Source organism: Streptomyces sp. 7N604 (assembly GCF_052245475.1).
Classification (GTDB): Bacteria; Actinomycetota; Actinomycetes; order Streptomycetales; family Streptomycetaceae; genus Streptomyces.
On sequence record NZ_JBQQBX010000019.1, the window covers coordinates 1 to 57,486 of the forward strand.

The 57,486-nt window shown below is 69.0% G+C and carries 52 protein-coding genes and 3 pseudogenes; 29 read left to right on the plus strand and 26 right to left on the minus strand.

What is annotated here, in order from left to right:
* Positions 1–1,474: 1,474 nt before the first annotated feature.
* Entirely contained in the window at positions 1,475–1,831 is a 357-nt protein-coding gene (locus ACTWP8_RS21175; protein WP_443323721.1) for a hypothetical protein, read from the minus strand.
* 39 nt (positions 1,832–1,870) lie between these two features.
* Here ACTWP8_RS21175 and ACTWP8_RS21180 point away from each other — a divergent pair, with 39 nt between their 5' ends.
* Positions 1,871–2,998, plus strand: coding sequence for a hypothetical protein (locus ACTWP8_RS21180; protein ID WP_443323722.1), 1,128 nt, complete (start codon positions 1,871–1,873; stop codon positions 2,996–2,998).
* Between the two features lie 84 nt (positions 2,999–3,082).
* Here the strand turns inward: ACTWP8_RS21180 and ACTWP8_RS21185 are convergent, their stop codons facing one another.
* A complete protein-coding gene (locus tag ACTWP8_RS21185; protein ID WP_443323723.1) occupies positions 3,083–3,301 on the minus strand; it encodes a hypothetical protein in 219 nt (72 codons plus the stop codon).
* A gap of 1,005 nt (positions 3,302–4,306) precedes the next feature.
* Positions 4,307–4,614 (minus strand): annotated as a pseudogene (locus ACTWP8_RS21190) (DUF4396 domain-containing protein); the annotation flags it as partial.
* Between the two features lie 438 nt (positions 4,615–5,052).
* Here ACTWP8_RS21190 and ACTWP8_RS21195 point away from each other — a divergent pair.
* Positions 5,053–6,621, plus strand: a complete 1,569-nt coding sequence (locus ACTWP8_RS21195) for a hypothetical protein (protein ID WP_443323724.1) — start codon at positions 5,053–5,055, stop codon at positions 6,619–6,621.
* Here ACTWP8_RS21195 and ACTWP8_RS21200 read toward each other — a convergent pair.
* A complete protein-coding gene (locus tag ACTWP8_RS21200) occupies positions 6,591–6,713 on the minus strand; it encodes a hypothetical protein (protein WP_443323725.1) in 123 nt (40 codons plus the stop codon). The two genes, ACTWP8_RS21195 and ACTWP8_RS21200, sit on opposite strands and share 31 nt — an antisense overlap.
* A gap of 244 nt (positions 6,714–6,957) precedes the next feature.
* A complete protein-coding gene (locus ACTWP8_RS21205; protein WP_443323726.1) occupies positions 6,958–8,307 on the minus strand; it encodes a recombinase family protein in 1,350 nt (449 codons plus the stop codon).
* Positions 8,308–9,040: 733 nt separating this feature from the next.
* Between ACTWP8_RS21205 and ACTWP8_RS21210 the strand changes: the two genes are divergently transcribed.
* Positions 9,041–10,315, plus strand: coding sequence for a GNAT family N-acetyltransferase (locus tag ACTWP8_RS21210; RefSeq protein ID WP_443323727.1), 1,275 nt, complete (start codon positions 9,041–9,043; stop codon positions 10,313–10,315).
* Positions 10,316–10,456: 141 nt separating this feature from the next.
* On the plus strand, positions 10,457–11,095 hold the full coding sequence (locus ACTWP8_RS21215) for a hypothetical protein (protein WP_443323728.1): 639 nt from the start codon (positions 10,457–10,459) through the stop codon (positions 11,093–11,095).
* A 211-nt stretch (positions 11,096–11,306) separates the two neighbouring features.
* On the opposite strand, the gene ACTWP8_RS21220 is transcribed toward ACTWP8_RS21215, so the two are convergent.
* Positions 11,307–11,984 (minus strand): hypothetical protein, encoded by a 678-nt coding sequence (locus tag ACTWP8_RS21220; protein WP_443323729.1) that lies wholly within the window; start codon positions 11,982–11,984, stop codon positions 11,307–11,309.
* Between the two features lie 808 nt (positions 11,985–12,792).
* Here ACTWP8_RS21220 and ACTWP8_RS21225 point away from each other — a divergent pair.
* Complete coding sequence (locus ACTWP8_RS21225) at positions 12,793–14,343, plus strand: CocE/NonD family hydrolase (protein ID WP_443323730.1); 1,551 nt, start codon at positions 12,793–12,795, stop codon at positions 14,341–14,343.
* Positions 14,344–14,493: 150 nt separating this feature from the next.
* Here the strand turns inward: ACTWP8_RS21225 and ACTWP8_RS21230 are convergent, their stop codons facing one another.
* Positions 14,494–14,802, minus strand: a complete 309-nt coding sequence (locus ACTWP8_RS21230; protein WP_443323731.1) for a hypothetical protein — start codon at positions 14,800–14,802, stop codon at positions 14,494–14,496.
* 396 nt (positions 14,803–15,198) lie between these two features.
* Here ACTWP8_RS21230 and ACTWP8_RS21235 point away from each other — a divergent pair, with 396 nt between their 5' ends.
* From ACTWP8_RS21235 to ACTWP8_RS21260, 6 genes and pseudogenes are all read left to right on the plus strand, one after another.
* Positions 15,199–16,353 (plus strand): RNA-guided endonuclease InsQ/TnpB family protein, encoded by a 1,155-nt coding sequence (locus ACTWP8_RS21235; protein ID WP_443323732.1) that lies wholly within the window; start codon positions 15,199–15,201, stop codon positions 16,351–16,353.
* 516 nt (positions 16,354–16,869) lie between these two features.
* Positions 16,870–17,319: a hypothetical protein gene (locus tag ACTWP8_RS21240; RefSeq protein ID WP_443323733.1), complete on the plus strand. Its 450-nt coding sequence runs from the start codon at positions 16,870–16,872 to the stop codon at positions 17,317–17,319.
* 256 nt (positions 17,320–17,575) lie between these two features.
* Positions 17,576–17,836: a hypothetical protein gene (locus ACTWP8_RS21245; protein WP_443323734.1), complete on the plus strand. Its 261-nt coding sequence runs from the start codon at positions 17,576–17,578 to the stop codon at positions 17,834–17,836.
* Positions 17,833–18,174, plus strand: a complete 342-nt coding sequence (locus ACTWP8_RS21250; RefSeq protein WP_443323735.1) for a hypothetical protein — start codon at positions 17,833–17,835, stop codon at positions 18,172–18,174. The genes ACTWP8_RS21245 and ACTWP8_RS21250 overlap by 4 nt, the downstream gene beginning before the upstream one ends.
* A 104-nt stretch (positions 18,175–18,278) precedes the next feature.
* On the plus strand, positions 18,279–18,809 hold the full coding sequence (locus ACTWP8_RS21255; protein WP_443323736.1) for a hypothetical protein: 531 nt from the start codon (positions 18,279–18,281) through the stop codon (positions 18,807–18,809).
* Positions 18,810–18,866: 57 nt separating this feature from the next.
* Positions 18,867–19,115: pseudogene (locus ACTWP8_RS21260) on the plus strand (AAA family ATPase); the annotation flags it as partial.
* Between the two features lie 264 nt (positions 19,116–19,379).
* Here the strand turns inward: ACTWP8_RS21260 and ACTWP8_RS21265 are convergent.
* Positions 19,380–19,778, minus strand: a complete 399-nt coding sequence (locus ACTWP8_RS21265) for a DUF6336 family protein (protein WP_443323881.1) — start codon at positions 19,776–19,778, stop codon at positions 19,380–19,382.
* Between the two features lie 554 nt (positions 19,779–20,332).
* Between ACTWP8_RS21265 and ACTWP8_RS21270 the strand changes: the two genes are divergently transcribed.
* Together ACTWP8_RS21270 and ACTWP8_RS21275 are read left to right on the plus strand one after the other, a co-directional pair.
* Entirely contained in the window at positions 20,333–20,767 is a 435-nt protein-coding gene (locus tag ACTWP8_RS21270; RefSeq protein ID WP_443323737.1) for a hypothetical protein, read from the plus strand.
* A gap of 324 nt (positions 20,768–21,091) precedes the next feature.
* Positions 21,092–22,552 (plus strand): FAD-dependent oxidoreductase, encoded by a 1,461-nt coding sequence (locus ACTWP8_RS21275; RefSeq protein ID WP_443323738.1) that lies wholly within the window; start codon positions 21,092–21,094, stop codon positions 22,550–22,552.
* A gap of 90 nt (positions 22,553–22,642) precedes the next feature.
* Here the strand turns inward: ACTWP8_RS21275 and ACTWP8_RS21280 are convergent, their stop codons facing one another.
* Positions 22,643–22,921 carry a hypothetical protein gene (locus ACTWP8_RS21280; RefSeq protein WP_443323739.1) on the minus strand — a complete coding sequence of 93 codons (279 nt, stop codon included), beginning with the start codon at positions 22,919–22,921 and terminating at the stop codon, positions 22,643–22,645.
* 94 nt (positions 22,922–23,015) lie between these two features.
* Between ACTWP8_RS21280 and ku the strand changes: the two genes are divergently transcribed.
* Positions 23,016–23,885: a non-homologous end joining protein Ku gene (gene ku / locus ACTWP8_RS21285; protein WP_443323740.1), complete on the plus strand. Its 870-nt coding sequence runs from the start codon at positions 23,016–23,018 to the stop codon at positions 23,883–23,885.
* Positions 23,886–24,399: 514 nt separating this feature from the next.
* Here ku and ACTWP8_RS21290 read toward each other — a convergent pair.
* The gene (locus ACTWP8_RS21290; protein ID WP_443323741.1) at positions 24,400–25,236 is read right to left on the minus strand and encodes a hypothetical protein; all 837 of its coding nucleotides are present in this window, start codon (positions 25,234–25,236) and stop codon (positions 24,400–24,402) included.
* A gap of 228 nt (positions 25,237–25,464) precedes the next feature.
* Entirely contained in the window at positions 25,465–26,001 is a 537-nt protein-coding gene (locus tag ACTWP8_RS21295; RefSeq protein WP_443323742.1) for a hypothetical protein, read from the minus strand.
* A gap of 653 nt (positions 26,002–26,654) precedes the next feature.
* Here ACTWP8_RS21295 and ACTWP8_RS21300 point away from each other — a divergent pair.
* Positions 26,655–27,167 carry a hypothetical protein gene (locus ACTWP8_RS21300; RefSeq protein WP_443323743.1) on the plus strand — a complete coding sequence of 171 codons (513 nt, stop codon included), beginning with the start codon at positions 26,655–26,657 and terminating at the stop codon, positions 27,165–27,167.
* A 565-nt stretch (positions 27,168–27,732) separates the two neighbouring features.
* On the opposite strand, the gene ACTWP8_RS21305 is transcribed toward ACTWP8_RS21300, so the two are convergent.
* The 5 genes from ACTWP8_RS21305 to ACTWP8_RS21325 form a co-directional block, all read right to left on the minus strand.
* Positions 27,733–28,968, minus strand: coding sequence for a hypothetical protein (locus tag ACTWP8_RS21305; RefSeq protein WP_443323744.1), 1,236 nt, complete (start codon positions 28,966–28,968; stop codon positions 27,733–27,735).
* Complete coding sequence (locus ACTWP8_RS21310; RefSeq protein ID WP_443323745.1) at positions 28,965–33,608, minus strand: SNF2-related protein; 4,644 nt, start codon at positions 33,606–33,608, stop codon at positions 28,965–28,967. The genes ACTWP8_RS21305 and ACTWP8_RS21310 overlap by 4 nt, the downstream gene beginning before the upstream one ends.
* A gap of 193 nt (positions 33,609–33,801) precedes the next feature.
* The gene (locus ACTWP8_RS21315) at positions 33,802–34,308 is read right to left on the minus strand and encodes an AAA family ATPase (RefSeq protein ID WP_443323746.1); all 507 of its coding nucleotides are present in this window, start codon (positions 34,306–34,308) and stop codon (positions 33,802–33,804) included.
* 547 nt (positions 34,309–34,855) lie between these two features.
* Entirely contained in the window at positions 34,856–35,749 is an 894-nt protein-coding gene (locus tag ACTWP8_RS21320) for a nucleotidyltransferase domain-containing protein (RefSeq protein ID WP_443323747.1), read from the minus strand.
* Between the two features lie 97 nt (positions 35,750–35,846).
* Positions 35,847–35,993 (minus strand): hypothetical protein, encoded by a 147-nt coding sequence (locus tag ACTWP8_RS21325; RefSeq protein WP_443323748.1) that lies wholly within the window; start codon positions 35,991–35,993, stop codon positions 35,847–35,849.
* 95 nt (positions 35,994–36,088) lie between these two features.
* Here ACTWP8_RS21325 and ACTWP8_RS21330 point away from each other — a divergent pair, with 95 nt between their 5' ends.
* The 3 genes from ACTWP8_RS21330 to ACTWP8_RS21340 all read left to right on the plus strand — a co-directional run bounded on the left by ACTWP8_RS21330 (position 36,089) and on the right by ACTWP8_RS21340 (position 39,804).
* Complete coding sequence (locus tag ACTWP8_RS21330) at positions 36,089–36,880, plus strand: hypothetical protein (protein ID WP_443323749.1); 792 nt, start codon at positions 36,089–36,091, stop codon at positions 36,878–36,880.
* 426 nt (positions 36,881–37,306) lie between these two features.
* Complete coding sequence (locus ACTWP8_RS21335) at positions 37,307–37,870, plus strand: hypothetical protein (RefSeq protein WP_443323750.1); 564 nt, start codon at positions 37,307–37,309, stop codon at positions 37,868–37,870.
* The gene (locus tag ACTWP8_RS21340; RefSeq protein ID WP_443323751.1) at positions 37,867–39,804 is read left to right on the plus strand and encodes a hypothetical protein; all 1,938 of its coding nucleotides are present in this window, start codon (positions 37,867–37,869) and stop codon (positions 39,802–39,804) included. The genes ACTWP8_RS21335 and ACTWP8_RS21340 overlap by 4 nt, the downstream gene beginning before the upstream one ends.
* Positions 39,805–39,977: 173 nt before the next feature.
* Here ACTWP8_RS21340 and ACTWP8_RS21345 read toward each other — a convergent pair whose 3' ends face one another.
* On the minus strand, positions 39,978–40,412 hold the full coding sequence (locus ACTWP8_RS21345; RefSeq protein WP_443323752.1) for a hypothetical protein: 435 nt from the start codon (positions 40,410–40,412) through the stop codon (positions 39,978–39,980).
* Between the two features lie 51 nt (positions 40,413–40,463).
* Between ACTWP8_RS21345 and ACTWP8_RS21350 the strand changes: the two genes are divergently transcribed.
* The 3 genes from ACTWP8_RS21350 (at position 40,464) to ACTWP8_RS21360 (ending at position 44,356) form a co-directional block, all read left to right on the plus strand.
* Positions 40,464–41,822, plus strand: coding sequence for a hypothetical protein (locus ACTWP8_RS21350; protein WP_443323753.1), 1,359 nt, complete (start codon positions 40,464–40,466; stop codon positions 41,820–41,822).
* Positions 41,823–41,965: 143 nt separating this feature from the next.
* On the plus strand, positions 41,966–42,874 hold the full coding sequence (locus ACTWP8_RS21355; RefSeq protein ID WP_443323754.1) for a hypothetical protein: 909 nt from the start codon (positions 41,966–41,968) through the stop codon (positions 42,872–42,874).
* A gap of 528 nt (positions 42,875–43,402) precedes the next feature.
* On the plus strand, positions 43,403–44,356 hold the full coding sequence (locus ACTWP8_RS21360) for an immunity 49 family protein (RefSeq protein ID WP_443323755.1): 954 nt from the start codon (positions 43,403–43,405) through the stop codon (positions 44,354–44,356).
* 309 nt (positions 44,357–44,665) lie between these two features.
* Here ACTWP8_RS21360 and ACTWP8_RS21365 read toward each other — a convergent pair whose 3' ends face one another.
* The 3 genes and pseudogenes from ACTWP8_RS21365 to ACTWP8_RS21375 form a co-directional block, all read right to left on the minus strand.
* Positions 44,666–45,142 (minus strand): hypothetical protein, encoded by a 477-nt coding sequence (locus tag ACTWP8_RS21365; protein ID WP_443323756.1) that lies wholly within the window; start codon positions 45,140–45,142, stop codon positions 44,666–44,668.
* A gap of 22 nt (positions 45,143–45,164) precedes the next feature.
* Complete coding sequence (locus ACTWP8_RS21370; protein ID WP_443323882.1) at positions 45,165–46,163, minus strand: hypothetical protein; 999 nt, start codon at positions 46,161–46,163, stop codon at positions 45,165–45,167.
* Positions 46,164–46,214: 51 nt separating this feature from the next.
* Positions 46,215–46,427: pseudogene (locus ACTWP8_RS21375) on the minus strand (helix-turn-helix domain-containing protein); the annotation flags it as partial.
* Between the two features lie 205 nt (positions 46,428–46,632).
* Here ACTWP8_RS21375 and ACTWP8_RS21380 point away from each other — a divergent pair.
* The 7 genes from ACTWP8_RS21380 to ACTWP8_RS21410 all read left to right on the plus strand — a co-directional run bounded on the left by ACTWP8_RS21380 (position 46,633) and on the right by ACTWP8_RS21410 (position 49,786).
* Entirely contained in the window at positions 46,633–46,998 is a 366-nt protein-coding gene (locus ACTWP8_RS21380) for a DUF6415 family natural product biosynthesis protein (RefSeq protein WP_443323757.1), read from the plus strand.
* Positions 46,995–47,156, plus strand: coding sequence for a hypothetical protein (locus ACTWP8_RS21385; RefSeq protein WP_443323758.1), 162 nt, complete (start codon positions 46,995–46,997; stop codon positions 47,154–47,156). Before ACTWP8_RS21380 ends, ACTWP8_RS21385 begins: the two co-directional genes overlap by 4 nt.
* Before the next feature lie 294 nt (positions 47,157–47,450).
* Positions 47,451–47,648 (plus strand): hypothetical protein, encoded by a 198-nt coding sequence (locus tag ACTWP8_RS21390; RefSeq protein ID WP_443323759.1) that lies wholly within the window; start codon positions 47,451–47,453, stop codon positions 47,646–47,648.
* Between the two features lie 446 nt (positions 47,649–48,094).
* A complete protein-coding gene (locus ACTWP8_RS21395; protein ID WP_443323760.1) occupies positions 48,095–48,301 on the plus strand; it encodes a hypothetical protein in 207 nt (68 codons plus the stop codon).
* Between the two features lie 323 nt (positions 48,302–48,624).
* Complete coding sequence (locus ACTWP8_RS21400) at positions 48,625–48,975, plus strand: hypothetical protein (protein WP_443323761.1); 351 nt, start codon at positions 48,625–48,627, stop codon at positions 48,973–48,975.
* 2 nt (positions 48,976–48,977) lie between these two features.
* On the plus strand, positions 48,978–49,538 hold the full coding sequence (locus tag ACTWP8_RS21405; protein ID WP_443323762.1) for a DUF6233 domain-containing protein: 561 nt from the start codon (positions 48,978–48,980) through the stop codon (positions 49,536–49,538).
* A 26-nt stretch (positions 49,539–49,564) separates the two neighbouring features.
* Positions 49,565–49,786, plus strand: coding sequence for a hypothetical protein (locus tag ACTWP8_RS21410; RefSeq protein ID WP_443323763.1), 222 nt, complete (start codon positions 49,565–49,567; stop codon positions 49,784–49,786).
* A 1,398-nt stretch (positions 49,787–51,184) separates the two neighbouring features.
* Here ACTWP8_RS21410 and ACTWP8_RS21415 read toward each other — a convergent pair.
* From ACTWP8_RS21415 to ACTWP8_RS21425, 3 genes are all read right to left on the minus strand, one after another.
* A complete protein-coding gene (locus ACTWP8_RS21415; RefSeq protein WP_443323764.1) occupies positions 51,185–51,388 on the minus strand; it encodes a hypothetical protein in 204 nt (67 codons plus the stop codon).
* Positions 51,389–51,487: 99 nt separating this feature from the next.
* Positions 51,488–51,661 carry a hypothetical protein gene (locus tag ACTWP8_RS21420; RefSeq protein ID WP_443323765.1) on the minus strand — a complete coding sequence of 58 codons (174 nt, stop codon included), beginning with the start codon at positions 51,659–51,661 and terminating at the stop codon, positions 51,488–51,490.
* 158 nt (positions 51,662–51,819) lie between these two features.
* Complete coding sequence (locus tag ACTWP8_RS21425; RefSeq protein WP_443323766.1) at positions 51,820–52,650, minus strand: hypothetical protein; 831 nt, start codon at positions 52,648–52,650, stop codon at positions 51,820–51,822.
* Positions 52,651–53,129: 479 nt separating this feature from the next.
* Between ACTWP8_RS21425 and ACTWP8_RS21430 the strand changes: the two genes are divergently transcribed.
* Entirely contained in the window at positions 53,130–53,519 is a 390-nt protein-coding gene (locus ACTWP8_RS21430; RefSeq protein WP_443323767.1) for a hypothetical protein, read from the plus strand.
* Between the two features lie 470 nt (positions 53,520–53,989).
* Here ACTWP8_RS21430 and ACTWP8_RS21435 read toward each other — a convergent pair whose 3' ends face one another.
* The 3 genes from ACTWP8_RS21435 to ACTWP8_RS21445 form a co-directional block, all read right to left on the minus strand.
* Complete coding sequence (locus tag ACTWP8_RS21435) at positions 53,990–54,247, minus strand: hypothetical protein (RefSeq protein WP_443323768.1); 258 nt, start codon at positions 54,245–54,247, stop codon at positions 53,990–53,992.
* A 75-nt stretch (positions 54,248–54,322) separates the two neighbouring features.
* Complete coding sequence (locus ACTWP8_RS21440) at positions 54,323–54,538, minus strand: hypothetical protein (protein ID WP_443323769.1); 216 nt, start codon at positions 54,536–54,538, stop codon at positions 54,323–54,325.
* 109 nt (positions 54,539–54,647) lie between these two features.
* On the minus strand, positions 54,648–56,690 hold the full coding sequence (locus ACTWP8_RS21445; RefSeq protein WP_443323770.1) for a hypothetical protein: 2,043 nt from the start codon (positions 56,688–56,690) through the stop codon (positions 54,648–54,650).
* Between the last annotated feature and the right edge of the window lie 796 nt (positions 56,691–57,486).

Consider the following 57,486-nt stretch of genomic DNA (forward strand, 5'->3'; position numbering starts at 1 on the left):
CCCCCTGGGTTCGACCCACTCCCCCCCCCCCCCCCCCCACGGGGCGCCGTGTCGCGTTCCGGCCCACATCCGGGCAGCCCTCGACCGAGGGGGTTGGATGATCTAGGTCTCGGGGGGCGGCGCCCGTACGGGACTTCTTGCCGCCCGGGCCACTCGGGCTCCCGGTGATTGCAGTCACCTGAGCCCTGCGCCCATCTGCTCTCCGCTCTGGCCTTGCAGGGCCTCGCGGAGGTTCTGACCGCCCCGGTGCCAGCCGGCTGCGATCAGTTCGATCTTCAGGTTCTGCCCAGAACCCGCCCCTAAGGGCTTTGTGCTGCCCATCTCGCAACGAGAGGACCGAGCACATCATGCAGTACAGCATTGCCGTTTGTCAGCTAACTCATGCCCGAATGGCGCAAATTGCGCCGTTGCGGTGCTCACATACGACCGATTTCACAACCGAACAAGTTTTCGGTAGGCGGTCACGCACCTGGCAGGTGCCGCATTGAGCGCCGCGCCGGAACACACTTTCCGTATCCCGACGCAACGCGGGGGTGCTCGGCTGCGGTCGGTCCCGGCTGCCGGCCCTGTGGAAGAGGCGGGGCCGGGCGATCCGTTGCAGCTCGGCCAGGGGATGCGGCGGCGGTTGCGTGAGGCGGTGCGTTTTCTGGTCAATGCACCACCGGCGGTCGAGTCGGGTGATGTGGCGCGGGTGTTGCTGGTCTTGGCGGCGGCCAAAGCCAACTGGGAGCGTGGTGGCGTGACGCGGACCGCGGTGCCGGATCTCGCGCGGTGGGTGGGGGTGTCGGTCTCCACGATCGATAAGGCGCTGGCGACGATGCGGCACGCTGAGCTGTTGGTGTCGGAGGTCCGGCTGGGCGGTGACGGCTCGGTGGAGGGATTGGACATCGCGGTCCCCGAGCTCGTTGGGGTGCGGTGTCTGGGGGATGCTCCGCGGCATCCGCTGGCCTTGTCTCGGGCGGAGTTGGCGACGCTGCTGCGCCTGGTGGAGGCATTGTTCGGTCCGGGGTGGGTACGGGCGGACGGGTCGGGTACGCCGCCGGGGCTGCTGGCCGGCCGTAGGGGGCCGGGGGCGGCGAGGGATCGGTTGGCGCTGCTGTTGATGGTGCTGGAGGCCCGTCCGGATGGCCGGGTGCCGTTGTGCGGTGGCGCGGTTGAGCGTCGGCGGGGCCGACCGGCGGCAACGGTGGCGCGGTTGCTGGGGAAGAGGTGTACGGCGGCTGGCGGGGCGAAGGTTCTGGCGCGCCTCGAGGCCTGCGATGCCGTGGTCAGTCGCCGGGTAGAGACCGCGTCTGGGCTGCGTCACCGGAGTCGGCTGCTGGTCCCCGCAGTCGCGGCGGCGCACGGGGCGCGCCTGATGCCGGTGACCGCGCACTCCGGGACGGGACCGTCGTTGGCGAAGCCGGAGATTCCAGACCACCCCGCTGCGGCAGTTGGGGATCAACCAGCCCGGTTTCCGGCGCCCCGAGCGGCATCACCGGAGGTCACCGGCCGTGGCGCGCCGGACGGCGGGCAGGCGGAGCTCGGTGGTGCAGACCGCGCCGCCTTGGCAGAGCTTCACACCAAGCACGCTCCTGTGGCTCATGTGGTTGGTGATGGTGAGGGCTCTATGGGGTTTTCCGGCGAAGCCGTTTCTGGGGTCACCCGCCGTCGGCCGGACCGCGCGGGCGCGCGCGAGCACCAGCCCGGGAGCCACGCGGGCGGGCGTCTGAAGCTCGTGGGCGGCCCAGGTGGCCCGCTGCGCGGGGACAAGCCCAAAGATTCCCGTGCTGAGCGCCAGGAGCTGCCGTTCACCGGCGCGCGGCCGCGGACCGGTCAGAGCAAGCAGCAAGGAGGGAGGGGGCCGCGGCCGCCGGAGAACCTGCAGGTCGTGCTGGCTCCGGTGGAAGGGGTGTGGGCTCGGCTGGAACGCGGCGGTGCCCGGGCCCGGGTGATCGCAGCAGTGCGCTCGCAGCTCGCGGCCGTGGCCGGTGTCGCCGGTACGGCGGCCGCCGGCGAGATCCTGGCCTCACGGCTGATGCGCCGTCTGGCTGAGCAGGGCGGTCCGGCCCAGGTAGCTGACCCGGTCGGCTGGTTGCTCGTACGGGGCCTCCCGCGCCGTCCAGGCTGCGCCGACGCGCGCTGCGACGAAGGCATCCGGCTGGACACCGGCGGCAGTTGCGACTCTTGCGCTTTCCTGATCGCCGACCGGCGGGCGCTGCGGCACGCCGTCGCGGCCGCCATCGACGCCGAGCTACCGGCCGCCACCACACAGGAGTGGCGCGCGGAGTACGAGCAGCGGCTGCGCCAGCAGGTGGCCGCGGATGCTGAATGTGCGGCGATTCGCCGGAAACGGACTGCTGCCGAGCAGGCCGCTCTTGCGCAGGCCCGCGCCGAAGCCGCGGCCGCCGAGCGCGCCCGACAGGCGCAGCCGTGCGCGGACTGCGGCGCGCCCGGGTCGGCGAGTCTGTGCGAGACCTGCGGTCACCGACGCGCCACCGAGGCGGTGATCCGCGAGGCGGCCCGGACGGCGGCCGCGGCGTGGGCCGACCCGGCGAGCCAGGCGGATGCCGATACGGTCGCCGCGCATGCCGAGGCCGGTATGAGGTCTGACCTCGACCAAACCTGTGCCCAGGCCCGTGCCCAGGGCGCGACCGAGCACACGCTGGCGGTCCTGGGCCGCGTGACCGCCGAGACTACGGCCGCCGAATACCGCCGCTCCGCCCTGGCGCTGCTCGCCCGTACCGCCGAGGCCGACACGGAGGCTCGGCAGGCCTACGAGGCGCGGATGCGCAGCTGGCACCGGTACGCCACCCGAACCGCCGCTCAGGCCGCGGCCGCTGAAGCCGCCGGGCAGGCCCGGGCCCGTACCGCAGAGCATCTGCTGGCCACCCGGCTTGGCGCCCTCCGGGACAGCCGACCGGCGGACCTCGCGCCCGACGACCCAGCACCGGATCGGTATGCGGCTGGGGCGGCACGGGTGCGCGCCGCGTTGCGGACGGCTCGAGCACGGGCATGAGGCCTCGCACTGGATCAGCAGACTCCCGCAGTGCCAGGTGAGGTACTCCACTCTCAGCAGGCGCCTTGCCGGACGGCGCTGTGCTTAGGCGCGTCGAGGGGAAGCCAGCAGAAGCGGCTCGGCGGTGCGGTACTCGGTATGCATCGTCACCTGCCAGCCAGCCTGCTGCAGCGCCTCGGCGCACGAGCGCAGCTCCGCATCGACGACCGCGGACGGTGTGGCCTGATCATCCGGCGCCATCCACCGTACTTCCAGGGCCTCGGGCTGCGCCGAGCCCGTGACTCGGTAACCGCCCTCGCTCACGCGGCCACCGTGATCGACGACGCAGGGGCGGCAACCGGCGACCTCCAGAGCAAGTGCGGCTGCGGCCACGAGATTCCGGCGCTCCCACAATCACAGCAGCCCGGGTGCCTTGCCCTTGACCTGGCGCATCATGACCACGCCTTCCCAAGCACTGCGCACGTGCGTTGCCGGGCGGCGGCATCGTACGGATGGCGCTTGCCTCCCGCGCGGGCGACGAAGGCCTCCGGTACGACTGGAGGCAGGGAACACGCAGGCGCTGAGGCGGCCGTGAGCCGGTCGCGTTCTGTCAGGCCGGCGGGCGTCAGGTAGAGCCGGTGGCGCGCCCGCGCATGCCGTACGGTCAGGCCTTGGCGGACGAGTGCCTGCAACACCCGATCTTGCTCCGTATCGCGGAGCTGTCCCGTTGCGGGGTCGCTGCAAGGATCGCGGCTCGGCGTTCTGCCGGTGTGGGCTGCCTGGTCACTTAGACACCGCCTCTGCCCGATCCGCAGGGGCGCCCGGCGAGCGCATCGGCTTCGGGCGACGTCCTCGCCGGGCCCAACCAGTCTCTCACCCGCTCCTGACACGACAAAGGAGCCGAGCTCCCAGCTCCCGGAAGCAGGCGCAAACGCCGAACCGCCCAGATCTGCGGGGACTCAGAGTCTGGGGACAACTATGACGACACCAGCGGCGCCCGCAGCATAGCCATAGCGCAGCATCATCGACGACCTTCGGAACCTTCCTCGACGAGCTGGAGGAGGAACTCGACCAGCGCCGCCCGAAGCAGTCCCGCGGGAGCGCCGCGCCTGATATGGATCTGCGCGTTGACCTGGCCGGCTTCTCGGAACCCCACCCGAGGACCGCGGCGTTCCCGTTGCCGCGGTGGTCCGCCACGCGGCGAACTTCTGGGCACCCCGGTATGCGACGGCCCGCACGAGCGCGGCGCCGCCCTCACCCACACCGTGGGCCACTGCCGCTGGCTGGGGCGCTCCAACCTCACCGTTGCCCGCCATCGGCATGCGCTGGCTCGGCGGCGAGCGCGACGAGGATCGCGTCCTTGAGGCTCAGGCAGCCCGCCTTGCGTACCGCATACAGCGTGACGAGTAGCCAAAGAGGAAGGCCAGAGCGATCGCGAGGACCATCGTCTCGACGCTGCCCCACAGCAGGCCGGTACCGATGACCATGGCCAGGATCTCGCCGAGGGCGCAGCCGGTCAGGCAGTGCAGTGTCGCCCGGGAGGTAGTCCTCCAGGAGGCGCCGGCCGTCCTGTGGCCGCCGTGGGCGTGCGCTTCGTACTCGTGGGCGGGGGCGCTGGCGTGGTGAGCGGTGTGGTCCCGACACCGACGCCACCCGTGCCGCTGCTATGGACGCCGCGGCGGCAGCATCCGAGGCGGCCCAGCAGCGCATCGCGCACCAGCTACTCGCCACCCGGCTGGAGAAGCTGCACACCAGCCGACTGGGCGACGTTGGCGCGCCGCCCCCGCTGCACGAGGGATGGTGGCAGTGCGGCGACTGCGGTCGCCGTTCGCGCCGCACCCGGCCCGAAAGCGGCCTGTGCCTGGCGTGCATTGCAAAGGCCGCACGCTCGGTCCGCCGAATGGCAGGCTGCTAGCATGCTGGCGGAGGCTGGATTTTGCAGCCTGGCCGACAGGGTCCGCGCCCGGCATTCGCGGAGCCGCATCTCGGCCGAAGCGGGCTAGGTCTGTCAGATCGTACATTTTGTTGTCTTGCCTTCTTCGCGCTGAGCCGGGCAGTGCCATGGAAGGTTTTCGATGTCTGCTTCCCGCGAGAAACAGCGCGCACGGCTTCGCACCCTCTTCACCGGCGAGAGCCACCAACAAGCGCTCTCGGCGACCCGCTCACTCACCGCCGGAGACCCCGTCGTCCCCGAAGCCAGCACAGACGACCAGCAGCTGATTGAGGCCGCCGTCCTCTCCGAGCTCGACGATGCCTGCGCGCCCTGGAACTGGTGGGAGCAGGATGAGGAGCGTAAGAACAGCGTCTTCTACATCACGCGCGTCACCCCATCGCCTGACGCCCTGCGCCTTCACCTCGCCGAGGACAGCTGGAGGAGCATCCTCGACGCACTGCTCCCAGCCTTCGACAGCGACGATGAGGACTGGCCCGTGCTGGGCGTGCCAGGACTGCGCTGCCGGCCGCTACCTCAGGGCGCAGAGCTGTACCACCTCGACGCCACGGGGCGCATCGAGCTCGCGGTCCCGCCCAATGACCGGGCCGATCTCCACGCATGGATCACAAGCGGTGAGGCCGCCGGACAGACCCGCGGACGCAGGCCCGCGGTAGAACGCGCCTTCTGGCCCAGGTACGTAGGACGCCTGGAGGCGGTGCCCGGCAAGAGCCGGGTCCTGCGGCATCTGCTGGCCTTCTCCACCTATCCACAGGTCACACTCACCGGCACCGGGCAGAGTCCGGAGCCAGTGCCCTCTGAAGAGGACTTCGAGCAGATCGCCCGCGTCCTGCTGCGCCGCCGCACCGCGTCACCGGCCGCACAGCCAGAGGCCCCCCGCGTCCCCGGCGCGGCGGCGCTCGGCGGGCTGCACCGCGTCGCGGCTGTCGTCGGGCCAAGGGCCGCGGGGGGCGTCGGCAGGTCCCTCTTCACAGCCAACCTGGCCGTGGCCCTGGCCAACGAGGGAAACGTCAGCGTCCTCGTGGTCAACGCCGACGGAGCCACCAGTGGTGTCAGCCGGTTCCTCGCGCATGCGCTCAGCGGAGAGCCCGCCTCGCAGGGACAGCAACTGCTGCGCAACGGGGCGCGACTCGAGCTGGCCCGCTGCCCTGATGGGGTTCAACTTGCCGACTCCATCAAAGACGTACTCCGCGACTCCGACCACGACGTTGTGCTGCTCGATACCGGCCCGATGGACCAAGTCAGGGTCGCTCAGCTGGCGGAGGTGTGGATCGGTGTGACCCCGCTGTGGGCCCAGCCAGGCCGGCTCACCGAGATGGTCTCCCACGGCCGCGACGGCCGTCGGCTGTCGCGGGGCTGGGAGAAATCCTGGCTCGCAGCCATGCGCTCGAACGGCTGGGACGTGACGACGAGGACTGCGGTCCGCGACCCAGAGTCGTTGTTCGCCGACTACGACTCTGCGCACGCAGCGGGTCTCGTCATCATCGGTGACCGAGGCGAGTCCGCGCGCTCACGCCAGGAGCTTGCGGCCAGCTCGGGGCTGCCGGTTCTCCACCCAGGCATCCCCGACCTCGTGTGCGACGCCGAGCAGGCGGACCAGGTGCTGGCCGAGCCCACCGGTCGCACCGCCGCCGTCCACCGCGCCTATCGAGCAGTCGCTCGTCAGCTCCTCGCGCCAGAGGCCCGCTCGTGATCCCGGTTGCAGAGGAGTCCCCACAGCAGGCGGGAGTCGGCGGCCAGTTCACCGTAGAGGCGGCGGTCGACGAGGTGGATCCAGTCCTGCATGGCCCAGGAGGATGGCCTTGGAGGAGAACCGTCCGTTGGTAAGGACGACGACGTCGGCCTTGTGGAGCTGCTGGCCGTTCCGTTGACCTGCTGCAGCACCGCGGTCCCGACGGCGAAGCCGCGGTCTCCGTTCCGGCAGTGCACCGCGCGCACCGACCGTGAAGGCAAGCAACGTGGTGGTGCACCGCGTCAGCCGAATTGTGGAGTTCGAGGAGTCGGACACGACGTACGTCTTGAACCGTTCCTAGCGATGTTGGCCGGTGTTGGCTGAATCGCATGAATCCGGACGGGTAGTCCGGTGACCTCGCGAACGGTCTTCGAGGTCGGGGAACAGCGTGAGCTGGTCACCTGGGCTCCAGCAGGTCTTGTCGCCTCCGTTTGGCGTGCCTGTAGTCCTGGGTGGTCTCACGGTCCCGCGTGGCCTGGCAACGAATGCGGTCTGGCCGGTAGCTCTCCCCGGTCCCATCCTCTGGTGGGGCGGGGTCACACCTGGCCGACGCCGGATTCGGTGTCCCAGGCCACGCCTGCCGATCGCCACGGCGGCACCGTGATGCCGCGTGACGGAAGTCTTTGCCTGCTGCTGGAGTGGGGGCTTCCAGTACCGCTCGCCCCAGATCGAGGTGTAGGCCGGGTCGACGGCGACCACGTTGAGGTCCTGGTGGAAAGCCATGCCTCGGAGGCGTTCCCGGAACTTCGCGGTGGGGATACCAGCCACGGTGCGGCGGAACCGCTTCCCGCGCGCGCCGCGCCCCATGGTCTCCCGGCCGGTGGTGCGGGCGTCATCGAAGCCCAAGTTCTCCACCGCGATCCCCACGCAGTGGTGCTCTTTCGCGATGCGGACGAGTTCGATGATCGCGGCCCGCAATCTGCCGTCCCGAACGCTGGCGGGGCCGGTCAGCTCCAGGGGCACGGTGATCGGCTCGCCGATGGGGTTGCCGTGCGGGTCGAGGACGTAAGCGGCCAAGTGGTCGGCGTTGAGGTCGATACCGAGCAGACGTTGCCCGAAGGCCCGGATCTCCTGCGGGGTCCGCAATACAGCGGTATCGGCCGACCAAGAGGCGTCGAGGTACCAGCGTCCCCGGATCGGGTCGTGGATGATGTCGTAGCGCACGGCCCGGTGGGCGGTGGCCCAGTCCAGCCACTCTCCGCGCCGATGCGAGAAGGTGACGGTGCAGGCTGGCCGGTACCGGCCCCTGGGGGCGTTCGCGAGGTGCCTGAGCGGTTCCGGCAACACCAGCGACACCGAGCCGTCCTCGGGATCGACAGTGATGGTGTAGTTGCCGTGCGGGGCTCCTGTCTCGCCGTCCGCGGTCAGGAACAGACGGGCGGCGTCCCATCGGTCACGCCACTCGACCTGGGTGAGCTGGGCGTCTTCGAGGTTGTGCCGGATCTTGGCGACGACTTCGGCCAGCATCGCCGTCCCGAACCTGGCCAGCCGCTCCTCATGGGTCACCAGCAACGTGCTCACGGACTCGGCCTGGCACGCCTGGAGCGCACGACGCAGCCCCTTCCGCCTGTCCGACAGCCCAGAGGCCACGTCGGTGAACTCCCCAAACACGATGCGGTCCCCGGCCGCCTCCCGCAGCCGCACCATCTGTGGATGGCACAGCGCGGGGTTACCGATCCGGTTGGCCAGGACGAGTCTCTTTCGCGGCTGCTGCGGCGTGGTCGGCTTCGCCTGCCCGGAACAAGCTGTCGGCCTCGTTAGGTCAGGAACACCGCGCGGGGCTCGGCGCGGGCGTGGGGGAGCAGGCCCATGCCCTCACCGATCAACTGGTGAGCGCGGTCGGGCTGGCCGAGCTCGAGCAGGCCGTTCTTTACGGAGCTGGGGGTAAGCCTCGCAACCGTGGTTTCGGTGCGCGGGGGCGCGTTTCGCCGGAGTGGTTCCCGGCGACCGGTCAAACAACTGCCTTGTCTCTGCGCTGTTGGCTGTCGTCCGGCATGCAAGACCGCACGGGTGCCGTCACTGGGGCGAAGGCCCCGTCTCCCGCCGTTCGGGAGACCGAGTGAGGTTCCAGGGGCGTCCAGCGGGAGGGACTACTCAAGACGCGAACGGGGCCTGAAGGGGTGTGCATCCTCGCTGCGTGTCCGCCCATTTCGGCGGACGCATCGGCGAAGTGGCACCTTCACGGAGGGCAGATGAAGTTCATTCCGCATAGTTGTCCTCACCGCTGCTCCGGAGTTTCCTCCAGAGTGCTGGCCCGGCTTGGTGTCTGGGGCCGAGGGGTCACAGAAGACATTCCTGTCGAACCGGTTGCTCAGCCGTTCGGAGGTCGGTCTGTTCCTCCGGCATGCGGCGTGCGACGCCATCTCGTGGTCGGAATCACGTGCGTATCAACCGTGAACGAGTTCGCCTCCAGGGGGACGCCGTGGTGACGGTACGTGTGCTGCGTGATCGGTCCGCCCTATCCTTCCTGGAAGACCGCTGGCCGATGCTGTACAGGCAAGATGCGATGGCGACGCCATACCAATCGCCTGAATGGCTTGCCGGGTGGACCGAGCAGATGTCACCTACCGCCACCCCGCTCGTGATGGTGGCAGATGACTCCGACGGTCCTGTTGCCGCCCTGGCGCTGGTTCGCGACCAGAGCGAGGGCCGGGAGCAGGTTCGTCCGCTCTCGTCGCCACACGCCGAGTACATCCGTGCTGTCGGCCCCGGCTCTGAAGAGCACAGCGTCGGAGCAGCTCTGGCTCAGTGCCTGAGAGTTCTCGCCCGCGAGGGCGATTGCGTGGTGATGCCGGACGTGCCTACCGACAGCTGCCTGGGCCGGCACGTGGCGGCCCAGTCGGGCTACGACCACACGACGGCGCGTTGCGCGGTGATCGGGCTGCCCGTGGACTTCTCGGCAATGTCTCGCGCTACCAGAAAGGAGCATAAGCGCCGCGAGCGCACCTGGGTCGGGCTGGCCGCAGGCGGCCACCGCGTGGTCTATCGCCGAACCCGGAGTACCGCGGAACTCATCGGCACATACCCAGTCCTGTCAGAGCTGTACCACCGCCGATGGGCGGGGCATGTCCCTCTATCTGAAGTCGGTGCTGCGGGAGCCGATAAGCAGTGGCAAGCGGTGTTGGAACGGTGCGGCTCGGGTACGGCGTTCATTGCAACCCTTGCGGTGGACGAGGCCGTCGTGGCTGCCCAGTTGTGTCTGTACCGCCACCGACGCTGCTATTCTGTGAGACCGGCCATGGACCCGGCCTATCGCGAACTTGCTCCGGGGCACGCCCTATTGCGCCGACTGACTGCCGAGCTCTCCGGGCAAGGGTTCATTTCGTTCGACCTGGGCCGTACCGTCGAGGATGCGGGGCAGATCGCTTATAAGTCGCAGTATTTGGCCGAGTGGAAGGCCACCCTAACTGCCATTTCCAGGATTCCTCAGGAGGCACCACGGGTGAGGAGCTTATCTGTCCCAAGTGTGACCGGGCCCCTCATGCCCGGAGGTCGGGCACGCCTGGGCAGCCGCCAGGTGAGACGGAGACGCGCTTTGCGCAAGCTGCCCCGCGATGCAGCTCGCTTCCCCACGCCCTGCTTCGTCAGGTTCGCCCACGGCATCCGTCAACGGGCTGTGCTGCAGGCATGCCAGCACGCTTACGCAGCCTCATGAGGTGCATGACTCAACTTCCAGTTGATTCCGATTGCATCCTATAACCGCCTTCTCCTGCGGAAATGCTCTGTGGTGAAACCGTGTATCCCGCAGATAGCGTCGGCCTACTTGAGACGTCCCTCGCCCCACCAGGAGTTACCAGTGAACCGCCGTTCTTTGCCCGTTGTTGCGGCGGTTGCCGCAGCCGCCGCGCTGGTCCTTACCGGGTGCAGCGGCGACTCCGGCCCGGACGACAACATCAAGGGCGCGGACGAGGCTGACAACTCACACAGTTCCTCCCAGCCTCCATCGAGTAACGCAGACCGCCCCAAGATCGATATCCCCAAGACCCTCGAGATGGACTTCGAGGACTGGACTGACGAAGACGCCCGGATTCAGACGATCCTCAACGACGGTAGGGAAGGCATTCGCGCCGTCAACGAAGCCATCCTCCAGAACCCACCGAACCCGAACTCCCCGAACGTGGCCTTCTACCACTCCTCCGATGCCCTCAAGGACACGAAGGACTGGATTTCAGGATTCAAGGAAAATGATCTAACGATCACCGGAACCATCCGATACTTCGACGCTGTGGTAAACGTCCGAAAGGGGCACCGAGCCGCAGAGCTCATCTACTGCTCCGACGAAAGTGGTGGGGCCTCCAAGAACCGAAAAACAGGAAAGGTCGACCACTCGGCCACCGGTAGCAATTTTGTTCAATACGTGACCCTCCTCCAAAAGGACTCAGAAGGCGTCTGGAAGGCAGCAGCGCTGGAAGGCAACCGGGGCGCATGCTCGTAAAAAAGAGGTCACCTGGTCAGTGGCCCTGACCGCGGCAGTCTCGACCCTTCTCACCACCGTCGCCCCCACGGCAACGCAGGCCCTAACGGCAACGGAGATGAGTCGAACAACCGAGCCACGTGTCGCCTCGCTGGCCGTGGCCCTCCCGGCGCTCGGGCTGACGGACCCCGAGCACCCGGAGGGCGATCGCGATCCTGCTTCTCCGGCGCAATCATTCCGTACGACGAGGAGACGCCAGGAGAAACATTCCGAGCCACCTATCGCGGTGGTCTGACACCAGCCACCCGGCGCGATCCAGAACGTGGGCGTACTCGCTGAGAGCCTCTTTGAGGCCAGAGGCGCCCGCCTGCGGTTCGCCCTTTGGGACAGCTCGCGTTACCTGCACTGTGGCGGCCTGCGGCCACGCAGACAGGAGGTAACCACTCGCCGTACGGCAGCCGTTGCGATCGGCCTCGGACGGCGCGCATCCGGCCGCTTCGAGAGCCAGCCCGACGGCCGCCATCGGATTCGTCAACTCCCACGGGCACGGAATTCGGCTGCTGCCCGTACGATTGCTCATCCGCCGCAGCTCCAGCAGTCCCGCCCACGCACTGCGCACCTCGCGCTCGCGGGCCGTAGAATCCTCCGGCGCCATCTCGTCACCCTTCCGGGCAGCGAACCCTGGCGCCTCCCGAGGAGCGGCAAGGGCGGCCTGGGGCTGGAGGAGCTGCTTGCGCAGCTGCCATCCCGCCGGGGTCAGGTAGCAGCGGTGCGGCGGTGTGGGATGCCGGAACGCCCAGCGGCCTACGACCAGCGCCTCAAGCTGGGCCGTGGTGCCCTTCAGCAGTCCGGTGTCCGGGTCGGCTGCTTCGATGATCAGCCGCTGTTCCCGCGCCGGCTTCTTGGCCACTTGGTCCTCCTCTCGGTGCGACATCGCAGCCAGTTGCGACGCCCAACGAGCGAGGTGCTTCGTCCAGGCGCCGTACACCGCAACAGCAGCGCAAGCATGCCCCATCAGCGCGGCTATCGAAGACCCACCGGGACGCATACAAGCGGCGGCATCGCCCGATCCAGCGCCCGGCGCTCAATGCTGCGCAGGCCCTGTGATGCCACGGTCCGGGCGGCAGCGAGCGCGGCGGAGCGGGCGCCCGCGGCATTCTCGGCGGTTCAGACACGGTGGAGCTGGACGGTGGTGGAGCAGCTGACGCCGTCGTCGCGTAGCAGGGTTGTGCCGCCGAGTTCGGCGTCGATGGTGGCGGCTTCGTCGATCAGCGCCCGCATCCCGGCCGCGTCGCTGGCTCGTGCGGGCCGTGTAGGCGCCCGACCTGGATCAGCAGGCCGCGTACGGCGGTGTGTCCTGGCCCGGCGCCGCGCAGGCTCGGGTGGTCGCGGCGGTCAAGGCAATGGACATCTCCTGGTGGTGCCAGTCGGCCTCGCGGGTCAGGGTCCGGGAACGACGCTCCCAGCATCAATGAACCACAGTGAGCCGCAGCTGGTGGACGCCCACCACCCGGGCGACGGCTGCGCCCTTGTGTCCCTCTCTCAGCAGATGCATCTCATTCCGCCCGGCGGACCAGCCGCCGTGACCGGTGTGCCAGGACGCGGGACCGTGCAAGGGGCCGCACCAGCTGCGGCGCCTCTGCTCCTAAGGTCACGCGGAAGCCCTTGCCTAGGACCGATTCCCAGGCCAACCTCCTCGCAAATGGAGGTAACACGCCATGCGTGCACGCACAGCCGCAGTAATCGCCGGTGCGCTCGCCCTCGTCCTCGGTGTGCTGCTCGCCCCTTCCGCCGCGTCGGAGACCCCCACCCCGACGATCGAGCACCACGTCATCCACTCCTTCGACGGGGTGCCGATCTACTCGACCCTCTTCCTTCCACCGGGAGCCTCGAGCCACCACCCAGTACCGCTTGTCATGCGCACGCACGGCTGGGGCGGCACGGGACAGACCGAACTCGACACCGGGACCCTGAGCAAACTTGTCCACGACGGTTACGCCGTACTCACCTGGGACAGCCGCGGCTTCGGCAAGTCCGGTGGGGAGACCCACGTCAACGCGCCCAACGTGGAGCGCCTCGACGCCAGCGCCCTACTCGACTGGGCCACGCAGCGCCCGGAGATCAAGAAAGAGCGGCCGGGTGACCCGATCGTCGGCTTCTCCGGGGGCTCGTACGCGGGCGGCATCCAGCTCGTCACCGCAGCCTTCGATGAGCGCATCGACGCCATCGCGCCCGAGATCACCTGGCACGACCTGCGCTACTCACTGTTCCCCCACAACGTGGTCAAGTCCGGCTGGGACGAACTCCTCTTCGAGCTCGGCTTCGCCACAGCGCTCACGCGCGGCCTCAACCCGACCAACGAGACGGGCATTCAGACCGGCTCGTACTCCAACGACCTCCAGCAGGCGCACGCCGACCTGCTGGTCAACAACGGGCCCAGCGAGTCGACTAACCAGTTCTTCAAGTCGCGCAGCATGGCCGGATACAGCGACAAACACCCCGTCGACGTACCCACACTGCTCATGCAAGGCAGTGTGGACACTCTCTTCAACATCAACGAGGCAGTGAGCAACTTCCGTCACGTCCGATCCCAGCACGCGCCCTCGAAGCTAATCGTCTATTGCGGCGGACATGTCGCCTGCCCGGACTCCTACACGCCGGTGGACGACCGGGCCCATCTCGACCAGGCCATTCTCACCTGGTTCGACCGCTACTTGAAAGGCAACCGCCAAACCGGGACCGGACCCGCCGTGGAATACCGCACAAATACGCACGGCTTCCGCGGCCTCACCGACGTGCCCACGTCCGCCTCCGTCACCGGCGGCGGCTCGGGTTCGCTGGTCGGCACCGGCGTGCCCACCAGCGGGCGGGGGCTCACCGCGACACCCTCGCAGCCGGGTGACCCGACCGCGCTGACCGTACCCATCGTTACGGCGCCGGCCGGCGGCATGGAACTATTCGGCATGCCCAAGGCGACGCTGAGCCTCACCGGAACGGGCGCGCCCGCGGCAGACCTGTTCCTCAAGCTGGTCGACCGCGAGTCCGGTGAAGTCGTCAATCTGCAGGAGCAGGCGGTACGGGTAGAGGAGCTGTCCACCCACCCGCGGCAGCTCTCGCTGGACCTCTCGGGTGTCGCGTATAGCCTGCCTGCCGGCCACCACCTCGACCTGCAGGTGGCCACCAGCAGCGCGTCGTACGCCGCGCCGCGCAGCGGGCCGGTGCGGCTTGGCGTCGAGGTGAACGTGTCGGTGCCGACACCGCCGAGGTAATTGGCCTCCGGGGCGGGCCGCGCAGCCCAGAGGAGCGGAGCCCCGGACCTGCCCGCCCCAGACTTCCGGTACGGCCGCTCGGGAGGACGGTCGGCTACTGAGCTAGTAGTGCTTCGTCAGGTCAGGGCTGACGCTGGTGCTCCATGGCCGTCACCCCTTGGAGGCGGCCTCCCGGATCAGCGGCTCGAACTCCCGCCGTACGTAGGCGTCGAACGGCTCCGTCAGCGCGCCGTCGATCACCCGCCGCACCCGGTGCTTTGCCGCGAACTCCTTGATCGCTGCGCGGGAATCCGGCTCCACACCCCCGCCAACGATCAGCACCCCGAACTCCTCGGTCTCCAACAGCTTTCGGGCCTCCTCGTCGGTGCTCACTCCCTCCGCGTCAAAGCCGTCCGCGCGCAGCGTCGCCAGCACCTCCGTCACCCTGGCGGGCGTTCTTCCAAGTACCAGCGTCCTCATGGCCGTTCCTCTCCGGTACATCGACATCGGCGCCCCCGAACCTAGAAGCTCAACCGGACTTGAGGTCAACCCCCACCCAGGCAGCCATGTGCAGGGTATATGTGCTGGTGGCGGGGTGGTTCGGGTGCTGGTTGATGGTGTTACGGGCACGGCCAAGCCGTGACGAGTACGAGCAGGCGGTTGTCCGTCGACTGGCGCGGGCCCGCAAGGCGCCCCCGGGATCTGGTGATGCGGACCCGGATGATCGAGCTGAGCTGGGGTGGGCAACGGGTGCCGGTCGGGGAGGAATGGCTTCCCCGGCCGTGCGGCGCGGAGCGCCGCAGCATCGCTGCGTAGCACAAGGCACTCAGGGCGGCGCCGAGTTGATCTACTCCGTTCGGGCTTAGGGTGATCTGTGTGAAGATTGTTGCGGAGGTGAAATTGTGGCTCCGATCGGCTCATGACGCCGACACGCTGGCCGCGACCCTGCGTGCCTGCAACCGGGGCGCCAACTGGGTCTCCACGGTGGCGTTTGACAAGGGCCTCAAGCGCCGCAACGAGTTGCAGGAGGAGGTGTACTACGACCTCAAAGCCACCTTCGATCTGTCGGCGCAGCCGGCGGTGCGGGTGGTGAAGAAGGTCGTGGACGCCTACGCGACCATGGCCGGGAACATCAAGGCCGGCCACCTGACCGGCAAGGCCCGGCGCAAAGCGGAGTGCAAGGCGATCGTCTTCCGCGAGGACGCCGCCCAGCCGTTCGACGACCGGTGCCTTACCTGGAACCTGGACGAGCAGACCGTCTCCATCTGGACCGTCGCGGGCCGGATCAAGGGCGTGCCGTTCGTATGCTCGCCCGGGGCACTGAAGATGCTCCAGCACCGCAAGGGTGAGTCCGACCTGATGATGCGTGACGGGACGTTCTATCTCGTCGCCACTGTCGACCTGCCCGAACCCCCAGCGTACGAGCCTGACGGCTTCCTCGGCGTGGACCTCGGCATCGTCAACATCGCCACCACCTCGGACGGAAAGATCATGTCCGGGCGGAAGGTGAACCGCTACCGGCGGCGCATGAACCGCCTGCGCCAGAAGTTGCAGGCCAAGGGCACCAAAAGCGCCAAGCGTAGACTGAAGAGCATCCGCCGCCGCGAGGCCCGGTTCGCCGCCGACACCAACCACCGCATCGCCAAGAGAATCGTCAAGACCGCTGAACGCACCTCGCGCGGGGTCGCCCTGGAAGAACTGAAGGGCATCCGGCAGAGGGTTACGGCCAGGAAGGAACAGCGGTACTGGCTGCACTCGTGGGCCTTCGCCCAGCTCGGCGCGTTCGTCGAGTACAAGGCACGGCGGGCAGGTGTGCCCGTGGTCCACGTGGACCCGCGCAACACCTCCCGCCAGTGCTGCGAGTGCTGGCACACCCACCGCACCAACCGGGTGTCCCAGGCCTGGTTCGCGTGCCGCTCCTGCGGAGCGGTCATGCACGCGGACCGCAACGGCTCCCGCAACATCGCCCACCGTGGCGAGGCTGTGTGGCAGCGGGGCGCAGTCAACCGCCCCAACACTTTCAAGGTGTAGGACGCAGGCCAGACACCACAGCCAGTGGTGGACAGGACTTACAAGCCTCGGGCCTCAGCCCCGAGGTAGTTGACGGAGAACCTTCCCAGGTGCGGGGTGACGGTCCGGTCGTCGACGTGGATCAGGTCGGCTGAGGCCGACAGGCTTCCAACGCCTCCTCACCCCGGCAACTGCCGCGCCCGTTCGACGGACGGAGCAACTCACGTATCCCGTTCCTCGGAGTCAGTACGCCTCCGCTCATCTCGCCTCGGCAGACGACGAGCGCGCAGAGGGGGGAGAGGGAAGGACGCTGCCATGGCGCTCCGTTCCCCCGTGGAAGTGATCAGCCGGATCAGGCAACCCCAGCCACGGCACATTATCCGAGGCGAGACGCACCGTGCCATCGGTTCGCCCGAGCGGGTATAGAAATCTGGCCATGTTCTCCTTGGGCTACATTGACGGGCTCGCGGACCGTCCGGCACACTCAGCTGTCATGGAGAACAAGAAGAACACGGCAAGAATCCACCGGAAGCGCCCATGAAGATCACCATTGAGGGCGCGTCGGAGGAGTTCGAGCGCAAGCTGCTCGCGCTCGTCGCCGAGCACCGCGACGAGCTGACTCTCACGGTCGGCACCGAGTGGACCGTCGACCGGGCGGAGCACTACCTGCGCTCGCTGCCCGCCGTGGCCCGCGCCTTCGCCCGGATGGTCGTCGACGCCGACGGCTCCAAGGACGCCGACGTCCTGCGCGAGGAGTTCGACCGCGGACTGCGCGGCCCGACCATCGCCCTGTCCCGCGCGGTGCCGCGCGGCGTACGCGAAGGGCACTGGCCCGACGGCACCCCGCAGCCCATCACCCCGCTCTACGACCCCGACAACCCCTCCTGGCAGCGCGCCATCCGCTACGAGATGACCAGCGAGAACGTGGCCGTCTTCCGGGAGGCCTTCGCCCGCATCGACAACTCCGGCCGGAAGGAGCCGACTTGACCCCCCTGAGCCCGTTAGAGGCCGCCCGGGCCGCCGCCGCGGCGACGCCTGACCCGGCGCCCGGCAGCTGGGCGGCGCACCTGCACGCCGCGCTCGCCGAGGTCGCCCGGCTGACCGAGCTGCTCGCCCTGCACCGCGCCCCGCTGCCAGGGGGCACCTCGCCCCGGCCGGAGCCGGACCCGACGTACGCGCGGATGGAGCAGAAGCGTGCCGAGGCGCTAAGACCGGCTACACCGACTACGAACCCTTCGTCGGCATGGTGCTCTGCCCGGCCCGGGAGAAGTGCACGGCGGGCCTACTGGCCGTCTTCCGGCCGCTGATGGACGGGCGGCTGCCCATGCACCGCCACGAGACGTTCGGTACCCCCTGCCCGGGCGCGCACAAGAAACCGACCACCCCGCCACTGAAGCTGCGCCTGGCGCCCCCGGCAGCCGAGGAACACGCCCCGGAGGACCCGGCCGAGCGCGGTGAACGGACCGCCGCAGCCGAGAAGATGACTGGTGGTGAGCAGACATGACGATGCTCCCCACGCCGCCGTGCCCGAACTGCGCGCACCCCACGGAGCCGTTCGAGGTCGAGGGCGAGGGCATCTGGCGCTGCCCGAAGTGCCACCGTCGCACCTACGGCACCGGCGACGCCGATGACGCCCAGCTCCCCTCCTACAGTGAGGTCGACGAGGACGGCGCCACGATCATCTTCCACGGCACCGGAGACATCGACATCGAGGCGACCGCCGAACTGGCCGCCCAGGACGGCCCCGACGACGAGGACAACCGCGACGCGGCACACGCCGACTGCAGCGAGCCCCACCGCTCCGCCGACGGGTACGTCGACTGCGACGGGAGGCCGCTGTGAACGGACGCTGCCCGCAGTGCACGGACACCCACAACGTCCGCGTTCGCCGCGGTGAAAAGATCAGCAAATACCAGTGCCCGACGTGCCGTGTCCCCCTCCAGGGAGTGGCGGCCGGCCGGGGCCGGGGCCGGTACCGCTGCCCCATCGAGGGGCGCGTCGTCACCCTCGGCCAGACCGGTGTCCAGCTCGATCGCCCGATGCGCCTGGTGTGGCAGTCCGGCGGGTTCGGCCGGTGGCACCTCACCGAACCCGGCGAGTTCGACGCCCGGCGCCTGGAGCGCGTCGCCGGGCGCGTCCTGGGCCCCGGATGCGTCGTCTCGGACTACTACGCCCCGGACCGTGCCCGGCCAGCGGGCTGGGACAAGGCCGCCGGTCTGCGCCTGGTCGACGCCACCGAGCCGGGCGACCGGACCGACTGGCTGGTCAACGAGCCGTTGGTCTACCGCAGGTGCGTGGCCTGCGACGGCCGCGTCCCCGACCTGCCCGAGCACCACGTGCCGACCGAGTGGACACCGCGGCGGACCGAGGCGATGCGTGGCCGCAGCCGCCACACCCGCACCTGGGTGCCCGTCGACCAAGGGCCCCACCCCGCCGACAGCCTCGCCTGCCCCGACTGCGACCCGCGCCGCACCTGACCCGCTCGGAGGACACCGTTGGACGAGACACCGCTCGACCTGCCGCCCGGCACGCTCGTGGTCGCCATCGGCCCCGGCGGGGCGGGTAAGTCCACCTTCGCCGCCAGCGTCTCCGTGGACGCGGTGGTCTGCCTCGACGCTCTGCGCCGTGAAATCAGCGGCAACGCAGGCAGCCAGAGCGTGACCCCGGCCGCCGTCGCCCGGCAGAACGAGCTGCTGGCGGAGCACCTGGGCGCCGGACGTACCGTGCTGGTCGACTCCACGAACGTGGAGGGCCGGGTCAGACACGGCCTGCTGGAGCACGCCCGCCAGCACCGCCGCGCTTCCTCACCAGCCTGGAGACCTGCCGGGCGCGCAACCGGCTGCGGCTACGCAACCGGCGTGTCCCGGACGACACGCTGCTCTGGCAGTACACCCTCGCGCAGGCCGCCACGGCGCAGGTCCTGCGCGCGGAGGGCTTCGCCGCGGTGTACCAGGTCGACACCGAACCGGCCGGGCACCGCCCGGCCGCTCCCTCCTTCCACGGGTCGTGACCAGCAGACCGGGGCGGGCTGTTGCCCTGCGCCTTTATTAGTAGCTGTGCATCCAGCTGCCGTACGGGGCGGCGTCCACGACGTGATGCAGACCGATGGCGGCAGGCCCGAGGACGAGCAGAAGCATGCCCAGACGTACAAACGGCGGGCCGACGACGGTGACCGCGGTGGTCTGTCCGGTGATGGTGCGCCAGTCCCGCCAGCGCCGGATGTCGCCCGCGCTGGCCCACCAGAAGCCAGCACCGACGAAGAGCACGCTCGCACCGAAGAGCAGGCCGATACCACCGACGGCAGAGAGGAACACTTGTCGGTCGTGGTGGTCGGCGATGCCGCGGCTGCCTCCGATAGAACCGGACCGTTCCATGAGGACAGCAGGGCGGGTTCGTGTTCCTGTCCGAGGTGAGGGACTGGGCGCCGGGCATCGCCCGCAGCACATCGAGGCGGCCCGCCTCGCCGACGACGTTGTCCAGGAACTGCTGTTGTGCCTGGCAAGTCGACGTCTTGCGGTCACCGCCCTCTCCGACGGCTTCGACCCGACTGCCGACTCATTCGCCCCGGATGAGCTTGGGGGTGTCCAGTCGCGGACGTTGTTGGCTGCTGGAGTACCGAAGGTAGAGAGGCGGGGTCAGTACCAGTCTTGCGATGCTCCCAGAGGCAATCAAATTCCCGCTCAAACCAAAGGGCGAGCCACGCTCCTTGCTCGGTACGCGCGTCAGCCGCAACGAGGGCATTGTCGTGACCCCATGTCAGGACCTGCCGTGGGTCATCAACGTCAAGATCGTTGTCGTCGCGGTAGGTGTACCAGCCGAGAGTTACTCGCTCGCCAAATCTGCGCCCCCGGAGTGAGGGTGGCGTTGAGTAAAAGCGGACATCAAGAAGGTTGCGGCAACTTGCGAACTCGACATCGAAGATGTCGTCCAATGTCGCCTGGATACGCCGCCTCTGAAAGCCATCCTGAATACTGAGGGGATGGGCCACGAGGAGCCTGGTGTGACAGCCTACGTCACGAAGCGCAAGCAGGATGCTTTTTGCAGTGAAGCAGCTGTATTCGAGGAGCCGGGCAGCGTCAGGCTTAGCGGTGTGCACGTACTCGATCAACTCTCGATCGAGCTCTGGGCATGGTTTGAAGGCGGTTACTTCCGGCTCGGCTGGAAGCTTGTGATTGGCAGGGCAAATCTCCCTGGCGATGCGCTCCAGCAGACGTTTCTGAGGTGTGCGCCGGAACGTCTCCCACGTTTTGCGATAAGCCGCCCCTGCCTCTCGCTGGCGGACTTGCCAGGGTGCCCCGTTAGTCGACTCTGTCATGCCAAGCAGGGCCTTGGCTGCTCCGATGTCATCGGCGCCGAGTCGCTCCACGGCAGCCTCGACTATCGCGTTGATCGCCTCATACTGCGCAAGAGGATCGGTTCCCGCTGCCTGCACTGACGGTAGCTCTCGCAGTCCTGGAGCTTCTCGTATCAGGCTGTAGACGCCCGTTTCTGGGACTGCAACAGAACGGGCGCGGGCGACCTTCTTGATCTCTTCGGTAAGGGCCATAATCACGCCTCTTACTCGTGGACCCTTCAACCATTTCAGCAACGGCATCAAGCCGGACATGCTTCTCAACTATGGTATCGGTGATCTTGGAGGTGCGCGAAGGAGGAGTGGTTAACCAAACTCCTCCCATGACTTCCGCGGACCGACTCATCGATACGCACACGATGAATGGTTTCCTTGCAGATCCAACCCCCGGATTCCAAGGAGGAAGACATGACCACCATCAATCTCAAGAATTCGCACGAAGAGGCCGACGTTATGCAGGCCGCCGGCCACGCCGCAGGAAGGAAGGTGATCACGATCGTCGGCGGCGGGCCCGTCGGCCTCTTCCTGGCCATCCTGCTCGCGCGCCGCGGACACCGCGTGGAGCTCTTCGAAGCGCGGCCGGATCCTCGCTACGCGGGGGCTCAGCGCGGTAAGTCGATCAACCTCACGATCTCGGAGCGTGGGCAAGCCGCGCTGCGTGTTCTCGGCCTGGAAGCACAGGTACTGGAGGAGCTGTGCACACCACTGCACGAGCGCGTCGTGCACACAGCCCGCCGCACCAGCCGGCTGGTCTACGGCCGCCCCCTGCAGGCCGTGTCCCGGACCGCTCTGACGAGGTACCTCGTCGACGCGGCCAGCCAGGAGCCCAACCTCCGCCTGCGCTTCGGGCACCGCTGCACGAAGCTGGACCCGGCCGTCGCGACCATCACCGTCGTTGATCCGCAGACAGGGCAGCATCGCCAGGTCCAATCCGATCTCGTCGTCGGCGCCGACGGGGCTGCCTCGATCGTCCGACGACAGATGCACCGGAGTCAGCTCGCCGACTTCAGCGTTGACTACCTTCCGTGGCGCTATACGGAGCTCACCGTCACTGCCGAGGCTGCTGAGTCGGGAGTCCTGGCGCGCCATGCGTTTCATGCCTGGCCGGGAGGCAAGTTCCTGATGTTCGCCATCCCCAACAGGGACGGCTCGTTCAACGCGGTGATCGTGTTGCCAGTCTCGGGCGAGGACAGCTTCGAGAGTCTGACCACGTCAGCCGCCGTGACCGACTTCTTCAATCGGCACTTCAACGACGTCGTGCCGTACATGCCAAACCTGGCCGAGCAGTTTCTGCACGGCTCGCCGTCCGGGTTCCCCACTGTCAAGACCTCGTCCTGGCGGTTCGCCGACAAGGTCGTGATCGTCGGGGATGCGGCTGCTGCCGTTGTGCCGTTCTACGGACAGGGTATGAACGCGGGTCTCGAAGGTTCCCTCGTCCTCGACGAATGCCTTGCTGCGCATCCCGAAGACTGGGGCATGGCGCTCGCGACCTACCAGGAGCGCCGCAAGCCCCACCGGGACGTGCTGGCGGACCTCTCCCAGAAGAATTTCGACATGCTCCGGGAGGGCACGCGCCGCCCCCACGTGCTCGCTCGCCGGGAGGTGACCGAGCTCCTCCACCGGCTCCTCGGCGATCGCGCCATGTCGCTCTCCTACGCAGTGCAGCACACGACCATCCCGTACGAGGACTGCAAGTACAGGGCCGAGCGCATTCAGCTCCTGGCGCGACTTGCCGGACTGGACCTCGTCGTGGGGCTGTTGGCGCTGCGGCACACCATCAGCGGCTGGCTGCAGCGAGGACGGGCTAGGCGCAAGGTGAGCGCCCCCTCGGAACGCAACGCGGTGGCTACGCCCCGTACCTCCCCGTAACCCAGCGCGATGCGCCGCCCGATCCCTCGCGGGCGGTTGCGGCTGCAAGAGCTAAACGATCCAGGACCTGAACCCGTGCGCACTGCCACTTCAGACAGGCAGCAGGCGCACGGGTTCCGAGCGGATTAGCTCCAGGATTCTGCGAACTCGCGCGCTTCGGCCTTCGACGCCCTCGGACTCCAGCGCGCCCGCGTCCGCGCCGTCGCCCTCCGAGCCGAGCGCCTTACCCCCGCCGAGGCGGCCGCTCAGCAGCTCACCCTGGACCGGGCGCGCGAGAACCGCCTCCAGGTCGAACCCGCCATCGACCGCGCCAACCGCCGGTTCGGCCCCGGCGCCGTCGGCCCCGCGAGCCTCGCACCCCGCCGCCAAGCCAGGTGAGGGCCACGCTCCGCCCCGCGCCAACGAGAGAGCCAACGTTCCAAAAATGCGCATAGCATGACAGAAATGGATGAAAGGTGCTGTCATGCCGCGATCGTTGTGGAAGGGCGCGATCAGCTTCGGCCTGGTAACGATCCCCATCCAGGTCGTCGGCGCCACCGAGTCGCACGACATCACCTTGCACCGCGTCCACAAGGCGGACAACGGACGCGTACGCAACCGCAGGGTCTGCGAGCTCGACGGGCAAGAAATTCCTCTGGAGGACATCGTCAGTGCCTACCCCGTCGGCCGCGATCAGGTCGTGCCGCTGACTGACGAGGACTTCGACCAGCTGCCCATCCCTACCGCCAAGACCTTCGAGATCATCGCGTTCATGTCCGCCGAGACCATCGACCCGCTGCAGCTCGACAAGGCCTACTATCTCGTAGCCGACGGTACGGCCGCGGCGAAGCCGTATGTGCTGCTGCGGGACGCGCTCGAGCGGTCGGGCAAGGTCGCGGTCGGCAAGGTCGCCCTCCGCGGCCGCGAGTCCCTGGCCGCGATCCGCATCCACCAGGGCGCGCTGACGATGCACACCATGCTCTGGCCGGACGAGATCCGCCCCCACGAGGGCATGGCCCCCGAGCAGGACGTCAAGCTCAGCAACCAGGAGCTGCAGGCCGCTCTGGCTCTCATGGACACCATGGACGAGGTGCCCGAGGACGCGCTGCACGATGAGTACACGCGGGCCCTCGAGGAGGTCGTGACGGCGAAGTTGGAACACCGGCCGGTGCCTAAGGCGGAGGAACCGGCCGAGAAGGCTCCGCGGGTTGTCGACCTCATGGCGGCTCTGGAGAAGTCCGTGAGCGAGCAACGGGCGGCACGGGGCGGGCAGCCGAAGGAGACCGGCGCGAAGAAGTCGGCGGCCAAGAAGGTGGCCAAGAAGTCGTCGTCCAAGTCCAGGAAGCGGGCCTGACCGCTCGCCGGATCAAGGGTCGAGGAGTCAAAACTGGAGGCCTAGACGGGAGCGAGGACCGCGCGAAAGCCTGCCAGTACGGCGGGGTAGTGGCCCCTTTGGGGCCTGCTCTTTGTCCAGCTTGGTGGCGATATGCCCGGGCGTGGCGATGACCGCCGAAATAGGAGGGCCCGGTGGCATCCCCACCACTCCCGAAGTAGTAGTTCGTACGCCGATAGCCGTAGGGGACCAGGGGCCCGAGCACCGGGGCGGCGGCATGGGCCATGACGTGCTCGGCGAAGCGTCGGGAAACCTGCGCTGGGGCGGGCGGAGTGTCGCCGGTGATAGAAGGGCCGCAGATCAGGCAAGGATGTCGTCCCAGGTCTTGCCGTTGGGACGCCGGCCAACGCGGTGTCACCACGCACCGTCGGACCCCGGCCCTCGCCGGACCCGCAGCGGGCCAGGCGCTGGACCCTGTCGCACTGGGCGCTGGTGCCAGCGGTGGTCCACCAGGGCTGGAGACGAGACCAGGCGATCAGCCCGGCAACTTCAGGTCCGTACAGCCGTGCTGCCTCGCCGAACGTTCGGCGAACCCGCGCAAGGACGTGAGGAGAAAGCCCTTTTGCGGATAGGCGTACTCGGTCGCGCCGATACGGAAGATCGCTCGTACGGCGCCGGGACACGTGGCGCTCGCCCACGCCCCGTCGCGTGCGATACCCGCGTCCGCGTTCAGTCGATCCGGTTCATCGGTCTCTGACCGAAGGCGTTGAGCGTAGGGGCCGAACCCGGCCTCCAGCCAGTACAGAGGCTCGTCACGCGCCTTGGACTCGCCCAGCACGCACCTTTCCAGAGGGGCAGTGCCGGTCGACTTCGTCTCCTTGAGCCAGTGGATCGTCTCCTCGTGCCCGCGGAGCGGGATGCCCTGGCACGTGCCCGTGGCCCGGGCGTATGAGGAGAACTCCCCTTCTGGCGCCGGCACCGGGGGGATCCGTCCTCCCCGCCGGGCCTCGCACGACCAGCGGTCAGCCGCCTTGACCGCGGTCGCCGCAGCAAGCTCGCCCATGACACGGGCCCCGCCCGGACTCTCGTGCGACTCATCGCTGGCAATCGATACGACAACGGAGGCAGGCTTGTTGTCACACGACAGCACGACGCCGGTGTTACACATGTCCGTATAGCCGTGCCAGCCGCCACCCAGGGCCACGGGAAGGGCGTCCGCCGTGCCCGAGTCCAGCTCGTCGAACACCTCACCGGCACCCGAGTCGGATCCGTCGGCACCTTTGGGTACCAGACCGATGATCACTGTCAGGTCGGCGACCCGGCAGTAGTTGAAGCGATCGTCCCCGAAGCTACGCCGCTCGTCGTACGGCAAGCCGGCCTCCGTCTCGAGGCGGGTGAAGATGGCGGACTCGTCATGGGGGGATCAAGCCGTCGCAGTATGTCGCCAGCTTGTCCTCGTAGCGCCAGCCCTTGCCAGTGTCGCTCAGCCGGTACCAGCTGTAGCCCGCGACGACGATGAGTACCAGCGGCATGACGACATACAACGCCGCCCGGCGTAGGACCTTCACCTGTCTACGCACGTAAGGACTGCCGGTCAACGTCATTGCGGCACAGACCACTGGAGGGGCTCTTTGTAGAAGCCGGCCGAGTAGGTGACATGGGTGACCTTAGAGCCGGAGGGCATCAGGTAGGCCGCGCACGCGGTGCGGCTATCGCCCTGCTTCCAGGTCGCCTCGAGGTCCTCGCTGACGCAGTCTTTGGGCCTACTGCTCAGATCACCGATGAGGATCAGGGGCGAGGCCTGGACACCCGCCCCGGCTTGGGCCCCGACGTCGGTCATCACCATGGGGCCCTTGACCGCATCGCCGTCGACGAGCTTGGCATTCACGTAGACCCAGACGACCTTCTTGCCCGCGTACTTGTCATCATCACCGAGCTCACGCAGGTCTTCCTGCTCACCCTCGACGACCTTCACGGGCGTGATGATGAACTTCCCGGTTTTGCTGTACCGCGAAATCTCCTGCTCCTCTGGACTGGGCTGGCCAAGCCGGAGCGGCTTCCCGGATGCCGGGGCGGTCGTGTTGGAGGAGCCGCCGGAGCCGGCACTGCTGCACGCGCCGGTGAGGCTGCCGAGCAAGGCTGCGGCTATGAGGGCTGTGAGGCCGAGGCGCCGTCGGCGCTGAAGGCTGTCCTGAGTTGTCATCGTCTTCCTGCCATGTGCGCGGCGCCAGTCGGGGTAACGGATCGAGGGATCAGCGGCCCATCCTGCACCGGCCTGTCCAGCCGGTCGAGCGGTCTTGACGTCCCTCCCGCCGGGCGGGAGCTGCACCTTCTGTATCCCCGCATGCGTTCCGCCCTGCGGGCGCGACCGCGCCGCCGGGGAGCGAGTGCACCTCCTGCTCCGGCGACGGGTGGCTATGTACGGGCTCGCGGTCAAAACCACCCCGCACGGCGCGCGGTGGGGCTATCAGGGGCGTGGACCTGGTGGCGCGGGGGGTGGGGGCACGTGCTGCTGTTGCGGGGACGATGGCGCGCGGATCTCCTGCGCGCGCAACGTGCGGCCGACCAGGCTGGGCCCTGACTCCGATGCCCTGGTTTCAGTGATCGGCTGGTGCCCGGACATCGAGGCCAATCCGAGCAACCGTCTGCCGGACGGAGTCCGCGCCCTCTTCGGTGAACCGGCCAGTGTCAGGAGTCCACAACCCCCAATGATCACGCCGTGGTTGTACCCATTGATGGCCGGGCCGACCGCAAGATCGCGAAACCAGACTGGAGTACTAGGTTGATTCCATGGGACTCTTCGACAAGCTGACCGGAACCCAACGCCCCGCCGACGGTGTCGCGCCAGGCTCAGCCGAGGAGGTGCGGACCGCCCTGCTCAGCCTCAACCGGCCCGATGTGCCGTACGTCATCCGCGACGGCGCCGCGGATGACGCCGACCTTATGGCGGAGTGGCGGATGGCGGAGCCCGCCTGGCAGACCTTGTTCATCGAGTCCCAGCTGACTCGCGCTGTCCGGATTCGGATGCGCCTGGTCCAGGAGGACTATGAGGTCCGCGCCCTCGAGGAGCAGTTGGAGGTCACCCGAGTCGGGAATCCGCCGAGGCTTCAGATTTCGTCGGAGTACTCGCGCGGGCCGGACAGGACCGTCTCCCGCCACTGGACGATCGAACGCGGGGACAGCGGCCGCCTCGAAGCAACGGAGACTTTCCGCTTCGACGGCGCGGAGCTGCGAAGCCCCCTGCGGAAAGCGGTCCTCAAGGCGGGCTGGACATGGCGCGGAGTGGTCTTCGGCAAGCTGTGAGGCTGGCCATCCTCCCTGACTCGCCGCCTCGGCGTAAGGATGGGACTCATCGACCGGCTGACCGGCACAGGGGGTGGGCCGCGCCATCGACATGGGCGTGGGGCGCCTTCGTGCTCTGTTGGAGTGCGACTCCAACTGGTCCCACTCTATGAAGATCCAGAACGGTGAGGGGTCGGAACGCTTCGTAACGATCTTCACGAAATGGGGCCACATGTAGTCGCCTCGGTGGAGCCGCTGCAAGACGCCGAAGTCACGAATCGGCTTTCCCTGCCCTGCGTCGCAGGAGTCCGTTTCCTCTCTGCCCTGAAGTTGTCAACGGGGCGGAGTAACCACGGAGGAGATCAGATGACGAGCTCCTGCGCCTCTCCCCGCGGTGCCGTCCCACCACAGCGAGCGCCAGGGAGGGTACGGGGGTTCAAGGACATGCCGGCACGACCAGTTACGTTCGCATCCGAGCGGCCGCTCGGTTCACCCTCGACTGGAGGTGGGCCCAGCCGCGGTACACACCAGCGAAGTGCGCCAGGACGACGATACGGCCAGGCAACCGCATCGCGTGACGCGGATGTCAGGAACGCAGCGAGGCCCGGGCGCGCGAGCGTTTCGCCGCGAGGGCTGCGCGGTAGGCGGTGGCCGGGTCGGTGGCGGGTGCGGCGAGGCATTCCCAGTCCTGCTCACTGGCGCTGAAGGGGTACCAGCGCGCGTCGGGGCCGAAGCGGAGCGCGATGCCCAGAGCGGGGTCGGTGATCTGGTTGCCGCGGGCGGCCAGGGGGATGCGGGAGGCGGGCCGCAGCGGGGTGATGGCCTTGACGGCGGCGTTCAGGACGTCGGCCGGGGCTGGCTGTGGGTGCAGGGCGGTGTGCACGGCGGGCGTGCCGCCGTAGCTGTGCGCGGTCAGCAGGCTGCGCAGGACGGGCGGTTCGAGACCGAGCCGGTAGGCGGTGTCGTCGGTTCGCCGGCCTGGCGGGAGGTTGGCGGTGTGGCGGACGGCGTCGGTGACGGGGTCGCTCTCCAGCGAAGTGCCGTCGGCCAAGAGGGCGGCGGCCTGGCGTGCGGCCTCGGCGGTGAGGCGGCGGAGCTGGTCCAGGCTGGGGGCTTGCGGGGGCGGTGGGGCAAGGTCGGGGTGGTGGAGGAGTGGCTGGGCACTCTCGCCGTCGGCGATGGTGGGCCCTTTGGGCATAGAGGCGGGTTGGGCCTGGTAGGCCTGATGGGCGCTGAGGTACGCCCTGCTGGGGGCAGCGGCGGGGGTGTCCTTCACCGGGGCGGAGGAGGCCGGGGACGGGGTGGAGCGGGGGGCGGGGCGGCGCAGTCGTGTGGCCAGGCGGTTGCTCGGCAGGCCGCGCAGGGTGAGCCAGGCCGCGGGGTGGGCGCGCAGGTGCTGGGCGAGCGCGTGGCCGAGGGCGGCAGTGTGCTGGCAGGGGGCCTGGCGGCAGGCGCAGGTGAAGGAGATCTGCTCGGGCGCGGGGGCCAGGGTGACGTCCCCGGTGGCCTCGGGGCGCAGGAGAGCGGGCGGGAGATTGCCGCCCAGGACGGCGTCGCGGTGGCGGCTGGCTGCAAGTGCGTCGGTGAGGGTGTCCTGCTCGGCCTCGGAGAGCGCGATGATGTGGATGACGGCCTGGCAGGGTTCACCGTGGCGGGGGGTGACGAGGGCACTGGCCTGCCCCTGGGTCACGTCCAAGGGGCCGAGGTCGCCGGAGAGGTGGACGGCGTAGCCCTGGAGCAGGACGGTGTGGCTGGAGGTGGCCTGCTTGTGCGCGTGTTCGAAGGTATCGGCCCACGCGGCGGGCGAGTTGGCGGCGGTCATGCGCGGCCTCCCAGCGTGATGAGGTCGGCGAGCTCGCCGTCGGTCAGCTCGGTCAGTGCGGTCTCCCCGCCGGACAGGACCGCATCTGCCAGCGCTCGCTTGTGTTCCAGGAGCGCGTCGATCCGGTCCTCGATGGAGAATTCACTGGTCAGGTAGTGGACTTGGAGGCTCTTGGTCTGGCCGATGCGGTGTGCGCGGTCGACGGCCTGTGTCTCGACGGCGGGGTTCCAGGGGCGGTCGAACAGCACGACGTGCGCGGCCTCGGTGAGGCTCAGGCCGGTGCCGGCGGCCTTGATGGTGAGGACCATGAGGGGGCTGTGGCGGGTCTGGAAGGCGTCGACGAGCTGTTGCCGGGCCCGGCCTGGGGGGATGCGGCCGTGGAAGAAGAGCGGCTCGGTGATGCCGCGCGCCTTCAGGTGGGTGACCAGCAGTCGGCCCATGGCCGCGAAGTTGGTGAACACTAGGGCCGACTCGGACGTCTCCTGGATCTGGGCGATCAGCTCGTCGAGGGCGGCGAGCTTGCCCGACCGCGCCGCGGCGGCATCCGGGTCGTAGCCCTCCAGGGAGGGGGTCTCGCGCAGGTAGTGGGCGGGGGTGTTGCAGATCTGCCGCAGCTGCCGCAGCAGGGTCAGCACGAGTCCGCGGCGCTGGATGGAGTCGCTGGCGCGGATCTGCTCCATCGCCTCGCGCGCCACCGCCTCGTACAGGGTGACCTGTTCGCCGCTGAGCCGGACATAGCGGTGGTTGGTGACCTTGTCGGGCAGTTCCTTGAGGATGTGGGCGTCGCTCTTGCGGCGGCGCAGCATGAACGGGCCCAGGAGGCGGGCCAGGCGCGCAGTGGCCGGGGAGTGGGCGGGGTCGTGCTCGACGGGCACGCCGTAGCGTTCGTTGAAGGCGCGGAGGGTGCCGAACAGGCCCGGGTTGAGCCAGTCCATGAGCGCCCAGAGGTCCTCGAGCCGGTTCTCCAGCGGGGTGCCGGTCAATGCGACGCGCGCGCTGCAGACCAGGCGCCTTAGGGTGCGGGCGGTCGCCGACAGGTGGTTCTTGACGTGCTGCGCCTCGTCGGCGATGACGAGGTCGAAGGACTGGGCCGCCAGGATGTCGCCGTCACGCAGCAGCGTCCCATACGTGGTGATCAGAACCGTGTCGCTGGTGATGTCGTCCAGTGTGCGGTCGGTGCCGTGGTAGCGGCGGACGGAGGTGGTGGGCGCGAAGCGGCCGATCTCGCGTTCCCAGCCGGTGAGCATGGAGGCAGGGCAGATGATCAGCGTGGGCGCGGTGCGGGGGGTGGTTTCGCGGCGGTGCAGGTGCAGGGCGAGAGCGGCCAGAGACTTGCCCGTGCCCATGTCGTCGGCGTACAGGGCGCCGAAGCCCATCCGGGTGGTGTTCGCCAGCCAGGCCAGCCCGCGGACTTGGTAGTCGCGCAGCTCGGCGCGCAGCGCGGCGGGGATGGCGACGGGCTGGTGCGTGCCCGCCCGCAGGAACTCCACCAGGTCGGCCAGGGCGTCGGCCGGCTCGCAACTGTGCAGTACTCCGTCGATGGAGATGCTGCCACTCAGGGCAGCGGTGAGCGCGTCCGCGGCCGGCAGCGGGTCGAGTTGGCGGTGGGCGGCGCGTTGCGCGGTCTGCTCGGTGATCAACAGCCAGCGCTGGCGGACCTGGACCAGGGCGTGCCCGCTGCCCGCGATGGCGTCCATCTCGGTGTCGGTGAGGTTCTCGCCGTCGACGGTCAGCTGCCAGCGGAAGTCCAGGACGTTGTCCAGGGCGAAGCGGTGCGGCGCACTCCCACGATCCGGCGTCGAAGGTGTCGAGCGGGAGCCGACCACGGTGCGCACCCCGAGCGCCTGCGGCCACCGGTTGGGCCAGGAGATCTCGATGCCCAGGCGGGCGAGTTCGGCGCCCATCTCGCCCAGCAGCAGCGCGGCCTCGACCGCACGGATGGTGCACCGGCCGGGGCGGTCACTCTCCAGCAGGCGCTGCAGCGGCGGCCAGGCCCGCGCGCCGGTACGCAGCCGACGGCGGACCTGCCCCAGCAGGTGGGGGTCGGCTCCGGACTCGGGCAGCGCGACCGAGGCGTCCAGCACGCGTGCCTGGCCGTCGGTGCCGCTGGTCTTGATCCGCAGGACGGCCCACAGCAGCTCGGTGTCGGCGGGACTGTTCGCGGGCGGCGGCTTGATGCTCAGCACCAGCGAGGGGGCGTGGGGGTCGGCGAGCTGCTCGACGCTCTCGCCCCAGTCCCGCAGCTGCGTGCCCTGGGGCCGGGGCGCGGGGCTGGTGTAGGGGCCGGGGCCGTGGACGGCCGCAGCGCCGGGGGAGCGCACCAGCGCGTCGGCCAGCGCGTCGAAGACCCGGCGCAGCACCACCTGCGGCGCCCACAGCCGGTACGGGGGCTTCGTGGCCGGCAGTGGCAGACAGTGGGCGTGCGCCGGCATCGAGCGGGCCAGCTGCCGGGCACGATCACGCTGGCCCGACGTCAGCGGGCCCAGCCGCCACACGTCGTGGCCGTCCTGGTCCACGCCCGGATACACCTGCTCGCCCGCGATCGCTTCCAGGCCCAGCCGCAGCACCTGCCACCACACCGTCGCGGTGGGGTGCACCCGCTGACCGGCATGGTTCAGGGCGGCCAGCGCGTTGACGAGCACTCGCCAGGGCACCTGCCAGACCTCGACTGGCATCCGGCGCACCGCAACTCCCATGCCGGGCAGGATGAGTTCGACCGTGCCCGACAGCGCCGTGTGGCACGGTTCGGGGAGCGGCTCCCCGTCCGGTCGGTACAGCAGCATGCGGGTGCCGTGCTCGATGTCCGCGGTCAGCGCCGCGCCCTCGCCCAGCAGCCGCACCACGGCTCGGGTCGTCTCGGCCGCCTCCGGGCCGGACAGGACGGGCCAGGCGGCAAGCGCGTGGGCGGGTTCGGGGCGGCCGTGGGCGCCGTCCGCCGCAGCGCCGTCGGGCTCGGTGGCGGTCTGCCGCTCCGGTGGGGCGGCGATCAGGGTGAGCCGGGTCAGTAGGTCGCGGCAGGAGGCTTCGCGGGCCATCTTCTTACTCCGGCCGCGCCCGGTGCCCTGGACCACCTGCCCGGCATGGCGGCAGGAGGCCGTGCACGTGAAGGACGGCTTGCCCGTCTCCTCGTACGCGAAGTCGAGGTCGGTGATGACCTCGATCTGCACCAGTTCGTGCACGGCGGAGGCCGGGTTCTTGCCCGGCTTGAGCTTCGGGATCACCGACACCGTCTGGCCCGCCGCCGGGGCAGGCGCAGTGGAGGGCGGAGAGCCGTCGGCGGCCAGCTGCTGCAGCAGCGCGCCGGCTGCTTCCTCCCGGGCGCTGTTCTTACCCACGCCCTGTCCCGTTGCCGTCCACGCGCTCCCGGCCTTGGTGCAGGACGCCACGCACGTGAACAAGGGCTGCTTGCCGCTCACGGTGCTCGTGACGTGGAAGTCGAGGTCGGTGATGACCTCGATCTGTGCCAGTTCGTGCAGCGCGCTGACGGGGTTCTTGCCCGGCTGCAGCCCAAGCACCGGCGGCTCCCCGACCACCGGCTCGAGCTCAGGCGCCTCGAGGCCGGTGATCCTTTCCAGCATGCCCAGGGCCGCACCGTCGCGGGCCTGGTTCTTGGTCCGCCTCACCTCGCAGTCCACGGCCAGCAGGCCGTCGCCGGGATCGTAGGAGCTGGTGCACGTGAAGCGCGGCGGCGAGAACTCGCCCACCGTCCGGTACATGTACTGGGGTTGGGGCTGTTTCGCGGCCGCCGCATGCAGGGCGAGCACACTGGGCGCCACCCCGCGCAGCGCCGCGGCCTCGATCGCGGCCTGCCGGGCCGGAGCCCACTGCTCGGCCCGGGCCTCGAACAGCACCACGTAAACGTCCCGCGGCTGCAGTGTTCCGGCCCTGGCCCGCGCCGCTACCTCCGTCACCACCGCGGGAGCTGTCACCGGGTGCGCGCACATCTGCCTGAGCTGTTCGTGGAAGGCAGACGAGGCCGTCTCCCCGGCGCCTACGCGCTGTGCAGGCATCCCGGGAGTACCGGTGACCGGTTCCCAGCCCGCGTCAACCACGGGCACCTGGGGCACCGGCTGTACCCCGCTGAGATGCCCCAACAGGCTGAGTGCGGCCAGGTGCAGGACCGTCTTGCTCTGATCAGCGCGCACCACCACGCCATGCACGAGCCTCCCGGAGCTGCGCCAGCACGCCTGCCCCTCGTGGCCCACCTCACGGCGCTCGGTCCGCATCAACAGCGCCCCGCCGCCGCTGGCCTGGTCGTGCGAGGTCAACACCGCAGTCGCGTCCTGCGGCCGCCGCACTATCGCATCCCACACGGCGTGCCGGGCGTTCTCCGCAGCCGCATCGCCGACCGCCTCCAGGAGAATCAGCCGCACGTCGCGTGTGGTCAGCCGCCCGCCCGCAGCCCGCCGCGCCGCCTCGGCACACAGCGCCGGGGTGAACAGCCGATCCGCGCAGGCTCGCACCAGCAGCCGCCGAAACCCCCGGGCATCCAGGGCCGAGAAAGAATCAGTGCCACCGGCCTGCAGCAGCTGGCGTTCCTCGTCCTGGGCGCGTCGCTTCAGCCACTCCCTCTGCGATCCGTCTCCCGCCCTTCGGCCCGCGGGAACCACATCCACGGCCTCACGCCCGGAGTCGGCCACGCTACATGCCCCTTTCTCGCCCGCCTGTACGGACTGCCTTTCCCTCGGCCTGTCACCGGCGCGGTGCGCGAGTGCGCGAGGCCCCTTGAGCCACACGATAAGTAGGGGGTGAGGTCCATCGCCTCACGGGCAGCCCTCGAGCAGGCTCTCGCAGATCTTGTTTCAACCACGCTTCCGCTGCTGCCACATCGCGTCACGCCGTGACGCGATGGTGAATGAAGATGCAGCTCTTCAGACTGGCGAGCACGGGCTGATTAAGGATCCGGTCGAACGCCGGGGCCCCGGTGAACACGACCGCGAGCCGGGCGGCGGGAGCGGCCCGGCTCCAGCTGCTGTAGAGCCACTCCAGCGCCTCGGTGAGCATCCGGTCGGCACCGTGGACCACCAGAACCGCCTCGCGGCGGGCCAGTTCATCCTCGACCTGGTTCGCGACGTCGGCCAACCGCCGAGGCTGCGTCTCTCGGCCTCCAAGGCCCAGCTCGGTAGCGAACTGCCGGATGAACTCCGGCCGTGCGACCGAGAACTCCGCCGCGCCGAGGCGCATCCGTACGATCGGCCGCTCGGCGTCGAGTGCGCCGTCCACGGCGGCCGCCGCCGCGGACGCCGTGGTGCCGGTGACGGACATCAGCGCGCCGACACTGATCGTATCGGCCAGACGCTCGCCCAATCCGTCCTGGGGGAGGCCCGTGGATACATTCATGGCCCTCTTCCTCTTCCCTGCGACCGCAGAGCCATTCCCATTGCAGCACCCAGAGAGTGTCGGGTTACTGGATGACGTGAACTGACCAGAAGCGAAAGAAGTCCGTCACGCGCCGAAGACACGACGGAGAAACCTGCCCACGCCCCGGACCGTCCAGGTGGCACGGAAGGGGCCATCGAAACAGCCACGCGTCCAGCACGATCAGTGCCGCCTGATCGGCCCGGCCGCGACCTCGCGGCACCCTACGCTCGCTCCACGTCTGACCGTCGCCGTCATCGACGGGGGGAGCGTGACCGAGGACGCTGGTTGGCGGATCACGTTCTGCGTCTTCCCAGGTCGCGGATGTTCCGTTCACTACAGTTGGACGGATCTTGTGCACGATGCTGGCGAATCACCGGCTCGCACGGCCAGTTGTGCGAAGTTGACCTGCCCCCGGACCATGAGCTGCGAGGCTGCGGCCGAGTGTGTCGCCGGGTGACCAGTTGCGCCGGTGCGGCGCGCCAGGTCAGCGGAGCCGCTGTCGCACGCAGCGCGGCCGTCGGCGGCCTCAGTCCCGGAGATCACGGACCTTCAGCCCCGGTTGGATCATCAGCGCGGTCAGCGGGCGGGTACGGGTCGGCCCGACTACCTCGAGCCACGCCTTGCCCCCGCGGACGCAGTAAGGGATGCCGCGGTAGCCCTGCCACTTCCAGTTGATCCACCACACGGGCTCACTACGGTGCCCGGCCAGGCGGCGCGGGGTGCACAGCCGTGTACCGGACAGGTCGATGTCGTCGAGTTCGGCGCCCCGAGCTTGCAGGTAGGACAGGCTGGCGAGGGCCGCGCGCCGCAGTGGACTGTCAGGCTTCCACCGCCGGAAGCTCCACAGCATGTTGGGGTCGTCGAGCAGGTCGGTGTCCGGCGCATCGGGGAGGGTCACCTTCGCGATGGTGATGAGGCCCTGCTCTTGCCACTTGATTAGTTCCGCGCGCACCGGGCGGGGGATGTGGCGGTCGAGCCCGATGAACTCGTCGATCATGTCGTGGCGTTCGGCGCGGCCGGCGTCGGAGTCCTCGGCGATGCCGTACAGGACGTCGAGGGCCTTTTCGAGGGGGTCGCCACGTTGCCACAACGGCAGCATCACGGTGCCCTCGGACTCAAGCTGCCCGCGCACCGAGTCGTCGAACTGGATCTGGAGGCCGCGGGAAGTTCCGGCCAGGGCGCGGCGCAGCTGGGCGTCGGGATTGCCGCGTCCGGCGAGCAGCGTCTGGATGACGATCTCTTTCATCCGCTTGTCGCGGTCGAACTGTACGGCGACGTCGACGTCGTGTGGTTCGATCGCGCCGCGTGCGAAGCTGCCGAAGAGCCAGACCTGCTGTACGAGGGTGATGGGCCACTCCTGGCTGTCGTCGAGCCGGTGCAGCATCTGTTCGATCAGTTCAACGGCCCGTGCCCGCTTCACGTCTTCCTCCTCGTTCCTGGTGGCCAGCGTAGAGGTGCCGTGTTCGTCAGCGGTGCGCCCCGGCCGGTACTTCACCCCCGTCGCGGATCCGCCTGGCTCAGGCGAGGAGATGGGTGAGCTGGCCGAGCGCGTCCTTCAGGACGGGGCCGGCAACGGGGACGCGGAGCTGGTCGATGGGCGTGCCCCCGTGGTGGTCGCCGCAGGCCAGGCCGAGCTGTTCGGATTCGGCGATGGTGCGTAGCACCGCCGCGCCACATGCGGTGTCACGGGCGCGACGTGTGGCGGAATTCGTCAGGCTATCCCTGACAGCCAACAGGTGTCAGGGATAGCCTGACGCGCATGACTGATGTGGCAGACACCTCCACGGTCTCAACGCCGAACGAGCCGTCCACCCTGTCCCCTCGCGACGAATCCCGCGTCGCCCATGCCGTCGACCTCTGCAACCTGGCCGACAGGGCTCTGAAGTCCGTGCCGGTCCACCCGGACGCACCTCCCGGCTCCCTGCTGCGCGCCGCCCTGGATCTACAGCAGCAGATCGACAAGGTGGTGGCGAGCGCTGTGGTCGCCGAACGCGAGCAGGGCACCACCTGGGACCAGATCGGCTCGGCCGCAGGCATAACCCGGCAGTCCGCGCACGAGAAGTGGTACAAGGACGTCCGCGCCTGGGCCTCCCTCGGCCGCACCGCCCGCCCCACTGAGAGCAGCTACGCGACGACCCTTGAGTACGCCGCCGAGGCGGACCAGCGGTACGCGATCGTGTATCCCTCGCGGCCGCACGCCGTCACCTCGGGGTTGGACGCCGTCCGCTTCCCCGGTTCCCAAGCGTACGAGGACAGTCTGCGTGCCCGCGGCAGTGCCCTGCACAGCCAGCTCAGGAAGCTGAGCGAGACGGTCAGGGAGGTCAACGAGGAGCACAGCGTCTTGAAGGACGGCGGCCCGGGGAACAACGGCCGTCTCGCCGAGAACGTACTCCGGCACGCGGCCGCGTACGACGAGATCGCCGGCCTCTACGAGCAACTGGTCACAGCCGAGCCCGCGCTGGCCGACGAACACCGCGCCGAAGCCGAACAGCACCGTGCCACCGCCCAGAACGACCGCAAGTACGCCGCCCTGCTCCAGGGCGAGGCGTAGCCCCACCGCCGTTGCGGCCCGGCACCCATCAGCGCCGGGCCGCTCCGGTACAGGCCAATCCCTGCTGCAATTACTCCTGGCGATGTCGCGCCTCCAGGTTGGCGGCGTAGTCGATCACGTACCGGCCGGCCGCCCGGCAGGGCCGATGCGGGACCTCGACTAGTGTCCCGCTTCGGCTCGGGGAGTGCCTGAATCCACCGACACGGCACTCTCGCTGGTGACTTATCGTGTCGGCCTACTTACCGACATGCGCCGGTGTGTGCTACTCGTTTTACCGGGGAGTGACGGCGGCACAAGTGGGGGCCAATGCCATCGGAACAGAGTCGGACTCGGCGAGCGAGCCGGGTCCAGGATGCGGTGCGAATCCTGTTCCTGCTGGATCATTGTCCGGCTCCGGACACGGAGTGCGCAGCTCATCCAGATTCCGTGGCGGTTCTGCGCGGTCAGAAGAAGCTCCAGGCCCTGGACTTCTGGCTACGGAACCCCGATTACCTGGCGGATGAGCTGCTGAATTTCGCTGCTGCCGGTCAGGTCTTGCCGGGGGTCAACCCGGTCGCCCGGGCCGCCGCGCTGCTGAGCGGGGATGAACCCGATCTCGAGTCATACCCGATGGTCCGCTGGCGCTTCGGTGCCTACGAGCCGCTCGATGACGCGCTGGGACTGCTTCTGGCACACGGGCTGATCGGGATCGACGCTGTGGGCACGGCTCCGGAGATCGACCGCTGGGACTACTGCCTGCTCCCCGCCGGACGGGACACGGCAGGCGAGTTGCGGTCGGAGGAGCCGGATCTGGCCTGGTACGACAAGCGTGCCGGGCTGGTTCTGATGCTGGCCGGCGACCGCAGCGGCAGCGCGCTCAAGGACGCCCAGTACAAGCAGTCCGAGTACGAACGCACCCACCTCGGCGACAGCATCACCGGGATCACCAGCCGCGTCCGCGCCCGCCTCGCCGCGGTCGACAGCCGCGCGAGCGAAGGGCAGAGCGCATGACCACCTTCACCGAAGCCGTCGCCCGCCGGGCTGGGGTCAGCGCAGAAAAAGCTGCCAGGGTCCTGGAGCACCACCACGTCCGCGAGAGCGGACTCCTGCCCAGGCCCCACCGGCTCGCCCTCACACAGCTTGAGTTCTCCGGCACCAAAGCCGGCAAGGTCACCGGGGACTTCCATTTCACCTGGCCCCTCGGGGAGGGCCTGTGGTGCCTGGCGGCAGACAACCTCAAGGGTAAGAGCAGTGTCCTGGAAGTGATCTGGTGGTGCCTGCGCGGAGAGAACACCAGGCTCCGCAAGGGCGTGCGCCGGTGGATCTCCCACGTGCGGCTCGACGGCCTGATCGACGAGGACCCCTTCAGTGTCGAGTTCCGGCAGACCGACGGCGTCCTGGCCGGCCGTCTTGAGACCGGGGCGGCCACCCCAGCCGTGGAGTTCACCAGCGAGGCCGAGTTCAAATCCGTCATGGGCGCGTTCATGATGAACCGCCTCAACCTGGAAATCCTCCGCGGATGGCGCGACGACGTCAAAGGGGAGGAGGACGGCAAGGCCACTCTGACGGACTGGCCGCTGTTCAGCCACGCTCTGATCTCCCGCAACCGCAACTCCGAAGTCCTGCTCGGCGAGACCGCCGAGAACGGCGCCGTCGTCAGCCTCCTGCAGATGTTCATCGGCCTGCCCTGGACCAGCACCCGCCGAGACGCCGAGACCGCCCTGAAGACCCTGCGGCAGCAGCACCGCGGAGAACGCCGGCGCGCCACCCAGGACACCCAGGCCCGCGCCGAGTCGCTCCAAGAACTCAAAGACCAACTGGCCCAGGCAGAAGCTGACCTCGCGCAAGACCAGGCCGCCCCGGCACTGGAAGACCAGGCCACGACCCTCGAACAGGCAGCAGCGCACATCGCCAGCAGCGCCCAACACCATGCCCAGGCCGTCCAGGCCCACACCTCGGCCCAGCTCCGCTTCACAGAGATCCACCAGGCCCTCATCGAGGACCACAAGCAGCTGCGCGACCTCCGGGAGAACACCGCCGCCAAGCGCTACTTCGGCGCCCTCAGCCCCACCTGCTGCCCCCGCTGCGCCACACCCGTATCCGATCTCGCCCACGCCCGCGCCGGGCAAGGCGAACACCACTGCTCCGTCTGCGGCACCCGACCACCTCAGGACGCACCCGAGGACACCACCGCCATCGACCAGCTCGCGAAGAACGTGGACGCCTTACGCGACGCCGACCGTCAGGCGCGCTCGGCCGTCCGCGAGTCGGAAGCCGCATGCGTGCGCGCCGAGGCAGAGCTGGAGACCGCCCGCGGGCAGCTGGCCGCCGCCCGAGCGGCGCTCCCCGACACATCGGTGCTGCGGCGGCAGCTGGACGTCGAGCGGCTCCGCGGAGCACTGAACGAGCGGGCCGCCACCCACGACCGCGCCGTCGTACCGGACGTCACCGATACCGAAGAGGTCATCCTGAAAGCCGCGCACAAGGAAGCCGACATGCGCGCGCAGAAGGAGGGCGGACCGATCATGAAAAGAGTCAGCGCCGAGATTCATGCCCTCGCCGTGCGGCTCGGTTACATCGCCCTCCAAGACGTGAAGCTCCAAAGCAACGGTGTCATGAAGCTCCGCCAGGACGACGGGGACATCTTCTTCAAGGACGCCGTGGACGGCGAACAGCTAAGGCTGCGGATGGCTACCCTCCTCGCGCTTCTGCGTGTCGGACAGAAGCACGGCGGCCGCCACCCCGGCCTCCTGCTCATCGACTCCGCCGGCGCCCAGGAAATGATCCCCACCGATCTGGCAGAGACCCTGCAACAGCTGCAGGCCATCTGCGACGAGACCGACGGGCTGCAGATCATCGCCGCCACCGCGAACCGCGACCTGGCCCGCGAAGTGGTCCCCGCCGACCATGCAAAGATCGCCGAGAAGGGCGACTACATGTGGTGACCACTGCCACAGCCGCGCGTTAACGTGCCGATACCCCGCACGCCGCCGAGCGACGAGGAGGGCTCACCATCAACACACTGGAGACCCTCCTCAACCGCCACGGAGACGCTCCCGCACTCGAAGACCTGGGCGGCGAAGAGCATTTCTGGGCACAGGCCGACCAGATCGCAACCTCACGGCTGTGGTTCCGCGCTGCCGAAGTCCTCCTGACCGCCTGGCACCAACTCACAGCCCCCGACCGCGCCGCCGCGTTCATCATCGAAGCCCTCAGAACCGAAACGCGACCAGGCGCCACCGGTGACATCCTCGACCGCCTCTGCGGCCACCCCGAATACCTCCAGCAGAACGCCGAAGCCCTCAATCGCATCGCCCTCCAGCGAGCCGAGAACCACACCACACCCCTCGAAGCCGAAACCGCCGGCCTGTTCCTCGAAGCCGCACTGCGCCTGGCCCTCGCAGGCGGCGCCGTCAAGCGCTACCGACTCCTCGACCTCCTCGTCGCCCCCCAGGCTCCAGCGGCACCCATCGGCTACGCACGCCGCCTCGTACGGGCCCTGGGAGCCGCCTACGAGCAGTGGCGCGACCCCGACCTGACCACCGCCCTCCACGCATTCCTCGGCACACCAGCACTACGCTCCGACGCCGCGTACGAACTGGCCATGTGCCACCTCTCGGACGCCTTCAACGCACCCGACCGGGCCACACTCCTGGCACATCTCGAAACCAGCCGAAAGCGCTTTGCCGACGCCATCACCGCGGACGAGGACCGGCCCGACGCCACCGCCTACCGAGCCGCCATCAACGCCCTCCTGGCCTTCGAAGCGGGCGACAACGAAACACTCTCCATCAACGCCGCCCAGCTACGTCGCTCCACCACCGAGCACGCCCTATGGCTCACCGGCCTGCGCACCGGCTGGCGCGACGGCCGCTACGACACCGAAGCTGCCTGGCACACCCTCAGCATCAACCTCGAACAGACAGCCACCCACCTCGACTCACCACTGCCCGCGTGGCCGAACCACACGATCCAGCACATCCTGGCCGCCTACACGGCACACCGTTCCCTACGCCTCACCACCACCGGCCCAGCCCCAGCAATCCAGAACCTGGTCGCCCCCCGCATCGAGGATGCTTTCGCGACTCGGGAAGGCCTCCTTCTGCACGTCCGAGCTCTCCTCGCCGACGCGCCCGAGAGCTGGGACAGGCAAGGCGCCCACGATCTGATCTCCGCAATCGACTCCCGCCTGCACCAGAGTCCCGAGGAGCCGATCGAGGACGGCCCGGGAAAAGGAGACGCGGCGGCCACCGCATTGGCCGCCGCAATCGATGAGGAGCTCCGCGCCAAACTGCCAGCCCTCATAGTCGACACCCTCCTTGATCACCTCGACGACGCCGGCTTCGGCTACACCTCCCAACGTCCCCAAGTCGAGCAGGAGCTCTACGACGACATCGTGGCCGGCTTGAAGGACTGCCCCGACTTCCAGGACCCCACCGTCCGACGACACTTCCTTCCGCTGGTCAACGCGACCATCCGCTTCCTCAGCAACCGGACTAACCGGGGCCGCGCAGGCCACACCAAGCGGTACGGCTATCTGTTCGCACGGAAGGAAGGGGAAAAGCCGCCCCTCGAAGTCGAACTGCAGGAGGATCTGCACGACTACCTGGACGCCATCGGCATGAAAACTCAGATCGAGCCCATCGACCGGAGCGGAGGCCGCGCTGACATCCTCGTCAGCTTTCCCGGTTTCGAGATCGTCATCGAGTGCAAACGCGAGCAGCGGAACGCCAGCCGCGACAGCCTGAAGCGCTACTTGCCCCAGACCGTCGCCTACCAGGCGACGGGCGTCACGCTCGGCATGCTCGCCGTCCTGGACCTCACCCCGAAACCGAACTGGCTGCCCAACCTCCGCGACAACATGTGGACCGAGCGCGTGACGGCGCCCAGCCCCGACCAACGAGACCGCTGGGCCGTGGTGATGCGCGTCACTGGCAACCGCACCACCCCTCACGACATGTAGGAGGCCGACACTTTGGCACTCTGGTGCTCCAGAAGGGGTCACCGACGCAATGTGGGTGGATCCAGTGGCGGAATGCTTCCTGCAGGAGTCGCGCCCCGGAAACGGACCTGCCGAACGGCCTACGCGCTGACTACGGTGATTACATGCGTATGGGGGAGAGGCTGGCGCGTTACGGGGCCCACATCGTGGTCACGGTCGTCCTGGCCAGTCAGGCGATCTCCGCGGCGCTGCACGGCCCCCAGCCCGCTGTGGCCGTCTACGCAGCGCTGCTCGCCGGAGGTGTCTGGGCCTGGCACGGCCGGCACACGCACGACCGCGGGGTCTCCTCGGGCTACTTCGCGCAGTCACTGACCTGGGACCTCTTTGTCCGCCCCCGCACGCTTCCCGAGAACGACCACGGCGGCCTGTATACGGCGATGGCCGAGCGGATGCGGCAGACCGAGCATCACGTGCGGATCTTCGCCGCCCGGCACGGCCTGGAACGGATCTCCATCGCCCTGCCCAGTGAGCGCGGGGGCTTCGGCGACGCCCGCTCCACTCGCCACGGCAAGCGGGGACACCTGTGGCTCGGACAGCGGTGGTTCAGCCCACGCTACACGCGCCATCTGCCCGCGGTCCTGGAGCACGAACTGGCGCACCTGCGCCGCCGCGACACCCGCAAGCGCCTGCTCGCCGAGACATGCGCCGTGTCGGCGACCACCCTCGCCGCAGGCCTGCTGCCCCTTCCCGCCTTCGCGTGGGCCGCCGGTACGTCCTGGCTGGGAATCGGCGCCTTCCGCTGGTGGGGCGAACTCGCCTGCGACGCCCATGCGGTGCGCGCCTGCGGCCGCTCCCCCGTCGCTGACATGTGGAGCGCCGACCTCGCCGAGGAACGCACCACGCCCTTGGCTTTTCGGACCTGGACCACACTACGCGTCTTGCATATGCACCCGCCGCTGCGCCTGCGCCGCTGGTTCGCCCGCCATGCACCGCTGTCGCAGCCCGCCGCCGACCACCCGCTGACCACAGGCGGGCATGGACACGCTCGACGGCGAGTACGTATGGGCACCTGATCGCGACGGCGGGCTGGAACTGCTGGAGGAGCTGCTCCGCTACCGGCCCCCATACGTAAGGCTCGACGTGGAGTGCGGGCGAAGGGACGCCACACCGTTCCTCGCGAGCCTGTTCGGCTCGCTGCGCAAGCCGGTCGACCAGGGCATCGACTTCCGTGCGGCTGGCTGCCAACCGCCGCTGACTGTACCCGTGCACCGGGTGGTCACGGTGACGGGTGACCCCCAGTGGGAGCGTGGGGGGCCTTCGCCCGCCCGCGGCTGCCCTCTGGCATGCGTACACCGATCCGGAAGAAGACCGGTACCGCTACGGGTACTGATCCGCCCGGCCCGGCGGGGAGAGTGCCCGGCGCTCCGGGAACTAATCCGAGGCGGGTGACGGTTCAGCCGCTTCCGTGAAGAGCGCGGGCCCACCGCCTGTCGCGGTCGAGCCCGTCCGGCTGCCGCCTGCGGAAATGATCTCAGGGCAATGTCCGAGCCCGCTGATAGCGTGCCGGGCCCGGCCTGGTAGATCATGAGAGGACGCTAGCCGTGCAGGAAGTGACATGCCACGAGGTCCGTGGACAGCACATAGCCCAGGCACTCGATGACATCAGTGGACGGACCCGGCGGCGGTGGCACTGGATGCGCTACGACGACCCGTCCCCGGAGAAGCTGCAGGATATGCGTGATGAGCTCCTCGACCACATCGCCGCCCGCGCCATGGAAGACCCCGTGCTCGAGGAGCCAGCACGCACGGCACTTCGGACCGCGGCGGAGTGCTCCCTGGGGGCGCTGAGCATCGGCTGCTTCCCCGACGGCGACCAGGAGATCGTCTTCCCGCTCATCGGCGAGAAGCTCAGCAGCGAGGACCTCGCCTTCGGCGACGTCGTCGCGCAGGCCCCCACGGCTAGGACATGGATCGACACGTTTGCAATATGCCTCGTCAGCGGCCTGGTATGGGAATGGCGGCGAGTGATCGGTCTGCTCCTGCGGGACGACTACGCGCCCGCAATCCGCGACGGGGTGCCGTACTCGAAGCTGAACTCGGCGTCCGACCCGGCGGACCTCGCTGCGATGGACGCCCTGTGCAGCTACCTGACCCAGGCGCGCGGGCACCTGCCCCGCGACTGGCCCACCGTGACCATGCGCAAGCCGGGCACCGACGAGCGCGCCGAGGCGGCCCGGCAACTGGACGCAGCCGACCCGCTGACACCGGACCAGCGCCTCCTTCGCGTACTTCTCGACGACGACCAGCACGCCTTTGAGCAGGCTCTCGTGTCCCGGCTCATCGAGCACCGGGAGAGTCTGGGCTCCGATCCCGCCCCCAGGACTCTGCTGCCGCTCGGCGCCCTGACCCTGGCCGCCCTTGCAGTCCAAGTGCACGGGTGGGAGCTGGACGTCCGGTCCGGCTATCTGCCGCATGGCATCCTGGGCTCCCCGGAGGCGCTGCGGCGAGCGGCGGACACCGGTGGGAATGACCCGCCCTATTGGACCGCCAAGTAGTCAGGGCGGACAGCCTCTCAGTCCTCAAGCGCCTCGACAGTGGCCGCGGCGACTGCGCCGACCCTCTTGGCCATCTCCGCCGTTCGTCCATCTCCGCGTCGTCGGCGTTGTCGATGGGCACTTGCCTCCTGTGCCTGCACCTGTGATCAACCCTCTGAGCTGGCCGCACGGCAGGACGAACTGGCGCGGGCGGTGCTCGCGGAAGCGCTTGCAGGGTCCGGCCGCGCGGTGGTGTGCTGCTTCCGAGTCTCCCTTTGGACCAGCAAAGGGCCTGGTCCAGGCAGTAAGTGTCGGGAGGCGCTCGACGGCCTAGTCCCGCGCTGCTCCTTCCGGCCACAGCACCCGGGCAGGAACGCCGTTCCGTTCGGCGTAGGCGACGACGTCGGCCGTGCCGCCGTAGCCGCGGGCCGGCTGTCCATCCCACACAGCGATCAGCTCGTCTACCAGCCCGACGAGAATCTCGCTGCCGGCCATGTGGGCCTCCGAGGTCGACTCGACGAGCCCGGTGCGGTGTACCTCGACGGCACGCTGCAGCAGCGTGCCATACGTGGTGTGGTGCCACTCCGGGAGACCCTCCCGGTACTGGTCGGCGGGGATGACGACCTCGATACGGCCGCCGTGGTCGAGGACCGCCTGCGCGAACCAGGTATCCGGCCCATCCGCGATGCAGGAGACCCCCACCAGATCATCCGGGCGGTGCCGTCGCACTTCCCCCTGCAAGGCAGCGCGGACAAGCTTCTCGGACTGCTCGGGCAGTCCGCGATGCCCCGTGATCCCCAATCGCATCGACTGTTCCCTCCGTCGGTCCTCACAGATAAACGCCGTGCAGCCGCTCATCGAAGTCCCGCACCACCTTCGGCGGGGCCGGTGATGTGTACCTTCGGCGGAGCGCACGAGCCCGCTCCACGATCCGGCCGGATCGGTACCGCAGACCAGTCTCGACCGCACATGTCGCCAGCGCGAACGCGCCGTCGAGCCGTCCAGCGGCCATGTGGCCGGACGCCACGTCGAGTATCAGGAGCGCCCGCTGCTTGTCGTGGCTCGAGGACAGCACAGCCCCTGCGGCATCCTGCGCCCGGAATACCCAGTTCGGCAGGCCGAGGCGGGCACCACAGGACAGGCGACACGCGGCCACCTTGCTGTCGCTGAAGGTGAACACCCAGGGCCACGGCGGCGGTTCCTCGACGGCGATCCTCTCTGCGCTGCGCTCCGCACCGGCGAGTGCCCCATCCGCGGCCACCCGGTCACCGGCTGCCGCATGCGCCAGCGCTTCGACGGTGTACAGCCACGCCTCGGCGATGGCGGGCCGCCGGTCGGCGAACTGCCTGCGCGCCGACCGCACGAGGTCAAGGCCCTGCGCAGCATTCCCGGCGTGTGCTTCGAACTGCGCCAAGCTGCCCAGCTGGTAGGCAGTGAGCAGCGGGTCGGCAGCACGGCGTGCGGCCTTGATGGCGCTGCCGTACCAAGTCCGAACGGAGCCATAATCTCCCATGTCCCAAGCCAGCCATCCGGCCAGGCTCGCCGCCTCGCTTCCGACTGCGGCCAGCCGGATCCGCTGTTCTTCATGTTTGGTCTCGCTGGCGATGGTCTGGGTCAAGCGGAGGTGCGCGAGCACGGGTTCGGTCAGGTGCCGGGACGGAGTTGAGCCATCCATGCGGCGGAACGCGGACGTGGCCAGCCGCAGCGTCGCTGCCTGGCCATCGGCCGGGCGCCCGTGAGGCGCGGGGGGCGCCGCGAGCGCCGACGCTGTAGCGACCGCTGCCGCACCGGCGAGGAGGGTGCGCCGTTCCACTTCTGTTCCGTCCACGTGCGCAGCGTGCACCGCTGTGTGATCGGCGAGACCGACCAATCGCGGGGGGATGTGTAAGTGCGTGGCCGCCCTCGCCAGGAGGGTCATGTTGTAGGTGCCAATTCCGTGGCCTTCCAGCCGGGAGACAGCGGACTGGCTGATGCCACAGGCTTCGCCCAGCCGTTTTTGGGAGACGCCGGCCTCAGCACGAGCGAGCTTCACAACGCGGCCGTAGTCGCCGGTTCGTGAAGCCTCCCGGATGGCATGCGTAGTCCAGTTCATCGGTGAGAGAGCCCCTGAGTTCGTTGGTACCTGGACTTCACAGCTTCCCGACTGTTCTCATGCACGGCGCGCATACCTGTATGCGGTGAGCGGGTCATCGCTGGTCCGTACAGCATGACGCGCGGTTTGGTCATTCCACTACCCGCCGTCGAAAAGCGGATACCCGGTGTCAGCAGCCGCCGAGCTGTCCGCGGGAGGTACCACCGTGACAACCACGGAACGGCCCGGAGCCGCCACCACGACAGACTGCATCGACGTGGACAGCATTGCCCTGACGATCGACCAGGCCTTGACGCGGCGGCGCGTACTGCCGCCGTACCAGGAACTGGTCGACCTCGAGCGACTGCTCCGCGGGCACCTCCAGTTGCTGATGCCGATCGTGCAGAAGGACACTGATGCGCTGGATCGCGGCACGCCCGAGTGGTACCAGCAGCAAACCTGTCTCGACCACACCCGCCAAGCACTCGCCCAAGGGCTCGGCGAGGGCCTGCAGTCCGCGGCCAGCCACGTCGAGGACCTCGGCCGCATGTGCCGCATCCTGCTCAACTACCAGCAGGAAGACACCCGGTGAGCCAGGCCAGAATGCAGCCGCAGCTCGCCGTGCGGGAACGTCGCGCGCCGCTCGGCGCGCGTCGGCCGCCGCGCGTGTTCGTCCAGGCGCCGGGCCTGGCCCCGGAGATACTCCCCGCCTGGTCCGACTGGTGGCGCTCGTCGACGAAGACGCGGTGAGGCCCCCGCGGCAAGGGCCACCGACGGCCCGCTGAACTCCCGCCCTGGGCGTGGCCCGTAATCCACCCGCGGGCCGTGGTAACCCCGTCCACCGGCGCCCAGGGCGGGACTGAAGCCCCGGCCGTCCGTTACCGCCCTTGGCGGACGGCCGGGGCGAAATCCCCTGGAGTCCCGCCGTTGCGATGCCCGATGGGAGGTGTGGCGGCTGCCGGGTAACGGTCAAGCAACGGCACCGCTTGAGTGATCCGGCGCCTGCTGCGGGCCTCGCCTGGTTGAAACTGTGAGGATGGAGGGATGAGTAAGAGCCTGGAGAATGTGGAGCTGGAAACAGTGGTTGCAGAGTTGGGATCGGAAGCCATCGGTCTGCACAGGAGCGGGCTTGAGGTTTTGAGATCGCTCCTTGACGTGGTGAAGGAGTCCGCGGAGCGGATCACGGTGCTGGAGGCGAGGGTGAAGGAACTCCAGGTGGCTCTACCGACTGATCAGCGCTGATCCTCGACGTCGCAGGGCCAGCGGACGGCTCTGGCACATCGGCTTGCGGTGCAGGACGGCGGAGCTCGGTGAAGGGGACCTCCATGGCGGTCACCCGCCCGGTCTGGCGTCCAGGTCAAGGCAAGCGCCCATCGTCATAGGTGGTGTCCTCGCCGTGGGCGCTGAGGCCGCGGTCGTCCTGTACCGGGACAACGAGCACATCGCCTGGACGGCCGAGCACCAGATCGAATGCGTCGACCGGGACCTCTTCAGCCGCTCTGGAGCCGGAGGACACCACGGCGGGTGCGGCAGGATAAACAGCGACCGGGTGAACTCCCTGGAGCACCTACGCACGAGTTGGAGACGGAAGGGGGAATGCGGCAATGTCGCCAGAGACGACGCCGGTCCCGGATTTCGAGGGGGCAGCCCGAGCGAAAACTCGCCAACGCGCAGAAGTGCGGCGGGCCGTGCAGCACGAAGCCGCCATCCTCCCAGCACCGCTCATCACGGCCTGGCTGGACGGCGCCCCGATCACCCCGTCCCAACTTCTGCGGTGTGCCCCGGCGTTGCAGATATCCGAGGACGTCCTGCTGGCAACGCTCGATGGCAAGCGTGACCCCGCCTACTGGCCGCTGCCCGTCCCGCCGCCAGACCGGCTGGGCCGCCCGGAGTGACTTGCGGCCCCGCGCGAGACCGGGTGCGTTCGACAGGCCGGTGCACGCCGAAAGTGTGGCGCTGGCTCACGTCTGGGGATGGGGGTTCTACGCGCGTAGTCCACCCGCCTGAAACGGCGGTCATGAAGGATCGGAAGTGGGGCCCGAGGCGGGATGGGGCGGTGTCTGTGTCTGTGTAGGGCGTGAGCTGGGACAGAGCAGACACCGGCTGAGCAGCAACAGGGCATTGACTGAGAAGCCCAGCGCACCGGGGCGAGAGTTCGCAGCATGAGCGTGGTGCGCCTCCCCCATTCCGAGTTTCGAACGGCAGTAGCATTTTGGCCGTGGCTGGAACCTACGACTTCCCCGACTTCCCGGATGACCTCCGGGACGCGCAGCGCGAGATCTACCGGGTACGCGCTGAGCTGAGCGCGCTGTACGCACGGCTGCCGCAGTACACGGAGTCGGTAGCCGCCTTCACCGACTGGCGCGGTCACAAGCGGCCCGCCTGCAGCGAGCGCTGGAGCGAAGGGGACTGGGCAGCCGTGACGGCACTGCGGGCGCAAGAGCTCGAGCTCGTCACGACGGTCGGGACGCACGACTTCTGGGGCACTCTCGAGGGACCATCCCGGATCGCGGCCCGCATGGCCCTCAAGCATGTCGACGACGAGCAGGACGACCCAGTGGAGCGGTAGCCGTGAAGCCGTCGCGCGGTGACGAGATACCGGAAGTTGCGCCCACGCCCCCGGTCAGGATCGTGCTCCCGGATCGCCAGGAGCTCACTGGCCGTCTCCTCGGTCGCTGGCAGGCCCCCAGCGGCGAGTGGGTCTACAAGGTCTCCATCAGCGTCTGGTCGTACGGCCCGAGCGAGAGCGGGTACGGCGCCCAGCCCTTCGACGACCGCTTCGACGTGCCAGCGTCGAAGGTCCGCCCGGTCGACGGCGTCTCCTATGACGGTGTGCCGACCGGCCGCCATCCCGCGGCCGTCGCTCGCGCACAGGCCCGCAGCCGCGGTACAGCCGCAGACCATGTCGTGCCCGGCGTACGGCGCGCGACGGATGAGGACCGGTGGGCGCTGCAGCCGGTCAAGATTCGATACGACTCGACCGCGCCACGGCCCACCGTCATCCACCACGCGCTGTGCTTCCTCTACACCGGCGAAGCGACCCTGACGACCGCAGAAGCCCGGCAGGCACTGGCCCGGCCCGGAACACGAGCCTGCGACGCGTGCCACGTGGAGGAGCGCCTCAAGGCGTAGCCCGCGGCGCTGCGGACGCGGCCGCCGTGATCGGGGAGCGGCTGTGGACGCCGTTCAGCGATGTGCTGGAGGAGCAGCATCCGGACCGGCCCCGGGTGCGGGCCCGCCTGAACGCGGTGCCGGCGGCGTGCGCCGCCGCGCTGGAGGTGCCGGGCGTCGACGACCGCTTGGGGACCGCGAGGACGCCTCAGATTGACACGTCATGTGCCATTGTGAGCTTCGAGGAGCTGGTGACAGTGGTCAGCTAGGCTCCTGCAGGAACGGGGCCGCCCCGTCTCCGCACGTAGACGGCCCCTTCCCTGGTGGAGCTACTGGCCGCCACTACATGAGCTGGCGATCAAATGGGCCAGGACCAGGACGCACATCCTGATCGCGGTCTCACGCCAGCTTGGGCGGCTGGTAGCTCCCTTGTGGCCGTGGCTGTTCGGCCGGGCATGTTTCCCCACTGCACCTCCCTCCGAGAACGTCGGTGGTCACCGACTGCCCGGATAGCAGTCGATGGCTGAGCATCGACATGCCCAGCGGGAGGATCAGCAGCACGCCTTGACGAGTGATGCTATTTGGTGGCACTCCGGCGGGCTGGCTAAACGCCGCCCGGGAAATAGGTACTGATGTCGCGAAGCGGGACTGAAGGGGCGCGCCCGCCGCGGGTCTCGTTCGACCGCGTCGCATCGCAGATCGGGCTGCCGCTGGACACCGGCAGCAGACGGCGGACGCGCCGGTGAGTCGCTGGTGCCAGCCTGGTCGATACGGCACTGGGTTACATGCTGGGTTCGGACAGCTCTGACGGCACGGCGATCCGGTCCTTGGGTACTGTGGCTGTGTGGGTAGCTCCACCTGCGCTGCTTGCGGCTATGAGTATCGGGAGGGCGAGCTTCAGCGGGCCCTCCTGGGCCAGGGGCCTTGCCCGCAGTGCGGGGGAAGCGGGGTCAGCGCCGAAGCAGCTGCCGGGGTAGCGGAGGCTGCTGCGACGGCCGAAGCGCCGGCTTCGATTCAGATCACGACCCACCTGTGGCAGAGCTGGGCAGGGATCGCGATCGACCAGGCGCGGGCCGCGCGTGGTGCCCGCGAGAAGGCAGCGCAGATGGGCGACAGCAGCGAAGTGTCCGCATGGATGCGCCGGGAGTTCGATGCGTCGCTGGTCGCCGTCGCTGCTTCAGCGCATGCGTTGGACGCTCTACGGATCCACGGGTGTACCCCAGCATGTTCGGGACAAGTGGCTCGGCAAGGGCACTCCCCGGCCAGGGAAGATCCGTGAGGCCCTGAAACTCGTGTTCCATACGGGGCCGGTCAACGCCACCTGGGTTACCGGGTTCGACTGGCTTTTTGATCTCCGGGACGCAGCGGTGCACGCCAAAGAGAGACCGAAGCCTACGGCCCCCCACCCCTTCGGTACACACACCGCGCAGGAATACGTCCACTACTCCGTGGAGTCGGCGGTCAGGGCGGTAGAACTGATGCTTTCAGTCCTGCGTAGGTGCGTCGATCACCCAAGATCCACCCTTCCGGACGCCATTCAATGGGCGATGGCCAACCAGCCAACCGTTGCTGAGCTGGAGAGCCGATGGGCGCAGGCATAGGGGCTACGAGGCGACAGCGCAGGGGTGGTCCGCCGGTTGCCCGGCAGACCACCGTGGGCGCCTCCCTCAGCCCCCGTGGAGCCCCAGTTCGGCCAGAACAGCGAGCTTGGCCGGGGTGAGCGTCGCGCGCCTGGTCTTGGTGTTCGACAGCCACACCCCCAACTTCACCTCGGCCTTGGCCTCCCCAGAGCTGTCCTCCAGAACCTCACCGTGGACCAGCGCCCCGCTCCGCCGCAGCTGGCGCAGGAGAGCGGGCGGGCCACTTCCCATGGCTGATTAGGCTTCGGGTGGTGAGGGGCGTGCCGTTCTCCGGCCGGGCCGAGCGGAATCCGGTCTATGCGCCGAGTGCGTGGTCGGCCGCTGACCGGGTCAGCGGTGCGCGGACGGGACGGGGCGCTGTCCCAGAGGCGCGGCAGAGGCCAGCCCTCCCGGCCTCATCACCTGCTCGACCTGCCGCCGCATCTGCTCGGCCTCGCTGCGCACCTGTCCAAGAACGTCGCCGCGTTCCGCTATGAGCTGGTCGTAGATCGGAGCATCCTGCACGTCAAACGGCCCCTCGTCGGCGGGATTTCCGCTCCCACTCCGGGAGCGGCCCTCGAGTGTAGGGGGCGCACGTGGTCCTTGGAGGGGGATGGAGGATGCTGTGCCGGACTCGTCGCCGCGTCGCTGGCTGTGGTCATCGGCGGCCCTTGCGGGCGGGTTCAGTCGTCGCTGTTCATCTTCCGGCGTTGCTCTTCGAGGTTGGCGGCGTGGTCGATCGCGTACCGGTGGGTCGCCAGATAGTGGTCGACGGCTGCTGCGCCGAGTGGGGATCGGGCACGCTGGATCAGGTCCGCTGCCAGGTGGTGTGCCAGGTGTTCGGGCCCGTATAGCCCTGCCGCGGTCTCGGTGAAGTCGAGCAGGTGCCGGAGGGCTTCCAGTTCGCCGGTGCGCAGGGGGACCTCGATGATGTCCTGCTTGGGCTCCAGGAGCGCCTTCAGGGCGCGGTCCCGATAGGCCGTACCGGCCGCGCGGGTGTACCGGTCCTGGTAGGTGCGCGGCGCCGTCGGGCCCGGAGTAGGTAGGTAGACGGCGAGCCGCTCGGCCAGGTTCTCCAGACTGGTTCCGGCCGTGCGGTAGAAGGGACGCTCGCGGCTGCCGGCACTCTCGGCTTCCAGCCGTGCTGCCGAGAGGAACGCCGCGACGCGGCCGGGGGTAGGCAGCAGACCCGCTCCGAGCCAGCGCGCCGATTCCAGAAAGGTGGGCCGGGACTCCGCAGGAGAGAGCAGCAGGCACCAGCCGGAGACCGCGCACCAGTGCAGCCCGGCCTCACCCGCAGTGCCGAGGACCTGGCGCTGGAAGCTGGGGGTGAGGCTGACGTTGCCTTCCAGATCTTTCCCGATCGCGGCCTGGTCCGGGTCGTCCAGGACCGTGTAGGTGTCGACGCCGCGGACGGGCACGCCGTCGTCCAGCAGCTCCTCCGCGATGGCAGCCATGTAGTGCCCTATGCCCTCATCCAGCCTCTGTTCGAGATCATCCGCTACGTCCGACACCGCGCCCCTCCCCTGACCGCTGCACTGCGTGACGCACCAGGCCTGCCCCGGGCCAAACACAGTCATGCGCGAGAGGCCCGACAGGAGGGCTTGGTTGAAACCATGCGCGAAAGTCGCGAAAAATGAGGAGTGCGGCCGTCAGCGGCTGGTGCGGACGGCCGCGGTGTTGAGGTTCGCGTCGTACGCGGCGGCCGCCCGCGAGTTCGAGCATAGGAGGGCGTCGTCAAGCCGAGATCAGGGGGATGCTCAAGGGGGCCCGTCGTGCGCAGCGCCCCCGGCTCTACGTCATGCTGCATCGATGGGCGTGGACGTCTATTCTCGCGCAGCCGGGGACACAGCGTGTTGTTTGTGCCGGGACGGGCGCTTGGAAGGGAGCGGTTGTCGTGGGGCGTGGGAGGGTCGGTGTGAGGGACACTGGGGCGACGGTAGCGAAGGTGCTTCGGCGTATCGATGGGCTGAATGAGGTTGCTGATGATCTCGTGCACCGGCTTGATGTGCTGGTGCGGCGGGAGTCGGGGGCCATACCTGCTGGACTGCACGAGGACATCGCGCGGATGCGCCGAGAGATGTGTCTGCTGGGCGGGGAGACGTTGGCGGTCCTCGATGACCGCTTCTTTCATCACATCCTCGAGTCGGTGCCGGGCCTGCGTGGAGAGGCCGCAGCTTGGGGTTGGGACGACACCGCCGTGCGCAGCTGTCTCGCCTCCCGAGTCGCCTGGGAGCTGCTGCGCCGACGGTGGCCCAAGTACACCCAGGCTGGCCTGGTCGAGGCCTTCGTCGGTGAGCTGGTTGAGGCACACCGCGCATGGTGTGCACGGCTGGAGGGCGCGGAGCAAGGGCGGGCGCAGGAAGCCTGCCACAGACGGTGAGCACCGGTGGGAATCAAGCTGCGGGAGTTGGGCTGGTTGATCGCCCGGTGGTGACGGAATGCCTACCATAGTGCGGCTGATCGGCCGCTCTCCAGGGGCAGCAGCCGCCCGAGGCCAGCGCTGAGGGCCCGACGGCACCAAGGTCGGCCGCAGACTCCACCCAGCAGCAGCCTGGCGTCTGATCCGGAACATCGGCGACCTCGCGGCCCTCGCCGACCGCCCAGGGAACCACCGAAGCCTTCACACGCCGCTACCACCAGCTCCGGCACGAGCACCGGACCAAGAAGCTCTGCTGCGCCCGCTGGACGGGCGCCCAGGATGCCCCCGGCACAGGAGGGAGGGGGAGCCTACGCCGCCGGGGCAGACCGACCCGGGCACGTGGATCTCGTAGACGCGTCGGCGCAGGTCTCGACCGGGTTCGTGGATGTGTGGCAAGGACGCGTCGGCGGCCCGCTGTGATCTCGGGAGCGTCAGGGCTCGAAGACGAACCCGTAGACGACGACGGCGCCCGTGTACTGGGTGATCGTGTAGAGCACCCGCGCGCCACCAACGTCCTGGTAGTCCCAGACGCGGCCGGGGCGCTCATCCCCGAGCTGGGGGTTCGCTGTGATGGCGGCCATGGCGAGTGCCACGGCGACCTTCTGGCGCTCATCGAATCCGTGAACTTGCTTGATCGCGTCAGCGGAGAGAAGAACTTCGGCTTTGCGTGGATCAGAGCTGGGTGACACGTCCTGCAGTCTCTCCAGGGAAACAGTGGTTCACGTGGTCCTGCCGGGCCACTGGGTCCGGCGGCGTTCGCACGGTCAGGCGGCCGCGTCGGGCAGGAGATCCCGCAGCAGCTCGGGGAGTACCGTCGGCCACGGTGCGGCTTCCTCAAGGGAGGGCTGCCCCTCGGTGGTCAGGCGCTTGAGGATGTCCGCCACGCCCGTGTTGCCGGTTGCGCCTTCATCGGCGGCCCAGGCGCGTAGCTCACGGCACTCGTCCTCGGTGAGCTGGGGCAGCTGCTCGGGTGCCTTCATGCCGGGCCTCCACGGTGACGTCTCTCCGACAGCACCGTACCCGCTCGCCCGGGCCGAGCAACATCACCCATTGGGGTCAGAAGCAGGACCGGTGCAGCGCATCGGATGGTCAGCGTCCCTCGTCGGCGGCCAGGGGCATGTACAGGCGAGGGCTGCCGGAGGTCCAGTCGACGTTGACGAGCGGGCAGTCGGCATCCAGCTGCCAGACGGCGGCCGTACCACCATCGCATCGGCGGTTGACGTCGAGTTCGAGGATGCGGACCACGTCGGGACGGCCCCGGTCGTCTGCCCGGAGGACCTCGATGACCGGCCGCCCTGCCAGCACGGCGAAGCCGGCCGCGGCGACGTCCTTGCCCCAGTCGGCCGGAAGGAGAAGTTGCAGGGGCGCCGGCCCCGGTACGTCTGTCGTGTGGCTGAAGCTGGTCGTGCAGAGTTCTTCGACGGTCCGGAAGGACACGGTGAAGCGGAGCGGGGGGTCGGGCAGAAGCGGATGTGCTGGGCCTGGCTCGGCTTGGCTGGTGTAGGGGTCGGGGAAGGAGTTGCGCTCGGCGACAAAGTCGGCAACGGCCTTCTTGAGATCGTCGAACGCGAGGTGCTCCCGCTGTAGCTCGCGACGCATGTACAGGCGGGCTACAGCGGCCAGCCCGTCGCAGATCTCTTGCCGCACTGCGCCCAGTTGAGCCGGGTCGAGCCCGTCTGGAGGGGCCTCGTCCCGGGTATGCAGGCGCACGTGGTCGGCCAGTTGGGTCGGATCGAGCAGTGCCCGGTAGCCGCCGTCGGCGGGGGGCGGCCCGATCTCCGCTGCAACGGCGGAAGCCTGAGAGGGAGTGAGCAGCAGGGCCAGGACGGCACGCATGGCGGCTGCGTGCCGGTGGGCGATGGTGTCCGGGCCGGGGCCGCTGTCGGCCAGGCCTGCGAGGTAGGCCCGGGCCGCGGGGGTCAGGGCGAGGGCATGGGAGGCGAGGAAGGCGGCGAAGCCGGGGGCGTCGACGGCGGCGTGGTTCACCGGCTCCGCAGCGGTCGGGCAGGGAGCCTCCAGGTCGTGGAGGAGTGCGGCTGCGGCACTGGCGGCTTCACCACCGGGGGACATGTGCGGCAGGGAGACCCACAAGCCTCCGGCCGGACCGCCTGCGATGAGAGCGTCTTCCCACCGGGCGATGACGGCACTGAGGACGGCGCCCAGCCCCAGATGCCGTACGGGCGGCGCAACAGATGCGGGGGCGGATGGATCCACGGGGATCAGCAGGCGCCCGCCGTGGCGGGCGCCTCCCGGCGTGCACCGCAGACGCTGCACTGCCTGGTGGGCATGCCACTGCGCGAAGCCGAGCCCGCCGGCGTTGCCCGCCTCATACGTGCAGCTCCCGGCACCCGGGACGTCCCAGGACACGCACCACCGGGCGGCACCGGCTACCGACAGATTGGGAACGGACTCCCTCGCGCGGCTCGGGTCCAGTTTTGCTGTTATGACCAGCGGGGCGGTGGCGCCGGGCAGGCACTCCACGGCGCGCCACCGGCCCGGTCCGACTTCCTGCCACGCCAGCGAGGGAGCCTGCGGCAGTCCCGCCACCTCGGCGAAGACGGAACTCAGGAAGGCCAGCCGCCCCACCAGCGCAGCCCGCAGCGCGGTACCGGCCACTGTTCCCCAGGCCCCGGGCGACTCGTCGGTGAGCACCATCAGCTCAAGCTCTGCCGCCGAACGCAGGAACGCGCGGTCCGCCGCGCGCCCCGCGGGCGCCGCCGTATCCCTTTCGGCGCCCTGCGCCTCCACGGCGTCGGCCAGGGCCTCCAGCAGCCACACACGGGGAACCATGGCCAGGGCCGCGCTGCGCAGCGCCTCCTCGTCCATGGCGTCCGCGTAGCGGCACATCTGCCGCAGCACCGACCGGGCCGGCGGGGCCAGGAGCTCCACGTCAGAGAGGGGATTCAACCGGCCGTGCCACATCGGGATCCGCGCGAGCTCGCACCATTCGGGCAGCTGCGGTTCTTCAGAAACCAGGTCCAGGGCTACAGACAACGCGGCGTGCGCCGAGGCGCCGTTGAGCGCGGGCAGCCCGGTGAACCGGAGCAGCCCGGCGGCCAGGTCACCAGTGGGGCAGTCGAACGCCACGGCGGCCCGGTGACCGCGCTCCGACGAAGGGATGGAGACAGTCATGCATTCCTCACCAGCGCATACAGGCCCATGTTCCCGAACACGCATACACCCGCGGCGGCTTCGGCACTGCTTGCCCGGACACCGGCCCAGCATCGCATCGCGCGGAAGGGCCCGGTGGGCAGACGGCCGACAACGCTTGGGCCCGCCCACAGCAGACCGTTCGAGCCCGCGCTCCGGTCAGTCGTGAGCGAATGCGACCCCCGCCTCCCCAGACCGTCCCCCTCACTGCAACGGTACAACCGTCCTGCTTCTCAAGGGAATTCGACCGCTACGTCTGCCCAGGCCCCGACCGGCAGGTCCACCCTTGCCCGGCGGCGAGCAGCGGGCTCTTGTCGCGGTCGATCGGCGGGAAGGCTGCCGTAGCGCGGCCAGGCAGCCCCCAGTCCCTCAGCGGGCGCGCGTCCTGCCGCGACGTGCTTGATGAGCCGTTCACGTCTTCGGCCTTCCATGACCGGCCTGCCGGAACGGGCCGGTCAGCGGTGATTGCGCTGGGCGCGAGATGGCTCTGCGCCGCGTGCTGCCCCCGATGCCGTACGGCATCGGGGACCTGCCGTTGAGCCAGTCCCGCCGCGCGGTCGCGGTCGACTTCGCCACCTTGGACCATCTGTGCGATTTCTCGCCTTGGTGTCACCAGGCTTTCTCATTGCTCTGTCGTGCGCTGGGCTGCCGCACCAGCAGCATGCATAGCCCCGGAGATTCTCCGGTCCCGGCGCGGTCGGCAGGCAGCTGTGAGAGACCCAAATGCACCGTCTCGCCGACAGCGCTCAGCAATCCCAACGTGTTGGCGAACTGGGAG

What these genes read in the sequence shown, in the direction of transcription:
- ACTWP8_RS21390 (WP_443323759.1), top strand. Translation starts at nt 47,451, where the DNA reads ATGAGTAAGAGCCTGGAGAATGTGGAGCTGGAAACAGTGGTTGCAGAG.
- ACTWP8_RS21415 (WP_443323764.1), bottom strand. Translation starts at nt 51,388, where the DNA reads ATGGGAAGTGGCCCGCCCGCTCTCCTGCGCCAGCTGCGGCGGAGCGGG.
- ACTWP8_RS21245 (WP_443323734.1), top strand. Translation starts at nt 17,576, where the DNA reads ATGGTGCTCTGCCCGGCCCGGGAGAAGTGCACGGCGGGCCTACTGGCC.
- ACTWP8_RS21330 (WP_443323749.1), top strand. Translation starts at nt 36,089, where the DNA reads ATGACTGATGTGGCAGACACCTCCACGGTCTCAACGCCGAACGAGCCG.
- ACTWP8_RS21340 (WP_443323751.1), top strand. Translation starts at nt 37,867, where the DNA reads ATGACCACCTTCACCGAAGCCGTCGCCCGCCGGGCTGGGGTCAGCGCA.
- ACTWP8_RS21445 (WP_443323770.1), bottom strand. Translation starts at nt 56,690, where the DNA reads ATGACTGTCTCCATCCCTTCGTCGGAGCGCGGTCACCGGGCCGCCGTG.
- ACTWP8_RS21300 (WP_443323743.1), top strand. Translation starts at nt 26,655, where the DNA reads ATGGGACTCTTCGACAAGCTGACCGGAACCCAACGCCCCGCCGACGGT.
- ACTWP8_RS21355 (WP_443323754.1), top strand. Translation starts at nt 41,966, where the DNA reads ATGCGTATGGGGGAGAGGCTGGCGCGTTACGGGGCCCACATCGTGGTC.
- ACTWP8_RS21315 (WP_443323746.1), bottom strand. Translation starts at nt 34,308, where the DNA reads ATGAATGTATCCACGGGCCTCCCCCAGGACGGATTGGGCGAGCGTCTG.
- ACTWP8_RS21200 (WP_443323725.1), bottom strand. Translation starts at nt 6,713, where the DNA reads ATGCAGGACTGGATCCACCTCGTCGACCGCCGCCTCTACGGTGAACTG.
- ACTWP8_RS21350 (WP_443323753.1), top strand. Translation starts at nt 40,464, where the DNA reads ATGTGCCACCTCTCGGACGCCTTCAACGCACCCGACCGGGCCACACTC.
- ACTWP8_RS21265 (WP_443323881.1), bottom strand. Translation starts at nt 19,778, where the DNA reads ATGTGCTGCGGGCGATGCCCGGCGCCCAGTCCCTCACCTCGGACAGGA.
- ACTWP8_RS21365 (WP_443323756.1), bottom strand. Translation starts at nt 45,142, where the DNA reads ATGCGATTGGGGATCACGGGGCATCGCGGACTGCCCGAGCAGTCCGAG.
- ACTWP8_RS21250 (WP_443323735.1), top strand. Translation starts at nt 17,833, where the DNA reads ATGACGATGCTCCCCACGCCGCCGTGCCCGAACTGCGCGCACCCCACG.
- ku (WP_443323740.1), top strand. Translation starts at nt 23,016, where the DNA reads ATGCCGCGATCGTTGTGGAAGGGCGCGATCAGCTTCGGCCTGGTAACG.
- ACTWP8_RS21305 (WP_443323744.1), bottom strand. Translation starts at nt 28,968, where the DNA reads ATGACCGCCGCCAACTCGCCCGCCGCGTGGGCCGATACCTTCGAACAC.
- ACTWP8_RS21205 (WP_443323726.1), bottom strand. Translation starts at nt 8,307, where the DNA reads ATGGTGCGGCTGCGGGAGGCGGCCGGGGACCGCATCGTGTTTGGGGAG.
- ACTWP8_RS21230 (WP_443323731.1), bottom strand. Translation starts at nt 14,802, where the DNA reads ATGAGGACGCTGGTACTTGGAAGAACGCCCGCCAGGGTGACGGAGGTG.
- ACTWP8_RS21240 (WP_443323733.1), top strand. Translation starts at nt 16,870, where the DNA reads ATGAAGATCACCATTGAGGGCGCGTCGGAGGAGTTCGAGCGCAAGCTG.
- ACTWP8_RS21275 (WP_443323738.1), top strand. Translation starts at nt 21,092, where the DNA reads ATGACCACCATCAATCTCAAGAATTCGCACGAAGAGGCCGACGTTATG.
- ACTWP8_RS21225 (WP_443323730.1), top strand. Translation starts at nt 12,793, where the DNA reads ATGCGTGCACGCACAGCCGCAGTAATCGCCGGTGCGCTCGCCCTCGTC.
- ACTWP8_RS21195 (WP_443323724.1), top strand. Translation starts at nt 5,053, where the DNA reads ATGTCTGCTTCCCGCGAGAAACAGCGCGCACGGCTTCGCACCCTCTTC.
- ACTWP8_RS21440 (WP_443323769.1), bottom strand. Translation starts at nt 54,538, where the DNA reads ATGAAGGCACCCGAGCAGCTGCCCCAGCTCACCGAGGACGAGTGCCGT.